General features: G+C 74.6%; 55 protein-coding genes and 2 tRNA genes (1 of these 57 cut by a window edge). 34 read left to right on the top strand and 23 right to left on the bottom strand.

All coding sequences use genetic code 11. The features are described from left to right. Positions 1-82: the 5' end (the start) of a M18 family aminopeptidase gene (locus ND486_RS06100; RefSeq protein ID WP_251783202.1), read on the bottom strand. It extends 1,175 nt beyond the left edge of the window; only the first 82 of its 1,257 coding nucleotides appear in the window; the start codon lies at positions 80-82; its stop codon lies beyond the left edge, outside the window. Between the two features lie 19 nt (positions 83-101). On the opposite strand from ND486_RS06100, the gene ND486_RS06095 reads away from it, so the two are divergent. Genes ND486_RS06095 through ND486_RS06080 form a run of 4 tightly spaced genes read left to right on the top strand, consistent with a single transcriptional unit; the run spans position 102 to position 4,705 of the window. Then, positions 102-1,604 (top strand): GMC family oxidoreductase, encoded by a 1,503-nt coding sequence (locus ND486_RS06095; RefSeq protein ID WP_251783201.1) that lies wholly within the window; start codon positions 102-104, stop codon positions 1,602-1,604. Continuing rightward, positions 1,597-2,076 carry an SRPBCC family protein gene (locus tag ND486_RS06090; protein ID WP_251783200.1) on the top strand — a complete coding sequence of 160 codons (480 nt, stop codon included), beginning with the start codon at positions 1,597-1,599 and terminating at the stop codon, positions 2,074-2,076. The genes ND486_RS06095 and ND486_RS06090 overlap by 8 nt, the downstream gene beginning before the upstream one ends. Then, positions 2,073-2,648: a GNAT family N-acetyltransferase gene (locus ND486_RS06085; RefSeq protein ID WP_251783199.1), complete on the top strand. Its 576-nt coding sequence runs from the start codon at positions 2,073-2,075 to the stop codon at positions 2,646-2,648. The genes ND486_RS06090 and ND486_RS06085 overlap by 4 nt, the downstream gene beginning before the upstream one ends. Before the next feature lie 26 nt (positions 2,649-2,674). After that, the gene (locus ND486_RS06080; protein ID WP_251783198.1) at positions 2,675-4,705 is read left to right on the top strand and encodes a M3 family metallopeptidase; all 2,031 of its coding nucleotides are present in this window, start codon (positions 2,675-2,677) and stop codon (positions 4,703-4,705) included. Between the two features lie 68 nt (positions 4,706-4,773). Here the strand turns inward: ND486_RS06080 and ND486_RS29590 are convergent, their stop codons facing one another. Then, the gene (locus ND486_RS29590) at positions 4,774-6,420 is read right to left on the bottom strand and encodes a glycoside hydrolase family 16 protein (RefSeq protein ID WP_251783197.1); all 1,647 of its coding nucleotides are present in this window, start codon (positions 6,418-6,420) and stop codon (positions 4,774-4,776) included. Positions 6,421-6,895: 475 nt separating this feature from the next. On the opposite strand from ND486_RS29590, the gene ND486_RS06070 reads away from it, so the two are divergent. After that, positions 6,896-7,570: a response regulator transcription factor gene (locus ND486_RS06070; RefSeq protein ID WP_218899298.1), complete on the top strand. Its 675-nt coding sequence runs from the start codon at positions 6,896-6,898 to the stop codon at positions 7,568-7,570. A gap of 9 nt (positions 7,571-7,579) precedes the next feature. On the opposite strand, the gene hisC is transcribed toward ND486_RS06070, so the two are convergent. Then, positions 7,580-8,632, bottom strand: a complete 1,053-nt coding sequence (hisC, locus tag ND486_RS06065; protein WP_251783196.1) for a histidinol-phosphate transaminase — start codon at positions 8,630-8,632, stop codon at positions 7,580-7,582. Positions 8,633-8,691: 59 nt separating this feature from the next. Between hisC and ND486_RS06060 the strand changes: the two genes are divergently transcribed. Beyond that, positions 8,692-9,393, top strand: a complete 702-nt coding sequence (locus ND486_RS06060) for a dienelactone hydrolase family protein (RefSeq protein WP_208818646.1) — start codon at positions 8,692-8,694, stop codon at positions 9,391-9,393. Here the strand turns inward: ND486_RS06060 and ND486_RS06055 are convergent. Continuing rightward, on the bottom strand, positions 9,365-9,982 hold the full coding sequence (locus ND486_RS06055) for a TetR/AcrR family transcriptional regulator (protein WP_208818645.1): 618 nt from the start codon (positions 9,980-9,982) through the stop codon (positions 9,365-9,367). The genes ND486_RS06060 and ND486_RS06055 overlap by 29 nt on opposite strands. Before the next feature lie 89 nt (positions 9,983-10,071). Here ND486_RS06055 and ND486_RS06050 point away from each other — a divergent pair, with 89 nt between their 5' ends. From ND486_RS06050 to ND486_RS06025, 6 genes are all read left to right on the top strand, one after another. Further along, entirely contained in the window at positions 10,072-11,118 is a 1,047-nt protein-coding gene (locus ND486_RS06050) for an aldo/keto reductase (RefSeq protein WP_251783195.1), read from the top strand. Between the two features lie 91 nt (positions 11,119-11,209). Beyond that, positions 11,210-13,216: an acetoacetate--CoA ligase gene (locus ND486_RS06045; RefSeq protein WP_251783194.1), complete on the top strand. Its 2,007-nt coding sequence runs from the start codon at positions 11,210-11,212 to the stop codon at positions 13,214-13,216. Between the two features lie 99 nt (positions 13,217-13,315). Further along, positions 13,316-13,405, top strand: a tRNA-Ser gene (locus tag ND486_RS06040). A gap of 69 nt (positions 13,406-13,474) precedes the next feature. Further along, a tRNA-Arg gene (locus ND486_RS06035) sits at positions 13,475-13,547 on the top strand. Between the two features lie 164 nt (positions 13,548-13,711). Beyond that, on the top strand, positions 13,712-14,092 hold the full coding sequence (locus ND486_RS06030) for a MerR family transcriptional regulator (RefSeq protein ID WP_251783193.1): 381 nt from the start codon (positions 13,712-13,714) through the stop codon (positions 14,090-14,092). Positions 14,093-14,167: 75 nt separating this feature from the next. Continuing rightward, positions 14,168-15,094 (top strand): zinc-binding dehydrogenase, encoded by a 927-nt coding sequence (locus ND486_RS06025; RefSeq protein ID WP_251783192.1) that lies wholly within the window; start codon positions 14,168-14,170, stop codon positions 15,092-15,094. Positions 15,095-15,170: 76 nt separating this feature from the next. On the opposite strand, the gene ND486_RS06020 is transcribed toward ND486_RS06025, so the two are convergent. Beyond that, positions 15,171-16,118 (bottom strand): alpha/beta fold hydrolase, encoded by a 948-nt coding sequence (locus ND486_RS06020; protein WP_251783191.1) that lies wholly within the window; start codon positions 16,116-16,118, stop codon positions 15,171-15,173. A 58-nt stretch (positions 16,119-16,176) separates the two neighbouring features. Here ND486_RS06020 and ND486_RS06015 point away from each other — a divergent pair, with 58 nt between their 5' ends. Beyond that, the gene (locus ND486_RS06015) at positions 16,177-16,632 is read left to right on the top strand and encodes a MerR family transcriptional regulator (RefSeq protein ID WP_308215813.1); all 456 of its coding nucleotides are present in this window, start codon (positions 16,177-16,179) and stop codon (positions 16,630-16,632) included. On the opposite strand, the gene ND486_RS06010 is transcribed toward ND486_RS06015, so the two are convergent. Beyond that, complete coding sequence (locus ND486_RS06010; RefSeq protein WP_208818640.1) at positions 16,619-16,795, bottom strand: CsbD family protein; 177 nt, start codon at positions 16,793-16,795, stop codon at positions 16,619-16,621. The genes ND486_RS06015 and ND486_RS06010 overlap by 14 nt on opposite strands. Before the next feature lie 144 nt (positions 16,796-16,939). On the opposite strand from ND486_RS06010, the gene ND486_RS06005 reads away from it, so the two are divergent. From ND486_RS06005 to ND486_RS05990, 4 genes are all read left to right on the top strand, one after another. After that, positions 16,940-17,800, top strand: a complete 861-nt coding sequence (locus tag ND486_RS06005; RefSeq protein ID WP_251783189.1) for an endonuclease/exonuclease/phosphatase family protein — start codon at positions 16,940-16,942, stop codon at positions 17,798-17,800. A 65-nt stretch (positions 17,801-17,865) separates the two neighbouring features. Next, complete coding sequence (locus ND486_RS06000) at positions 17,866-19,290, top strand: serine/threonine protein kinase (protein ID WP_251783188.1); 1,425 nt, start codon at positions 17,866-17,868, stop codon at positions 19,288-19,290. A gap of 186 nt (positions 19,291-19,476) precedes the next feature. Then, positions 19,477-20,550 (top strand): helix-turn-helix domain-containing protein, encoded by a 1,074-nt coding sequence (locus ND486_RS05995; RefSeq protein WP_251783187.1) that lies wholly within the window; start codon positions 19,477-19,479, stop codon positions 20,548-20,550. A gap of 41 nt (positions 20,551-20,591) precedes the next feature. Next, positions 20,592-21,851 (top strand): acyl-CoA dehydrogenase family protein, encoded by a 1,260-nt coding sequence (locus tag ND486_RS05990; protein ID WP_251783186.1) that lies wholly within the window; start codon positions 20,592-20,594, stop codon positions 21,849-21,851. Between the two features lie 48 nt (positions 21,852-21,899). Here ND486_RS05990 and ND486_RS05985 read toward each other — a convergent pair whose 3' ends face one another. Continuing rightward, positions 21,900-22,292, bottom strand: coding sequence for a tautomerase family protein (locus ND486_RS05985; RefSeq protein WP_251783185.1), 393 nt, complete (start codon positions 22,290-22,292; stop codon positions 21,900-21,902). A gap of 102 nt (positions 22,293-22,394) precedes the next feature. On the opposite strand from ND486_RS05985, the gene ND486_RS05980 reads away from it, so the two are divergent. Next, positions 22,395-22,841: a helix-turn-helix domain-containing protein gene (locus ND486_RS05980; protein WP_251783184.1), complete on the top strand. Its 447-nt coding sequence runs from the start codon at positions 22,395-22,397 to the stop codon at positions 22,839-22,841. Between the two features lie 31 nt (positions 22,842-22,872). On the opposite strand, the gene ND486_RS05975 is transcribed toward ND486_RS05980, so the two are convergent. Further along, on the bottom strand, positions 22,873-23,838 hold the full coding sequence (locus ND486_RS05975) for a sugar-binding transcriptional regulator (protein ID WP_251783183.1): 966 nt from the start codon (positions 23,836-23,838) through the stop codon (positions 22,873-22,875). Positions 23,839-23,940: 102 nt separating this feature from the next. Between ND486_RS05975 and ND486_RS05970 the strand changes: the two genes are divergently transcribed. Then, positions 23,941-24,312, top strand: coding sequence for a hypothetical protein (locus tag ND486_RS05970; RefSeq protein ID WP_251783182.1), 372 nt, complete (start codon positions 23,941-23,943; stop codon positions 24,310-24,312). On the opposite strand, the gene ND486_RS05965 is transcribed toward ND486_RS05970, so the two are convergent. From ND486_RS05965 to ND486_RS05940, 6 genes are all read right to left on the bottom strand, one after another. Then, positions 24,303-25,073, bottom strand: a complete 771-nt coding sequence (locus ND486_RS05965) for a carbon-nitrogen hydrolase family protein (RefSeq protein ID WP_251783181.1) — start codon at positions 25,071-25,073, stop codon at positions 24,303-24,305. The genes ND486_RS05970 and ND486_RS05965 overlap by 10 nt on opposite strands. After that, positions 25,073-26,734: an NAD(P)/FAD-dependent oxidoreductase gene (locus tag ND486_RS05960; RefSeq protein WP_251783180.1), complete on the bottom strand. Its 1,662-nt coding sequence runs from the start codon at positions 26,732-26,734 to the stop codon at positions 25,073-25,075. The genes ND486_RS05965 and ND486_RS05960 overlap by 1 nt, the downstream gene beginning before the upstream one ends. A gap of 70 nt (positions 26,735-26,804) precedes the next feature. Next, positions 26,805-27,644, bottom strand: a complete 840-nt coding sequence (locus ND486_RS05955) for an SDR family oxidoreductase (RefSeq protein WP_251783179.1) — start codon at positions 27,642-27,644, stop codon at positions 26,805-26,807. A gap of 78 nt (positions 27,645-27,722) precedes the next feature. Beyond that, complete coding sequence (locus ND486_RS05950) at positions 27,723-28,346, bottom strand: TetR/AcrR family transcriptional regulator (RefSeq protein WP_251783178.1); 624 nt, start codon at positions 28,344-28,346, stop codon at positions 27,723-27,725. Positions 28,347-28,978: 632 nt separating this feature from the next. Beyond that, positions 28,979-29,578 (bottom strand): rhodanese-like domain-containing protein, encoded by a 600-nt coding sequence (locus tag ND486_RS05945; protein WP_251783177.1) that lies wholly within the window; start codon positions 29,576-29,578, stop codon positions 28,979-28,981. A 30-nt stretch (positions 29,579-29,608) separates the two neighbouring features. After that, positions 29,609-29,875 carry a metal-sensitive transcriptional regulator gene (locus ND486_RS05940; RefSeq protein WP_251783176.1) on the bottom strand — a complete coding sequence of 89 codons (267 nt, stop codon included), beginning with the start codon at positions 29,873-29,875 and terminating at the stop codon, positions 29,609-29,611. A 121-nt stretch (positions 29,876-29,996) separates the two neighbouring features. Here ND486_RS05940 and ND486_RS05935 point away from each other — a divergent pair, with 121 nt between their 5' ends. Both ND486_RS05935 and ND486_RS05930 read left to right on the top strand, forming a co-directional pair. Then, complete coding sequence (locus ND486_RS05935) at positions 29,997-30,410, top strand: hypothetical protein (protein ID WP_251783175.1); 414 nt, start codon at positions 29,997-29,999, stop codon at positions 30,408-30,410. A gap of 146 nt (positions 30,411-30,556) precedes the next feature. Then, complete coding sequence (locus ND486_RS05930; RefSeq protein WP_251783174.1) at positions 30,557-31,705, top strand: cysteine--tRNA ligase; 1,149 nt, start codon at positions 30,557-30,559, stop codon at positions 31,703-31,705. Between the two features lie 6 nt (positions 31,706-31,711). Here ND486_RS05930 and ND486_RS05925 read toward each other — a convergent pair whose 3' ends face one another. Both ND486_RS05925 and ND486_RS05920 read right to left on the bottom strand, forming a co-directional pair. After that, on the bottom strand, positions 31,712-32,329 hold the full coding sequence (locus tag ND486_RS05925) for a class I SAM-dependent methyltransferase (RefSeq protein WP_251783173.1): 618 nt from the start codon (positions 32,327-32,329) through the stop codon (positions 31,712-31,714). A gap of 9 nt (positions 32,330-32,338) precedes the next feature. Continuing rightward, positions 32,339-33,709, bottom strand: coding sequence for an MBL fold metallo-hydrolase (locus tag ND486_RS05920; protein WP_251783172.1), 1,371 nt, complete (start codon positions 33,707-33,709; stop codon positions 32,339-32,341). A gap of 624 nt (positions 33,710-34,333) precedes the next feature. On the opposite strand from ND486_RS05920, the gene ND486_RS05915 reads away from it, so the two are divergent. The 4 genes from ND486_RS05915 (at position 34,334) to ND486_RS05900 (ending at position 36,717) form a co-directional block, all read left to right on the top strand. Further along, complete coding sequence (locus ND486_RS05915; RefSeq protein WP_251783171.1) at positions 34,334-34,555, top strand: hypothetical protein; 222 nt, start codon at positions 34,334-34,336, stop codon at positions 34,553-34,555. Between the two features lie 187 nt (positions 34,556-34,742). Continuing rightward, positions 34,743-35,552 carry a GntR family transcriptional regulator gene (locus ND486_RS05910; RefSeq protein ID WP_251783170.1) on the top strand — a complete coding sequence of 270 codons (810 nt, stop codon included), beginning with the start codon at positions 34,743-34,745 and terminating at the stop codon, positions 35,550-35,552. Continuing rightward, on the top strand, positions 35,549-35,890 hold the full coding sequence (locus tag ND486_RS05905) for a rhodanese-like domain-containing protein (protein WP_251783169.1): 342 nt from the start codon (positions 35,549-35,551) through the stop codon (positions 35,888-35,890). The genes ND486_RS05910 and ND486_RS05905 overlap by 4 nt, the downstream gene beginning before the upstream one ends. Then, entirely contained in the window at positions 35,887-36,717 is an 831-nt protein-coding gene (locus ND486_RS05900) for a sulfite exporter TauE/SafE family protein (protein WP_251783168.1), read from the top strand. Before ND486_RS05905 ends, ND486_RS05900 begins: the two co-directional genes overlap by 4 nt. A gap of 98 nt (positions 36,718-36,815) precedes the next feature. Here ND486_RS05900 and ND486_RS05895 read toward each other — a convergent pair whose 3' ends face one another. Beyond that, entirely contained in the window at positions 36,816-37,985 is a 1,170-nt protein-coding gene (locus ND486_RS05895; protein ID WP_251783167.1) for a TDT family transporter, read from the bottom strand. Positions 37,986-38,074: 89 nt separating this feature from the next. On the opposite strand from ND486_RS05895, the gene ND486_RS05890 reads away from it, so the two are divergent. From ND486_RS05890 to ND486_RS05880, 3 genes are all read left to right on the top strand, one after another. Next, entirely contained in the window at positions 38,075-38,947 is an 873-nt protein-coding gene (locus tag ND486_RS05890) for a LysR family transcriptional regulator (protein WP_251783166.1), read from the top strand. 85 nt (positions 38,948-39,032) lie between these two features. After that, the gene (locus ND486_RS05885; RefSeq protein WP_251783165.1) at positions 39,033-39,200 is read left to right on the top strand and encodes a hypothetical protein; all 168 of its coding nucleotides are present in this window, start codon (positions 39,033-39,035) and stop codon (positions 39,198-39,200) included. Between the two features lie 78 nt (positions 39,201-39,278). Beyond that, entirely contained in the window at positions 39,279-40,736 is a 1,458-nt protein-coding gene (locus ND486_RS05880) for a rhodanese-like domain-containing protein (protein ID WP_251783164.1), read from the top strand. A 43-nt stretch (positions 40,737-40,779) separates the two neighbouring features. Here the strand turns inward: ND486_RS05880 and ND486_RS05875 are convergent, their stop codons facing one another. From ND486_RS05875 to ND486_RS05855, 5 genes are all read right to left on the bottom strand, one after another. Further along, on the bottom strand, positions 40,780-41,181 hold the full coding sequence (locus ND486_RS05875) for a group 1 truncated hemoglobin (RefSeq protein WP_251783163.1): 402 nt from the start codon (positions 41,179-41,181) through the stop codon (positions 40,780-40,782). 93 nt (positions 41,182-41,274) lie between these two features. Then, entirely contained in the window at positions 41,275-45,741 is a 4,467-nt protein-coding gene (locus tag ND486_RS05870; RefSeq protein ID WP_251783162.1) for a Pls/PosA family non-ribosomal peptide synthetase, read from the bottom strand. A gap of 121 nt (positions 45,742-45,862) precedes the next feature. Continuing rightward, complete coding sequence (locus tag ND486_RS05865) at positions 45,863-46,579, bottom strand: hypothetical protein (RefSeq protein ID WP_251783161.1); 717 nt, start codon at positions 46,577-46,579, stop codon at positions 45,863-45,865. Continuing rightward, a complete protein-coding gene (locus ND486_RS05860) occupies positions 46,576-47,163 on the bottom strand; it encodes a hypothetical protein (protein ID WP_374231388.1) in 588 nt (195 codons plus the stop codon). Before ND486_RS05860 ends, ND486_RS05865 begins: the two co-directional genes overlap by 4 nt. Before the next feature lie 38 nt (positions 47,164-47,201). Further along, positions 47,202-47,612: an STAS domain-containing protein gene (locus ND486_RS05855; RefSeq protein ID WP_083658628.1), complete on the bottom strand. Its 411-nt coding sequence runs from the start codon at positions 47,610-47,612 to the stop codon at positions 47,202-47,204. Between the two features lie 225 nt (positions 47,613-47,837). Here ND486_RS05855 and ND486_RS05850 point away from each other — a divergent pair, with 225 nt between their 5' ends. The 4 genes from ND486_RS05850 to ND486_RS05835 are packed head-to-tail and all read left to right on the top strand — an operon-like array spanning position 47,838 to position 52,127. Continuing rightward, positions 47,838-49,082: an amidohydrolase family protein gene (locus ND486_RS05850; RefSeq protein WP_251783159.1), complete on the top strand. Its 1,245-nt coding sequence runs from the start codon at positions 47,838-47,840 to the stop codon at positions 49,080-49,082. A 47-nt stretch (positions 49,083-49,129) separates the two neighbouring features. Further along, entirely contained in the window at positions 49,130-50,077 is a 948-nt protein-coding gene (locus ND486_RS05845; RefSeq protein ID WP_251783158.1) for an NADP-dependent oxidoreductase, read from the top strand. Between the two features lie 54 nt (positions 50,078-50,131). Next, complete coding sequence (locus ND486_RS05840; protein WP_251783157.1) at positions 50,132-51,088, top strand: TIGR03557 family F420-dependent LLM class oxidoreductase; 957 nt, start codon at positions 50,132-50,134, stop codon at positions 51,086-51,088. Positions 51,089-51,146: 58 nt separating this feature from the next. Next, entirely contained in the window at positions 51,147-52,127 is a 981-nt protein-coding gene (locus ND486_RS05835) for a zinc-dependent alcohol dehydrogenase family protein (RefSeq protein WP_251783156.1), read from the top strand. Between the two features lie 9 nt (positions 52,128-52,136). On the opposite strand, the gene ND486_RS05830 is transcribed toward ND486_RS05835, so the two are convergent. Then, complete coding sequence (locus tag ND486_RS05830) at positions 52,137-53,549, bottom strand: APC family permease (RefSeq protein WP_062399439.1); 1,413 nt, start codon at positions 53,547-53,549, stop codon at positions 52,137-52,139. Between the two features lie 178 nt (positions 53,550-53,727). Here ND486_RS05830 and ND486_RS05825 point away from each other — a divergent pair, with 178 nt between their 5' ends. Both ND486_RS05825 and ND486_RS05820 read left to right on the top strand, forming a co-directional pair. Then, the gene (locus ND486_RS05825; protein WP_251783155.1) at positions 53,728-54,186 is read left to right on the top strand and encodes a DUF6220 domain-containing protein; all 459 of its coding nucleotides are present in this window, start codon (positions 53,728-53,730) and stop codon (positions 54,184-54,186) included. Between the two features lie 139 nt (positions 54,187-54,325). After that, positions 54,326-55,744, top strand: a complete 1,419-nt coding sequence (locus ND486_RS05820; RefSeq protein ID WP_251783154.1) for a multicopper oxidase family protein — start codon at positions 54,326-54,328, stop codon at positions 55,742-55,744. The last annotated feature ends 100 nt before the right edge of the window (positions 55,745-55,844 follow it).

The following is a 55,844-nucleotide window of genomic DNA, read 5'->3' as shown; positions in this document are numbered from 1 at the left end:
GGCGCACCGCCTCGGCCACCGCGTGGTACGGCGACGGGCTCGCGGTGAGGAACGAGGCGAGATCACGTGCAGCGTCGGTCACGTGGGGCATCCTGGCAGCAATGACCGACAGCTTCGACGTGGTGGTGGTGGGCGCGGGGTCCGCGGGGTGCACCCTCGCGGGCCGGCTGGCCGGGCGCGGTGTGCGCACGGCGCTGGTCGAGGCGGGCGCCGTCGTCGTCCCACCGGACTCGACGCCGATCGCCTCGCTCGCCGCGACCGCCCCCGGCCACGTCCTGAACTGGGCCTACCGGGCGACGCTGTGCCAGGGCCGGGAGTGCACCGTGCCGCGCGGACGCGTGCTGGGCGGCTCCGGCGCGATCAACGGCGGCTACTTCGTGCGCGCCGTCCCGGCGGACTTCGCGGACTGGGGCGTCCCGGGGTGGTCCTACGACGACGTCCTGCCGTACTACCGGCGGCTGGAGCGCGACCTCGACTTCTGCACCTCCGACCGGCACGGCGACGCCGGTCCGCTGCGCATCTCACGGCCCTCGGGCCGGCTGCGGGCCGCGACGACCGACCCGTTCCTGGCCGCCTGCCTTGCGCTCGGCCACCCCGAGGAGCCGGACAAGAACGCCGGTGGCCCACCCGGAGCGGGTCCGATCCCGACCAACGCCGTCGACGGGCGCCGGGTCAGCGCCGCCACCGCCTACCTGCCGCCGCCGTGGGGGAACGCGGAGTGGAAGGACGCGCTGACCGTGTTCGGGGGGACCCCGGTCGAGACCCTGGTGCTCGACGGCGACCGGGTCACCGGCGTGCGCGTCGGTGGTCGCACCCTGTACGCGGCCGAGACCGTCGTGACGGCGGGCGCGGTCGGCACCCCGGCGCTGCTGCAGCGCTCCGGGATCGGGCCGGAGGACACCCTGCGGGCCGCGGGCGTCGCGGTGGCGCACGAGCTGCCCGGGGTCGGGCGTGGCTGGTCGGACCACCCCGCGGTGTTCCTCCCGCTGCGCAGCGGGCTGCCGGACCCGCCCGCCGACGCCGTCGCCGCGCAGGCCGCGCTCAACCTCGACTCCGGGACCGACCCGGCCGGTGACCTGGAGATCCTGCTGTTCGCGCACCCGTTCGCACCCGGCGGTCCCGCGCATCTGATGTGCGCGGTGCAGCGCCCGGACAGCCTCGGGATGCTCGCCATCACCTCCCCGGACCACGACGACCCGCCCCGGCTGGACTTCCGCTACCTGCGCACCACCTCCGACCGGCACCGGATGCGGGCCGCGGTGCGGATCGCCGCGGAGATCCTGCGCGCCGCGGGCTGGGACCGCGCGGGCCCCGACGACGGTGGCCCCGCCGGCTGGGAGCTCGGCAACGACACCCGGCTCGACGGCTGGATCCGCGACCACCTGACGACCTCGGTGCACCTGTCGGGCAGCGCCGCGATGGGCTCCGGGCCGGACGCCGTCGTCGACGCCGGCCTGCGGGTGCACGGTCTGGCCGGGCTCCGGGTGGCGGACACCTCGGTCCTGCCCCGCGCGCCGCGGCGCGGACCGGCCGCGACCGCGATCATGATCGGGGAGCGCGCCGCCGACCTGGTGTGCGGCATCGAGGGGGAACACCGTGCATGACGAGGTCACCGTCCACATGGCGGCGCCGGCCGAGCGGATCTGGGAGCTGGTCTCCGACATCCGCAACACCGGCCGGTTCTCACCCGAGACCGTCGACGCGCAGTGGCTGGGCGGCGCGACCGGTCCGGCCGTCGGTGTCCGGTTCCGCGGCAAGGTCGTCCGCAACGGACGCGGCCCGACCTACTGGTCGGAGTGCGAGATCACCGCCTGCGAGCCGGGCCGCGAGTTCGGCTTCGTCGTGCTCCTGCCCGGCGGCCGGCGGATCAACCACTGGCACTACCGGTTCACCCCGGCCCCCGCGCCGGACGGCACCGCGGGCACCGACGTCACCGAGTCCTTCCGGCTGGAGCCCTCGGCCGCCACCCGGCTCTACTGGACGCTGCTGGGGTGGGCCCGCGGGCGCACCAATCGCGAGGGGATGCGAACGACCCTGGAACGCATCCGTGCGGTGGTGGAGGATCCCGCGGTGTGATCCGTCCCGCCCGCGTCGCCGACGTCCCCGCCCTGCGTGAGATCGAGCGCGCCGCGGGGGAGACGTTCCGGGAGATCGGGCTCGACGTCGTCGCCGACGAGGAGCCGCCACCGGCCGCGGTACTGGCCGCGTACGTGGTGGCGGGGCGGGCGTGGGTGGCCGAGAGGAGCGCAGGCGGAACGAGCATCGGTGCCGAGAGGAGCGCAGGCGGAGCGAGCATCGGTGCCGAGAGGAGCGCCGGCACCGGGCTCGTCGGGTACCTGATCGCCGACCTCGTCGACGGCTGTGCGCACGTCGAGCAGGTGTCGGTGCTGCCGTCGCAACGCGGACGGCGGATCGGGGAGGGCCTGGTCGAGCACCTCGCGGGCTGGGCCCGGGACCGCGGCCTGCCCGCGCTGACCCTCACCACCTACCGGGACGTGCCGTGGAACGGCCCGTACTGGGTGCGGCTCGGCTTCCGTGAGCTGATCGCGCCCGGCCCGGGGCTGCGCGCGATCCGGGAGCACGAGGCCGCGCGCGGTCTCGACGTGTGGCCGCGGCTCGCGATGCGCCGTGAACTGGCCGGTTCCTGACGGTCCCCGGCCGTAGGGTCGGGCCCATGAGCAACCCGTTCCTCGCCCCGAGCGCGCTGCCGTGGGGGCTGCCCGACACCTCCCGGATCACCGACGAGCACTACCTGCCCGCGTTCGAGGCCGGGACGGCCGAGCAGCGCGCCGAGGTGGCGGCGATCGTCGCGCGGGAGGGCGGGCCGACCTTCGACGACACCGTCGTCGCCCTGGAGCGCTCCGGTGCCACGCTGGACCGGGTGGCGCGGCTGTTCTACACGCGCGTCTCGGCGGACTCCTCACCCGCGGTGCGCGAGATCGAGGCGCAGGTCGCGCCGATGCTCGCCGCCCACGCCGACGCGATCGCGCTGGATCCGGGCCTGTTCGCCCGGATCGACGCGCTGCACGCCCGTCGCCACGACCTCGGTCTCGATGCCGAGTCGCTGCGGCTGCTCGAGCGCCACCACCGCGACATGGTGCGCGCCGGGGCCCGGCTCGGCCCCGAGGAGCAGGTCCGGCTGCGGGAGCTGAACGCCGAGCTGTCCGGGCTGACCACCCGGTTCGGTGCGGCGCTGCTGGCCGGGGCGAACGCCGCGGCCGTGCACGTCACCGACCGCGACCGGCTCGGTGGCCTGTCCGACGACGCGGTCGCCGCTGCCGCGACCGCCGCGGCCGAACGCGGTCACGACGACGGCTGGCTGATCACCCTGGTCCTGCCGACCGCGCAGCCCGCACTGGCGGTGCTCACCGACCGGTCGCTGCGCGAGGAGCTGTTCCGTGCGTCCACCGGGCGCGGTCAGGGCGGCGAGCACGACACCCGTGACACCGTCCTCGCGATCGTGCGGCTGCGCGCCGAGCGGGCCGCGCTGCTCGGGTACCCCGACCACGCGTCGTACGTGATCGACGACGCGACCGCGGGGACGGCGGAGGCCGCCGTCGCGATGCTGGAGTCGCTGGTCCCCGCCGCCGTCGCCAACGCCGACCGGGAGGCAGCGGAGCTGGCCGGCGGTGTCGAGGGCGACCTGGAGCCGTGGGACTGGGCGTTCGAGGCGGAGCGGATGCGCCGCGAGCGCTACGCCGTCGACGACGCCGCGCTGCGCCCGTACCTGGAGCTCGACCGGGTGATCACCGACGGCGTGTTCCGCGCCGCGTCCGGGCTGTACGGGATCACCTTCACCGAGCGCACCGACCTGCCCGCCTACCACCCGGACGTGCGCTGGTGGGAGGTCCGTGACAGCGACGGCGAGCCGCTCGGGCTGTTCGGCGCCGACCTGTGGGCGCGGCCGTCGAAGCGCGGCGGGGCATGGATGAACTCGCTGGTCGACCAGTCGTCGCTGCTGGGGACGCGGCCTGTCGTGCTGAACACGCTGAACCTGAACAAGCCCCCGGCCGGGGAGCCCGCGCTGCTCACCCTCGACGAGGTCCGCACCCTGTTCCACGAGTTCGGGCACGCCCTGCACGGGCTGTTCTCCGAGGTGGAATACCCGACGTTCGCCGGGACGTCGGTGCCGCGCGACTTCGTCGAGTTCCCCAGCCAGGTCAACGAGATGTGGCTGGAGGACCCGCAGGTCCTCACCTCGTTCGCCCGCCACCACGTGACCGGCGAGCCGCTGCCCGACGAGCTGCTGGCCGCGTCGCAGGCCGCCCGCGGGTACGGCGAGGGCTTCGCGACGACGGAGTACCTGGCCGCGTCGCTGCTGGACCAGGCGTGGCACCGGCTGTCCCCGGCCGAGGCCGCCGGGATCACCGACGTGCTCGCGTTCGAGCAGCAGGCGCTGGAGGCGGCCGGGGTCGCGCACCCGCTGGTCCCGCCGCGCTACCGCAGCACCTACTTCAACCACGTGTTCGGCGGCAGCGGGTACGCGGCGGCGTACTACTCCTACATCTGGGCCGAGGTGCTCGACGCCGACACCGTCGCCTGGTTCGGCGAGCACGGCGGCCTGCGCCGGGAGAACGGCGACCGGTTCCGCCGCGAGGTGCTGTCCCGCGGCGGCGCCGTCGACGCGATGGAGGCCTACCGCGCGTTCCGCGGCCGCGACCCGGAGATCGCGCCGCTGCTGGCGCGGCGCGGTCTGGCCGGCTGACCCGGCACACACGACCGCCCGCCGTCCGGTGGGGAGCGCCGGGCGGCGGGCGGTCGTGGTGCGGAGTGCTACTTGTACTGACGCATCCAGGCGACCCGCATCTCCGACGGCTCCGGCGAGCCGCCGTCGGGGAAGTAGTCGAGCTGGATCGTGGCGTGCATCGGACCCGGGGGGAACGTGCTCGGGTCCTCGGAGCGGAACCACTCGACGCCGTCGACGTAGCCGACGATCGCGTCCGGGGTCCACTCCACGGCGTAGTTGTGCCACTGGGTGATGTCGAGCTGCTTCTTGGCGTCCTTCTGCGAGTTCGAGCTGCCGTAGTGCAGGAAGAAGGACACGTCGTCGCTGGCGCTGGTGGTCTCGGCGAAGTCGATCTCGCCGCCCTCCGGCCAGGACACCTCGCTCGGCCACAGCAGCAGCACCGGGTGGTACTGCTTGTCGCCCTTGGGGAACTGGGCGCGCATCTCCCACTTGCCGTACTTCTGGGAGGTGCCCCAGGCCATGCCGCCGGTGTTGCCCTGCGAGTCGCCGCGGATGACGAGGTTGCCGTTCTCCACCGAGATCGCGTCGGAGGTGCGGCGGCCCTGGCCGTCGTGGCCCTCGCCGTTGTAGGGCGACCAGTTGCTGCCGAGGGTGTTGCCGAGGAACTCGTCGCCGCCGATGGCCTGCCAGCCCATCTTCAGCGCGGCCTGGATGCCGTCGCCGGCGACCTGGACGGCGCCACCGACCGGACCGGCGGCGGGGGCTCCGCCCGAGTTCCCGGAGCTCCCGGAACCACCGGAGTTCGCGGCGGCCCGTGCCCGCTCGGCAGCCTCGCGGCGGCGCTGTTCGGCGCGCCGCTCGGCGGCCTCCTGCGCGGCCAGGGCCTGGCCGATCTGGCCGGACGCGCCCTGCGCGGCATCGCCGAGTGCGGAGCCGCCCCCGTTGGCCAGCACCGGGCCGGCGGACAACGCGGTGTCCGACGCCGACCGGCGCGACGAGTCGTTCACCATCGCCGCGGACAGCGACGGGTCCTCGGTGCCGGGCTGCAGCAGCGTCAGCACCATCGTCGCGGCGAGCACCGCGGCGGCGCCGACGCCCAGCGGGGCGAACCGGCGGACACGGGAGCGGGCGGGTCGTGACCGGTCGATCGCGACGACCGAGCCCGTCCCCGACACCTCGGGTTCGTGCAGGCCGGCGATGGCCCCGCCGGTGACCTCGGTGCGCGGTGCGGGCACCTCGGCCTGCGGGGACGCGGGCTCCCCGGTCCCCGACGACCCGCCGAACAGCTCCACACCGGACAGCCCGGCCGCCGACGACGGCGCGGACCGCCGCGCGCGACGGCCCGGGGTCCGGGTGGTGGGCGCGGCGTGCGCGCCCGTCCCGGTCACCGCGGTGCCCCCGGCGACGGTCTCGTCCCCGGCGGCCGCGGTGTCCCCCGCGGCGGCGTGCGCCCCGGTGCCGGTGACGGCGCGGGAGCCGCTGCCGGTCGCGTGGCCGCCCGGCGCCCACGGGCCGGGGTCGGCCGTGTCGGCCCAGGTGATCCGCCCGGCGTCCGCCGTCGTGGCACCGGTGGGGGAGTCCGCCGTGACGGCGGCACCGGTGTCGTCGGGGTCGGCGTCGTCGTACCCGGCGTCGAGGACGCGGTGCCGCCCGGAGGCGCTCACCCGGTCCTCGAGCAGGGTGGCCGCGGGTACGGCGGATCGGGCCGTGTCGTCCGCCGGGGCGGAGGACACGGCATGCCTGCCCCGGGGAGACGGCACAGAGGGGGAGCTGTGCTCGGCGGCGAGTCGCGCGATCAGGTCGCGGGGGTCGACCTGATCAGCCGCAGCGGAACTCTTCCGTCGCATGAGGAGGGACTCTAGGTAGAGTGACCGAGTGTGAACACCCTCGCTGAGAAGGGTGGTTGCGTCTTCGCGCCGACAGGTCGACGGAGAGCGCCGAAGAGCAAGATCCCGCCATTTCGGCAGTAATGCTGGGCCGAACAGAGCAATGGGACTCTCAGGGTCACCCGTTCAGGCTAAGCGGTCACGGTACGTCGCACCGTTAGCCGATTGTGACGGGCTGCCGGTCGAGGAACAGTGACCGTGCCTCCCCGGTGCTCCCCGCACGACCTCACGAGCTCCCCGCTCCCCGACCTCCGCAGGATCTGTGAACGATCACGCTCCCCCCGTCTCGCCGTCCCTCCCGATCCCCGCGCCCCGTGCCGAGATGCGTGCGCTCAGCGTGCTGCTGGCCCTGCCGCCGTCGGCGGGCACCGCCTCGCTCGGCCGCGGGCTGCGCCAGGACCTCGCCGCCGAAGGCGTGGACCTCGTCGTCGTCGCCGACGGCATCGAGTTGCTGGACACCCTGCGCTCCCGCGGCGCCGACCTGCTCGTGCTCGACATGGAGCTGCCGGGCCCGGAGCCGTCGGTGCTGCTCGGAGCCGTGCAGTCCGAGTCCCCGCCGACCCCGGTGATCACCGTCGTGCCGCGCGAACGGCGGGCCGGGGTGATCGGCATGCTGCGCGGCGACCGCGACGACTTCCTGATCCGGCCGTTCGTCCCGGACGAGCTCGCGTCCCGGATCCGGCTCCGGCTGCGTGCCGCCGCGGGGCTGCCCGCGCCGACGGTGCTCGGGCACGGCGGCCTGTCCGTCGACGTCGACGCCGGCCAGGTGTTCGTCGACGGCCGCCGGGTCGCGCTGTCCCCGACCGAGTACGCGCTGCTGCTCGCGCTGGCCGAGCAGGCGGGCGAGCCGGTCGCGCTCGACGACCTGGGCCGCCGCGCCTGGACCGAACCGGTGTCGGCCAACCTGGTGCAGGTCTACGTGTCCTACCTGCGGCGCAAGATCGGTCCCGAGCGGATCAGGACCATTCGGGGGCTGGGCTACCAGCTGGACGGCTGAGCCGGGCTCTCAGGATCCGAAGGACGACGCGACGTCGAGCAGCAGGTCGTTCTCCTCCGGCGTGGACACGGTGACCCGCACCCCGTCGGTGGCGAACGGACGCACGATCACCTTCCGCTCGCCGCAGTGCGTCGCGAACGCCGTGGCCCGGTCCCCGAGCGGCAGCCACACGAAGTTCGCCTGGGTCTCCGGCACGGTGAACCCGGACCCGCGCAGCCCGGCGGCCACCCGGTCCCGCTCCGCGACGACGGCGGCGCAGTCGGCGAGGATCTCCTCCCGGTGCTCCAGCGCGGCGACGGCACCCGCCTGGGCGACCGAGCTGACCCCGAACGGCGGCGCCACCTTGCGCAGCGCGGTCGCGACCTCCTCGGAGGTCAGGGCGTAGCCGACCCGCAGTCCCGCCAGCCGGTAGGCCTTGGAGAAGGTGCGCAGCACGACCAGGTTCGGGTGGGCGTCGAGCAGCGGCCGGCCGCTGACGGCGTCGGGGTCGGTGACGTACTCGGCGTAGGCCTCGTCGAGCACCACCAGCACGTCCGACGGCACGGCGTCCAGGAAGCGGGCGAACTCGTCGCGGTGCACGGCCGGGCCGGTCGGGTTGTTCGGGCTGCACACGAACACCACCCGGGTCCGCTCGGTGACCGCGGCGGCCATCGCGACGAGGTCGTGCCGGAAGTCGGCGTCCAGCGGCACGGTGCGGATCTCCGCCCCGCCGATCCGGGTCACGATCGGGTACGCCTCGAACGAGCGCCAGGCGAACAGCACCTCGTCACCGGGGCCCAGGCAGCCGATCTGCACGAGCTGCTGGCACAGCGTCACCGACCCGCAGCCGACCGCGACCCGCTCGGGCTCCAGGGCGTACAGGTCCGCGATGCGTCCGGTCAGCTCGACGACGCCGAGGTCCGGATACCGGTTGCCACCTGCCGCGGCGCGGGCGATGGCCTCCAGCACCGCGGGAGCGGGCGGCGCGGCGACCTCGTTGCTCGCGAGCTTGATCGCCCCGGGGACGGTGCGACCCGGCACGTAGGCGGGCAGGGTGTCCAGATCGGGACGGATCAGCGTCATGACGGCAACGGTATCCGCCGGGGGTCGAACCCGGGCCCGTGCTCTGGTTGAGTGACGTCATGACGACGACCGCTGTCCGGACCGAGGGCGTGCCGCTGACCGACGGGGGCGAGCTGCGCCTGACCGTGGCCGAACCCGACGGTCCGGTCCGCGGCGGTGTCGTCGTCCTGCAGGAGGCCCGGGGGGTCACCGACTCCATCCGGCTGCTCGTCACCGGCCTCGCCGCGGACGGCTGGCTCGCCGTCGCCCCGCACCTCTACCGCGACGCCGGCGCGGGCGGCGACCTCGCCGACGGCTCCGAGGCCGCGGTCGCCGAGCACGTCGGCAGCCTCGAGCCGCGCCAGGTCATGGACGACTGCGACACCGCGTTCGGCTGGCTGGGCGACGTCGGCATCGAGGCCGACCGGATGGGCGTGCTCGGGTTCGACCTCGGGGGCACGGTGGCGCTGCACGTCGCGGCCAACCGCACCCTCGGCGCGGCGATCACGGTCGCGGGTGGCGGGATCGAGTCGTCCCCGTGGTCCAGCCTGCCCGCCCTGGTCGAGACCGCACCCGAGCTGACCTGCCCCTGGCTGGGCATCTACTCGGAGGCGTCCGACACCGACGCCGTCGCCCGCCTGCGCGACGCCGCGGCGTCCTCCGGGAAGGCGACCGACGTCGTGATCTACCCGAGCACCGGCTACCGCTTCGACGACGACCCGGACTCGGCCGCCGAGGCCTGGCAGCGGGTCCTCAACTGGTTCGACGCGCACCTGCGCTGACGAAGACCCCGGCGCGCGCGGCGGCCGCGGTCGCCGCGGCCGCACGGTGGGCGTCCGCGGTGTCCGGACGCGTCCCGCGTGTGAGGAGCTGGTGGTAGAGCGGGGCGGAGACCGCGCGGACGACGCCGGCCGGGTCGGTGCCCGCCGGTAGCTCGCCGCGGGCCACGGCGTCGGTGACGCACGGCTCCCAGACGGCGGTCCGGGCGTCGTAGAAGCCGCGCAGCGCGCGTGCGGTCCCGGCGTCGTCGACGGCGGCGCAGACCAGCGCGGTGAGCAGCGGCCCCTGTCGCGGGTCGGCCAGTGTGGATCGGACCAGCTCGGCGTTGGCGAGCAGGTCGCCGTCGAGCGAGCCGGTGTCGGCGCGCGGGGCGGAGGTCTCGATCATGTCGGTGACCAGGTCCTCCAGCACCGCGGGCACGCTGCCCCAGCGGCGGTAGACCGTCGTCTTGCCGACACCCGCCCGGCGCGCGAGTTCGGCGAGGTCCAGGCCCGGCAGCCCGAGCTCGATCAGGGCGTCGCCCGCGGCGGCCAGCACGGCGGACCGGACCCGCGCGGTCCGGCCGCCCGGCCTGCTCATCTCCGGTGCCACGGCGCCCACCCTAACCCGTGACGGAACCGGAGTCCCGTTTGGCGTGCTACGTTCTAACGGAACCACAGTTCCTTTAGAGGAGGATGGGCATGGAGTACCGACGGTTGGGTCGCAGCGGGTTGCAGGTCCCGGTCCTGAGCTTCGGCGCGGGCACGTTCGCCGGGCGCGGCGAGCTGTTCGGCGCGTGGGGGTCGGTCGACGTCGCCGGAGCGCGCCGGATGGTGGACCGGTGCCTCGACGCGGGGGTGACCCTGTTCGACACCGCCGACGTCTACTCCGACGGCGGGTCGGAGGAGGTCCTCGGAGCGGCGCTGCGGCAGCGCCGCGACGAGGTCCTGATCTCGACCAAGGCCGGCCTGCCGACCGGCCCCGGCCCGAACGACGCGGGCACCGGGCGCCTCCACCTGGTCCGCGCCGTCGAGGACGCCCTGCGCCGGCTCGGCACCGACCGGATCGACCTGTTCCAGCTGCACGCCTACGACGCGGGCACCCCGCCCGAGGAGGTGCTCGCGACGCTGGACGTGCTCGTCCGGTCGGGCAAGGTGCGCTACACCGGCGTCTCCAACCACCCCGGGCGACGGCTGGTGCGGACCCTGGACCTGGCCGACCGGCACGGGTGGCCGCGGCCCGTCGCGCACCAGGTGTACTACTCGCTGGTCGGCCGCGACTACGAGTGGGACCTCATGCCGCTGGGCCACGAGGAGGGCGTCGGCGCCCTGGTCTGGAGCCCGCTGGGCTGGGGACGGCTCACCGGCCGGGTCCGGCGGGGCGCCCCGCTGCCCGCGGGCAGCCGGCTGCACACCACCGCCGAGGCGGGCCCGCCCGTCCCCGACGACCTGCTGTTCGACGTCGTCGACGTGCTCGACGCGATCGCCGCCGAGACCGGCCGCACGGTGCCGCAGATCGCGCTGAACTGGCTCACGACCCGCCCGACCGTCAGCTCGGTCATCGTCGGCGCCCGCGACCTGGCGCAGCTGGAGGACAACCTCGGCGCGGTCGGCTGGCGCCTGGACGACGACCAGGTCGCCCGGCTGGACGCGGCCTCGCACCGTCCTGCGCCGTACCCCTACTTCCCGTACGAGCGGCAGGAGGCCTTCGCTCGGCTCGCGCCGCCGCTCGTCGGCGCCCCGGCCTGACCGCCCCCCTGTGACGGGCACCCTGTCTCGGCGGGCCGGAGTGGGGTCCGGCCACTGGTGCGCGGCCGGGGCCGTCGGGGATGCTCGGGGCATGCCGCCCGTGTCGTCGCCGCAGACCGTCACCGATCCGGACACCCCCGAGCTCCTGTGGAGCCCGGACCCGGACCGGGTGGCGGACACCGAGATCGTCCGGTTCGCGACCTGGGCGCGTGACGAGCGGGGCGCCCCGCTGTCCGACGTCACCGACTACGCGCAGCTGCACACCTGGTCGGTGACCGACCTGGAGGGCTTCTGGTCGGCCGTCGCCGAGTACTCCGGCGTGCTGTTCCACGACCGCCCCACGGCCACAGTCGGCTCCCGTGACATGCCCGGCGCGCAGTGGTTCCCGGGCGCGACCCTCAACTACGCCGAGCACGCCCTGACCCCCGGCCCGGGCCGCGCCGACGACGACATCGCCGTCGAGTTCGTCCGCGAGGACGGCCTGGAGCGCACCGTCACCCACGCCGAGCTGCGCGACCAGGTCGCCCGCGCCCGCGCCGGGCTCGTCCGGGCCGGCGTCGGACAGGGGGACCGGGTCGTCGCGCTCGCCCCGAACTCCGTCGAGACCCTGGTCGCGTTCCTGGCGGCGGCGAGCCTCGGCGCGATCTGGTCGTCCTGCTCGCCGGACTTCGGCGCCCGCGCCGTGCACGACCGCTTCGCCCAGATCGAGCCCGCCGTGCTCGTCGCCGTCGACGGGTACCGCTACAACGGCAAGGGCTTCGACATCCGCGACAAGGTCGCCGACCTGCAGCGACAGCTGCCGACGCTGCGTGCGACCGTCCTCGTGCCCTACCTCGACCCCGACGCGACCCTCGACGGCACGACGACCTGGGCCGGGTTCACCGCCGAGCCCGGCCCGCTGGAGTTCACGCCCGTCCCGTTCGACCACCCCCTGTGGGTGCTCTACTCCTCGGGCACCACCGGCCTGCCCAAGGGCATCGTGCACGGCCACGGCGGCATCGTCGTGGAGCACCTGAAGGCGATGCGTCTCCAGCACGGGCTCGGGCCGGGGGAGCGGTTCTTCTGGTTCACCACCACCGGCTGGATGATGTGGAACTTCCTGGTCGGCGGCCTGCTCGTGGGCGCGACCATCGTGATGTTCGACGGCAGCCCCGGCCACCCCGACCTCGGCGCGCTGTGGGCGCTCGCCGCGCGGCACCGGGTGTCGCTGTTCGGGGTCTCCGCGCCCTACGTGCAGTCCTGCATGAAGGCCGGCCTGCGCCCCGGCGACGACCACGACCTCTCCGCGATGCGCGCGCTCGGCTCCACCGGCGCGCCGCTGTCGGTCGACGGGTTCCGCTGGATCGGCGAGGCCGCCGGGTCGCACATCCAGATCTGCTCGGTCTCCGGCGGCACCGACGTCTGCGCGGCCTTCCTCACCAGCGCCCCCACGGTGCCGGTGTGGCTGGGTGAGCTGTCCTGCGCGGCGCTCGGCGCCGACGTCCGTTCCTGGGCCGAGGACGGCACCGACCTGCTCGACGACGTCGGCGAGCTGATCATCACCACGCCGACCCCGTCGATGCCGGTCATGTTCTGGAACGACCCGGACGGCACCCGCCTGCGCGAGTCCTACTACGAGGACTTCCCCGGCAACTGGCGGCACGGCGACTGGGTCCGCCGCACCCCGCGCGGCTCCTACGTCATCTACGGCCGCTCGGACTCCACGCTCAACCGTGGTGGGGTCCGGATGGGCACCGCCGACTTCTACGCCGTCGTCGAGAACGTCGACGGGGTCGCGGACTCCCTGGTGATCGACACGACCGCGCTCGGTGAGCGCGAGGAGGGGGCCCTGCTCTGCTTCCTCGTCCTCGACGAGGGTGTCGCGCTCGACGACGTCGAGCCGACCCTGCGCTCGCTGCTGCGCAAGGAGCTCTCGCCGCGGCACGTGCCGGACCGGTTCGTCGTCGTCGACGCGGTGCCGCGCACCCTGAACGGCAAGAAGTGCGAGGTGCCGGTGAAGAAGATCCTCTCCGGCACCGCACCGGAGAAGGCGGTGTCGGCCGGCGCCCTCCAGAATCCCGACGCGCTGACCCCGTTCGTGGCCCTCGCAGGGGCCTGACCTGCGCCGGATCGGGGTCCTCCGGCCAGGGGGACCCCGGTTCCGGACGGCCGGAACGCCCGTGTAGTGTTGCGCTCGCTGGTGGCCGTCAGGCACCGGGGAGGCTTCGCCTAGTCTGGTCTATGGCGCCGCACTGCTAATGCGGTTTGGGGTAACCCCCCATCCCGGGTTCAAATCCCGGAGCCTCCGCACCGGCACGGCGGTGGGTACACCGGTCGCCGGCCGACAACTGAAGATTGCTACGCTGGAGACAGCAACGCGCCCGTAGCTCAACGGATAGAGCATCTGACTACGGATCAGAAGGTTAGGGGTTCGAATCCCTTCGGGCGCACACATCGAGATCGGCCCTGACCAGCGGTGATGGTCAGGGCCGCTTCCTTTCCCGGCCCTGGGGTCGATCCGGGCCCGTGCGCCCTGCCCGCTCCGCCCCACGACCGGCCGGGCCTCGGCCATGATGGTGGCCGGGCCCCGTGGCCCGGGGAGGTCGACGAGCAGATGAAGATCGGCGAGCTGGCGGAACGCACCGGCGTCAGCGTCCGGATGCTGCGGTACTACGAGCAGCAGGGCCTTCTGACCTCCACCCGCAGTACCGGCGGTCAGCGCCTGTACTCCCTCCACGAGTCCGAGCGGGTCGAGCTGCTGCGCACGCTGTTCGCGGCGGGGCTGTCGAGCCGCACCATCGCGAGCCTGCTGCCGTGCGTGGACACGCCGGGTCCGCAGACCGCCGACGAGGCCTACGCGACGATGTGCCGTGAGCGGGACCGGCTCAGTGTCGCGATGGCGACGCTGGCGACCGCACGCGACGCCCTGGACGGCCTCATCGCCTGCAACTCCGAGCACCGGGCCGCCCTCGCGTCGCCACGACGCACCGCCTGAACGTCCACCCACCGCGGTGACCCGGGTCACGATCGCTGGCACCTGACACCGATGTCAGGTCCTAGCGTCGGGACCGTGATCAACGCATACGGGTACCGCACCTTCGGGGGGCCCGAGGTCCAGGAGTTCCTCGCCCGTCCCGCCCCCGTCCCGGCCGCCCACGAGGTCGCCGTCGCCGTCGGCGTCGCCGGGGTCAACCCCCTCGACCACGTGCTGCGCGCCGGACTCCTGCCCGCCCTGAACGGCGCTGTGCCGTTCCCGCAGGTCCTCGGCATGGAGGCGGCGGGCGTGGTCACCGCCGTCGGGTCCGGGGTCCGGGGGCTGGAGGTGGGCGACCGCGTGTTCGGGTTCGCGCTCACCGGGGCGGGGACCTACGCCCGCACGACCGTCCTCCTCGGATCCGCCACGGCCCGCACCCCCGACGGGCTGTCCGACCGGTGGGCGGCCACCATCCCCGTCGCGGGGACCACGGCACTCGACGTGATCGACCAGCTCGGCCTCCCGCCCGGCGCGCGTCTGCTCGTCAACGGGATCGGCGGCGGCGTCGGTATCGCCACCGCCCAGCTCGCCCGTGCCCGCGGACTCCGCGTCGTCGGCACCGCCGGTGGAGCCAAGCGGGCGACCGTCACCGCCACCGGCGCAGCCTTCGTCGACTACACCGGTCCGACGGCCGAGGCCGACCTGCGCGCGTTCGCGCCCGACGGATTCGACGGCATCGTCGACCTCGTCGGCGGGGCCTCGCTGCGCGCCGTGGCACCGCTGGCCGCCGCGGCGACGACGGTGGTCTCGGTCGGAGACCCCACGGTGGTCGAGATCGGAGGCGCCGTGGTCGAGCGGCACACCGACCGCCCCACCCTGGAGCGGGTGGCGGACCTGATGGTGCAGGGGGTCCTCGACCCGAACATCACCGCCGTCCACACCCTCGACGAGGCGGCGCAGGCTCTGGCGGGCGTGGAGAACGGCCACGCGACGGGCAAGACGGTCCTCGACCTGACCGGCTGAGCGCCGGCCTCCGGTGGGGAACGACCGGCATCGGGGATTCCGGACCTGCGCCACGCGCCGGCCACGGAGCGGCAGGTCAGGGGTGCGATCCCCCTCGGGCGCACACGTCGATCGCCGTCGCGTCCGCCGAGGTCGCTCCCGGCCGGCGGACCCGCCCGGCGCGGGGCCGGTCCGCGGCGCCGGTCAGCCAGGCCCGCAGCGCCGCGGCCACGGCGACGGGGTTCTCGTAGGGCGTCAGGTGCCCCACGTCGTCGAGCACGACGACATCGGGGTCGCCGGGAAGCCTGGACCGGAGTTCGTAGGCCTGGCCCAGGGGGATCCAGGGGTCGGCGCGGCCCCAGCCGATGCGTGTCGGGCAGCGCGTGGCGCCCAGCCTCTCCGCCACCGCGCGGGTGTCGGCGGAGCTCAGTGCGGCGATCTGGAGGTAGAAGGCGGCCTGCCCGCCGGGAGCCGTCCACGGGGACACGAGTGCGTCGACGTCCCGGTCCGGCAGCTCCCGCGAGAGCGCGCCGGTGATGTACCCCGTCACCAGTGCGGCGTGCAGGTCCGGGGGGAGCCGGGCGAACACGTCGGTGTTCCCGGCGACCAGCCGGAAGAAGGGCGAACCCCACGGGTCGAGCGTGACGACGTCCCAGAGGAACAGGTCGGCGTAGTCCGCCCCGTGCAGCAGGTGCGCTCCCAGCGCGACCGCGCCGCCGATGTCGTGTGCGACCACGTGCGGATGGTGGAGACCCCAGGTACGGAGGAGGGAGGCCAGTCGCGCCATCTGCGAGCGGAGGTCCGTCGCGACCGCCGGACCCTTCTCCGAGTCCCCGTAGCCCGGCATGTCCCAGAGGAACACGCGATGGTCGCGGCCCAGCTCCCGGGCGACGCGGCCCCAGACCTGCGAGGACCACGGCGTGCCGTGGCACAGGACGACGTCTCCCCGGACCGGCCCCGCGGGCTCCACGACCCGGGTGGCGACGCAGGTCCCGCCGACGTCGACCGGGATCGGGTCGGGCAGCAGCGGCTCGTGTGTCAGCATGGGGCGACGCTAGAACTTCAGGTCGACCTGAGGTCAACGCCGGGAAGGACGTGGGACGGTGAGGATCGGCGAGGCCGCCCGGCGGGTCGGCGTCGATCCGCACGTCCTGCGGCACTGGAACGACGAGGGGGTCGTCGTTCCCGATCGCGCCGCGTCGGGTCATCGCGAGTACACCGACGAGCATGTCCGTCGCCTCCGCGTGGTGCAGGCGTGCCGGGGTGTCGGGATGAGCCTTGCGGAGATCCGGCTCGTGCTCCACCGTGGCGACGCGGAACGCGCCCGGGTCATCGAGGAGAGGCTGCGCCGTATCCGGGAGCAGCGCGCCCGGCTGGCGGAGGCGGAGATATTCCTCGGGCACGTCGTCGACTGCACGCACGACCTGCTCACCCGGTGCGAGGACTGCTCGGCATACGCCGCGACGATCCCGGAGCCGGTCGACGGGCCCGGACCGGATACACCTCGGCCCCGGCCGGGGTGGCCGGGGCCGGGCAGGAGCGCGGTCAGTCCTTCGTGAAGGCGTCCTTGACCTTCTCGCCGGCCTGCTTGAGGTTGCCCTTGGCCTGGTCGCCCTTGCCCTCGGCCTCGAGCTTCTCGTCGTCGGTCGCCTTGCCGACGGTCTCCTTGGCCTTGCCCGTGAGCTCCTCGGTCTTGTTCGCGACCTTGTCGTCCGCTGCCATGGGTGTCTCCTCGGCTCGTTGGTCACCGCTGTCCTGCGCCACCGCGGGGGTGTCGCGCACGGCGTGGGTCCGGGTACCACGCCGCGGGCGCGGGAAACGGCGGGTCCGTATGCGGTTCGTCCGGTTCAGGCGGATCATGCAGGAGTGCCCGGTCGCCGTTCCCCCGCCGCGTGGTCCCGTCGCCTGCGGATGACGGGCGTCGCCGGTGCGCTCCCGCTCCTGGTCGCCTGCGCGCCCGGGGCCGCGGCTCCCGCGTCGCCCGGCCCGCCGGACACCCCGGAGTTGACGGTCGTCCAGATGAACCTGTGCGACAGCGGGATCGCGGGTTGCTACACCGGGCGAGCCGTCGAGGCCGCGGCCGATCTCGTGCGGACCGAGGTGCCGGACGCGGTCACCCTCAACGAGGTGTGCCGCGCGGGCGTCGAGCGGATCGAGCGGGCGCTCGCCGGGGCCGCGCCGGGGTCGTCGACGTCCTCGGCGTTCCAGCCTGCCCGCGAGCGCGACACCGGCGCGCCGTACCGCTGCGCGAACGGTGACGAGTACGGCATCGGCGTGGTCTCGCGTGCCCCGTCGAGCGTCGCGAGCGCCGGGATCCACCCGGCGCAGGACCCGCGTGACCCCGAGGAGCGTGCCTGGCTCTGCCTGGACACGACGACCGCGGGTGGCCCGCTCGGGGTCTGCACCTCGCACCTGGCTTACACCGACCGCGCCGTCACCCGTGCCCAGTGCGGGTACCTGTTCGACACCGTCGTCGCGGGCCTGCGGTCCCGCGCTCACGCCGGACCGGTCGTCGTGGGGGCCGACCTCAACCTGGGGGCGGCCGAGGACCCCGACCTGCGGTCCTGTCTGCCCCCGGGGTCGGCACCGGCCGCCGACGACGGGGTCCAGCACGTCGTCGTCATCCCCGCGGCGGCCGCGGCACGGACCCGGGTGATCGACCTGGGCGGCACCACCGACCATCCGGCGCTGCTGGTCACGGTGCGCCCCGAGGCCGGATCTGCGTAGCGCTGCGGATCGACGGGGCCCCGCCGGCCGGTAGAACGGTCACACGACGCGGGAGGGGTGGGGTCATGGACGAGGACCTGGCCGTCGGTGCGGTGCTGGGCGACTTCGAGATCCGGGGACGGCTCGGGGCCGGGGGGATGGGGGTCGTGCTGCGGGCCCACGACCGTCGACACGGCGGCGAGGTCGCGCTGAAGGTGCTGCCCGCCCGTCTCGCCGGGGACCCGGTCGTCGTGGAGCGGTTCCGGCGGGAGGCCCGCGCGGCGTTCGAGCTGCGCGACCCACACGTCGTGCCGGTCCACGGGTTCGGTGAGGTCGACGGCCGGCTCTACCTCTCGATGCGCCTGGTCGACGGCGAGGACCTGGCCCGTGTCCTCGCCCGGCGCGCACCGCTGGAGCCCCGCCGGGCCGCCCGGATCGTCCGCCAGGCCGCGCACGCCCTCGACGCCGCGCACGCCGCGGGCCTGGTGCACCGGGACGTCAAACCGGCGAACCTGCTCGTCGTCGAGGACCGGGACGACTTCACCGCACTCACCGACTTCGGCATCGCCCGCGCGGTCGGCCCGAACCCGGACACCGCGCTCACCGAGACCGGCGCCACCGTCGGCACGCTCGCCTACCTCGCCCCGGAGCGGCTCGCGGGCCGCACGCCGGTCGACGGGCGTGCCGACGTCTACTCCCTGACCTGCGTGCTCGTCGAGATGCTGACCGGGCGCACGCCGTTCCCGGAGGCGGACCCGGCCGCCGTGCTCACCGCGCACCTGATGGCCCCGCCGCCCCGGGTGACCGGGCGCCGGCCCGGCCTCGCCCCCGGCTGGGACGACGTCGTCGCCCGCGGGATGGCGAAGGACCCCGCCGACCGGTTCCCGACCGCCGGTGCACTCGCGGCCGCGGTCGACGCCCTCGCCGGGGACCGTCCCGTGCCGGACCCGACCCTCCGGGCGACCGCCCCCGTCCTCCCCGGGACCGATGTCGCGCCCCGTGGCGGCGGGCGGCGGTTGCCGGTCCTGGTCGGCGCCTGCCTTGCGGGGGCGGTGGTCGCGCTCGGCGCGACCTGGGCGCTGCTGACCGTTCCGTCCGGCGCGCCGCCCGCCGGGCAGGGTGCGACGGCGACGACCGGACCGGTGCAGCCCGCCGAGGCCACGACCACCCTGCCCGCCGCCGACCTGGGCCTCGGCCGTCCGCTCGCACCGGTGTCCTGCGCGGCGCCGGCGGACCTGGTCGTCGTCGGCGCGGCCGTCGACCCCGCGCGCTACCGCGAGGACGTGTCCGAGCACCTGCGCGCCCACCCCGGCGCGAACTACCTGCTCGCCGACGGCAGCTGCGTCCCCTTCCGGTCCCGGACCGACGCGGGCAACCCGATCTACGTCTCCTACCTGGGACCGTTCGCCGACCGAGGCGACGCCTGCGCGGCGCTGGCCCGGGCCGGCGGCGACGCCTACCTGCGCCCGGTCACCGGCCCGGTCGGATCGGCGGGTCCGCGGCCCTGCTGACCCGCGTGCCGGGTCGTGACCCGGAGTTCACCGGCGGAAACACCGATGTGCCCCGGAGCGGTCATGCTTCGCGCTCACCCCGCGCACCCCCGACGGGACCTGGGTTCCGAGGTCCCTGCGGGATAGTGTCCTGGCTCACGGCGCCGACGCCGGCGGAGCCGATGCGAGCTGTCGAGGAGGCCCCGAGTGCGCTACTGGACCACTGAGGACCGCCCGGCCGGTGAGCAGTTCAGCTACTGGCGCGAGGTGATCTGCGAGGCGTTCACCCCGCTCGCCGCGGAGCTGCCCGGCGCGCGGCGGACCGGCCGGGCCCACGCGCGCGAGATCCGCAGCTGGGTGCGCTCCAGCAGGCTCACCGCCACCAACTGCGCCGAGGTGTCGTCGGCGACGCAGCTCATCACCCACGGCGCGGCCGAGGTGCGGCGCACCGTCACCGACCACGTGTTCGTGAACCTGCAGATCAGCGGCCACTGCGTGGGGACCCAGGCCGGGCGCCGCTGCGTCGTCGGACCGGGCGGCTTCGCGTTGTTCGACACCACCCGCGAGTACGCGCTGGACTTCGTCGCCGACGACCGGAGCGAGGAGTGGCGCTGCGTCTCGTTCCGGGTGCCGCGCGCCCGGCTGCTGCCGCTGGTGGCCGACCTCGACGGCGCCACCGCGACGACCCACGACGGCGCCGCGCCCGGCATGGCCCGCATCGTCGCCTCCACCATGCTGTCCACCTGGAACGGCCTCGACGCGCTCGACCCGGCCGGCGCGGACGCCGCCGACACCGCCTTCACCACGCTGCTCGCCGCCGCGGCCGGCGGCACCGACGAGCTGCGCGACACCGGGCGCGCGGAGCTCGACGCGGGCCTGCGGGCCGCGGTCAACCGCTACCTGGCGGCCCACCTGCGGACCGGGGACACCTCGGCCGGCGCGGTCGCGGCCCGCTTCGGCATCTCCGTCCGCAAGCTGCACCAGCTCTACGAGGGCACCGACCGCAGCTTCTCCCGCACCGTCATGGCGCTCCGCCTCGACGGGTGCACCCGCGAGCTCACCGGTCCGGCGCGGACCGGCACCCTCACCGAGCTCGCCGCCCGCTGGGGCTTCGCGGACCTGTCCCACCTCAACCGGGTCTTCCGCGCCCACCACGGCTGCCTGCCGTCGGAGTACGGCGACCGCGGCCCGGACGGACCGTGCACGCCGGTACCGGCCGCCGTGCACACCGGTTCGATCCCGGGACGGGGTGCGACGGCGACCATCGCGTCGCGTCCCTGACCCCACGGTCCGGTCGGGGCCCGACCGGAAGGTATCCGACGATGACACTGGACTTCTCCCTCGACGCCGAGCAGCTGGCCCTGCGCGAGCAGGCCCGGCAGTTCGCCGACACCGTCCTGACCGGCGTCGAGGCGGCGATCGCACCGCACCCGCAGCCCGCCGAGCGGTTCTACGCCATCCAGCCGTTCTACCGGCAGATGGCCGAGGCCGGGTTCGTGAAGGCCCTCATCCCGGCCGAGTACGGCGGCGGGAGGTTCACCTCGCTGCAGTTCGTGCTCGCCGTCGAGGAGATCGCCCGGGTCGACGTCAACGTCGCCTCCGCGATCCTCGGCACCGGCCTGGGGCTCTACCCGATCGTCCACTTCGGCACCGAGGAGCAGAAGCAGCGGTGGCTGCCGGCGTTCTGCGGTTCGGAGCCGAAGCTCGCCGCGATCGCCTATACCGAGGTCACCGGCGGCGCCAACTACGACTCGCCCGACCCGAAGGTCGGCATCCAGACCTTCGCCCGGATCGAGGGCGACGAGATCGTCCTCAACGGGGCCAAGCACTACACCACCAACGGCTCCGGCTGGGACGGCGGGGGCGCCGACCTCATCTCGGTCGTCTGCCGTACCGACCCGGCGCTGCCGCCGCAGGAGTCGCTCGCGATCGTCGTCGTCGAGCGGGGCACGCCCGGGGTGGAGATCACCGGCATGCTCGACACCATCGGCCACCGTGCCACGAACTCCCCGCGCGTCGAGTTCCACGACGTCCGCGTGCCGATCGCCAACATGATCGGCGGGCCGGGTGACGGCATGGAGATCGTGAAGAGCGCCTTCACCTGGACCTGCGCTCCGATCGGCGCGGCCTGCGTCGGGCGGATGCGGGCGGCCTTCGACTACGCCTACGAGTTCGCCCGGACCGACAACCGGTCGGGCCCGCACCCGGTCATCGAGTACCAGAACGCCGGTTACATGCTCGCCGACATCAAGATCCGCATCGAGGCGACCCGGTATCTGGCCTGGAAGGCGGCCGACCACTTCGACCGGACCGGCGGCAAGGACCGCGAGCTCGCGAACATCACGAAGATCTACGCCTCGGAGCGGTCGGTCGACGTCGTCTACGACGCGATGCGCCTGGTCGGGGTGGACGCCTACACGACCGAGACGCCGATCGCGGGGATCATGCAGGACGTCCTCTGCTTCCCCGTCTACGACGGCGGCAACATGGGCGTCCGGCGACGGCACCTGCACGAGATGCTGATGGAGCCGAGCTACGACCCGCTCGCCTCGGCCGAGAACCGGCTCGCCACCGGGACCTGACCGCCCCGGGCCGGCCCCCGTGCCGAGGGGGCCGGCCCGCTCCCGGGCTCAGGCGTGCGCGGCGACCGGGTCGTCGGCGGCCTCGGGCAGGATCTCGCCGTCCTCCAGCACGTTGGCGCCCGGCACCTCGTGCAGGAAGATCGCCACGTCGGACTTCGCGTCCCCGGTGACCGCGCACCACGCGTCGGCGATCCCGTGCAGCAGCCGGGCCCGGACCTCGGGGGAGCGGCCCTCGCGGATCAGCCCGACCATCCGCGGGCCCTCCACCGGCTCCCCGGCCACGAAGACGCTGCCCGGCGGGACCTCGGTGAAGGTGCAGTGCACGTAGCGGGCGGGGGCACCGGTGACCTCGCCGTGGACCCTCGTCACCGCCGCGGCGACCTCGGCGCGGCGGGCCAGCGTCGCGTTCCCGGTGGGCACGGTGAAGCGGTAGTAGGGCATCGTCGACCTCCGTGGTGGGACTCGAATCGAGTTCGACGGTAACGGGGCACCTGTGGCCCTGCAAGCTCGTAGGACTCGAAACGTGTCCTAGTATCGGGCGCCGTGAAGCACGACGAGCTCGGTGCCGCGTACTGCTCGGTGGCCCGCACCTGGGCGGTCCTCGGCGAGCGGTGGACGATGATGATCCTGCGCGAGTGCTTCCGCGGCCGGCGCCGCTACGACCACTTCCGCGACAAGCTCGGTCTCGGCAGCAACGTCCTCAACGACCGGCTACGCGTGCTGGTGGAGGAGGGCGTGCTCGACCGCGTGCCCTACCAGGAGCGCCCGGTCCGGCACGAGTACCGGCTCACGCCCAAGGGCGCCGACCTCTACCCGGTGCTGGTGGCGCTGATGAACTGGGGCGACCGGTACGCCGTCGACGTCCCGCCGGTCCGGCTGGTGCACCGCGGCTGCGGCCACCCCGCCGAGCCCCGGCTCACCTGCGCGCACTGCGCCGAGCCGGTGGCGTGGCGGGACATGACCGCCGAGGTCGAGCCCGACGCCTGGTGAACACCACGGGGCCGTGGCCGGGGCCGGTACCTCAGGCGGGGCCCGGCGGGTGCCGCCCATCGCCCGGGGCGAGCAGGGCGTCGGCCGTCGCCGCGTCGCAGACCAGGGTGTGGACCAGGCCCGAGCGCAGCACGGCGCGGGTGGCGTCGGCCCGCTCCGGGTCCCTGACCAGGGCGATCACGTCGCCCGCGGCGCGCAGGTCCGCCTCCCCGGCCGCGACGAGCTGGTGCGCCGGTCCGCTGTCGAGGACCCTGCCGGCGCGGTCGACCAATAGCCCGACGACCTCGCCGACCGCGCCGCCCGCGGCCAGCCGTCGTCGTTCGGGGGCGGTCAGCACGTCGTGCACGGTGGAGTGCCCGGCCCGCCACGCCCCGATCCCGACGACGGCGGTGTCCAGTGCGGCGCAGCGGGCCAGCGCGTCGGCGACGCCCGGCTGGGCCCGCACCGCGCGGGCGGTGTCGGCGTCGGGCAGCAGCAGGGGCGCGTAGACCGGGTAGGCGTCGCCGCCGCACAGCGCGGCGGCCCGGAACACCGCGGTGGCCGAGCCGTCGCGCCGCCACGGCAGCGAGTAGGCGCCGCACAGCTGCACGACCGTGCAGCGCGCGAGCCGGGGGAGGAGCCCGACGACGTCGTTGACCGTCCGGGACCAGGCCAGGCCCAGGACGTCGCCGGTGCCGACGGTCTCGGCGAGCAGCGCGGCGGCGAGCGCGGGCACCCCGCCGTCGTCCCGGGCGACCAGGGCGCGGCGCAGCCCGTGGGCGGCGCGGACGGCGGACGAGCGCCGCGCGTCGACGTCCGCGCCCGGGTCGATGTCGACCCGGACCAGTCCCCGCTCGCGGGCCGCGTCCAGCAGCCGGGCCACCTGGAACCGGCTGAGCCCCAGTTCGGTGCCGACCGCGATCCGGGACCGCCCGTGCAGCAGTACCTGCTCGGCCACCTCGGCCGCGAGCACCCGGCGGGCCGGGCCCCAGGCGGGTGCGTCGTCGTCACCGCTCATCTGAGCACCGTAGCCTGCGCATCGGCCGGTGATGTTGACCTTCCGTGCCCGCGGCCGTGTACTCGACGGTGTTGGGACCGCTCAGATGAGTGGAGGCAGGCCATGACCGCGACGATCGGCACGACCCCGGCAGCCGCGCACCATCCGGCGCCGGAACCGGCCCCGGTGGCGCGCCAGCTGCTCGTCGGCCGCGACGACGGCTACGGCGACCTCGCCCTGGAACGGTTCGCGCTCGCCCCCGGTGCCGGGGTGTGGCACGCCCCGGCCGCGCCGTGCGACCGGCTGCTCGTCGTCCTCGCCGGCCGGGCCCGGGTGGGCGTCGAGGCCGGCGGGCCGTCGGTGGAGCTCGCCGCGGACGAGGTCGTGCACGTGGCGGGCGGGCACGCCCACCGGGTCGAGGTGCTCGCCCCCGGGCCCGGCGGGTGCCTGGAGTGGATCCTGCTGGCGGGCCCCCGGCCGGACCCTCAGCCGTAGAGGTCGGGACGGCGGTCGGCCAGGTAGGGGTTCGCCCGCCGCGACACCGCCAGCGCGGACCGGTCGAGCTCGGCCACCAGCAGCTCCGGGTCGCGGCCCGCCCGCGCCACGGCGCCGTCCGGCCCGGCGACGCAGGACAGCCCGCCGTAGGTCAGCGACCCCTCGGTGCCGCACCAGTTGGCGTAGGCCACGTACACCTGGTTCTCCCACGCCCTGGCCGGGACGAGCACCCGGGGCACGTGGTCGTAGGGGAGCATGTTCGCGGTCGGGACCAGCACCGCGTCGGCGCCGGCCAGCGCCAGCGCGCGGACGGTCTCGGGGAACTCGACGTCGTAGCAGACCAGCAGGCCCAGGCCCCAGCCGTTCCAGGTCACGACGGCGGGCGGGGTGTCCGAGGCGGTGAAGCAGGCCCGGTCGAGCGCGCCGAACAGGTGCGTCTTGCGGTACCCGGCGAGCCGGGTCCCGTCCGGCCCGACCAGTGCGACGGCGTTGGCGACCCGTCCGCCGTGGCGCTCCGGGTAGCCGTAGAGCACCGCCGTCCCCGACGTCCTGGCGATCGCGGCGACGGCGTCCGCCGACGGCCCGTCGGCCGGCTCGGCGAGCGCGGCGACCGCATCGGCGCCGATGTCGTAGCCGGTCAGGAACATCTCCGGGGTGACGAGCAGGTCCGCGTCCGCGGCGGCGCACGCCTCGGCGAGCCGGGCGAGGTTCCCGGCCACGTCGTGCGGCCGGGAGACGGTCTGCAGCAGCGCGACGCGCATCAGTCCGGCAGCGCGGGCGGCGCGAGCTCGGCGAACCGGTCCCCGGGACCGGGGTTGTCCGGCGGGGTGGACCCGCCCAGGTGCGCGACGATCCCCCAGACCGCGTTCAGCGCGGTCTGCACCGCGCCCTCCGCCCAGGCCGGGGTCCACGACACGTCGTCGCCCGCCATGAAGATCCCGCGTTCGGCGGCGGGCAGGTCGTCCTGCACGAAGTGGCAGTACATCCGCCGGTTGTAGCGGTAGTGCCCGGGCAGGGCGCCCTTGAACGCACCGAGGCTGTGCGGGTCGGACTCCCAGGTCACGGTGATCGGGTCGCCGATGACGTGCGCCCCGACGTCGACGGTCGGGTAGATCTTGCGCAGCGCGCCCAGCGCCAGCTCGACCCGCTTCTCGACCGGGTACGGCAGCATCTTCAGCGAGTCGCTCATCCACGAGTACGACAGGCAGATCACCCCGGGCCGGTCCGGCCCGTTGTCGAACAGGTACGTGCTGCGGGTGAGCCGGTCGGTCAGCGTCGTGGACATGACCTCGCGCCCGGTCGCCGGGTCGACGTCGCGCCAGAACGGCCGGTCCACCATCACGAACGTCTTGGTCGACTGCATGTAGCGGGTGCGGTCCAGGGCCATCCACACCTCCTGGCCGAACAGCGACTCGTCGGTGTCGATCTGGGTGGACAGCAGCCAGCTCTGGCAGGTGGTGAGCACCGCGGACACGTCGCGGGTGCCGCCGTAGACGTCGGTGACACGGATCGTGTCCGCGTCGAGGCGGTGCAGCCGCGCGACACCCGGCCGGGTCCCGCCCCCGTGCAGCGACGACAGGCTGGTCCCGGCGGGCCAGTGCACCAGGTCGTCGGGGGTGCGCGTCCACAGCCCCTGCGGCACCTGCTCCACCCCGCCGACGACGAGCAGCTGGTCGTCGTCGCAGCCGGTCAGCACCACCCGCAGGATCTCCAGCATCGAGTTCGGGAAGTCCGAGTCCCAGCCGCCGGTCCCGAAGCCGACCTGCCCGAACGCCTCGCGGTGGGCGAAGGACAGGTCGGAGAACGCCTTCGAGGTGGACACGAAGTCGTAGAAGGTGCGGTCGTCCCAGACCTCGACGAGCTCCGCCCACAGCGCCCGGATGCGCCCGACGTCGCGCTCACGGATCGCCTGCTGCAGGTCGGTGAAGCCCGCGCCCTCCTCCAGCGCGCTCGCCCAGGCGTCGGCGACCTCGGTGAAGAACGGGGGCAGGTCGGCCAGGGTCCGGCCGTAGTACGTCCGCCCGTGCAGGTCGATCACCGTGCTGCCGGCCGCCTCCGTCAGCGGGTTCGGGAACGGCACGGTGGGCAGCCCGAGCAGGTCGACGTAGTGGTGGAACGCCGTCGAGGAGCGGGGGAAGCGCATCCCGCCCAGCTCGGCGACGATCCCGTCGGCACCCTCGAAGGGCTGCGAGCGCAGCCGTCCGCCCAGGTGGGAGGACTCGTACACGACCGGCCGCAGCCCGATGCGCATCAGCTCGTAGGCGGCGACGAGCCCGGCGATCCCGGCCCCGACGACCACGACCTCGGTCCCCAGCCGGTCCGGTGGGACCCGGCCGAGCCCGGCCGGGTGGGTCAGCCAGTCGTCGTAGGGGAAGGGGAAGTCCGGGCCGAACGCGGTGACGGGTGGCTGCTCGGGGCTCATGGGTGGGCTCCTCGGGTCGTGTGCCGGGGATCACCCGGCCCCGCGACCCTATCGAGGACTCCGCCCCGGATCAGCCCTTTCCGCGCCGCGAGCGCACGACGCCGGTGACGATCCGCTGGTAGGTGGTCGGCAGCAGCCGCACCATCGAGTCGATGGCCCACGCGTCCGGTCCGATGAGGACACGACGCTGGTTGCGCCGCACGCCGTCCAGGATGGTCTTCGCGGCCCGGTCCGGGGTGGTGGTGAGCATCCGCTCGAACTCGGCGGTGGCGTCGGCGGCCGGGCGGCCGGTGGCGGCGGCGACGCTGTCGTCGACCCGGGCGGCCTTCGCGATGTTGGTGCGGATCCCGCCGGGGTGCACGCAGGTCGCGGACACCGGGGACCCGGTGAGCTCGAGGTCCTGGCGCAGCGACTCGGTGAACCCGCGGACCGCGTACTTGCTCGCGTTGTAGCCGCTCATCAGGGGCTGCGCGGCGACGCCGAAGATGCTCGACAGGTTGACCACGTGGCCGGCGCCTGCGGTCTCCATGTGCGGCAGGAACGCCTTGGTCCCGTGGACCACGCCCCAGAAGTTGATGTCCATGATCCAGCGGTAGTCCTCCAGGGACAGCGCCCCGGTGGTGCCCGACAGCGCGACGCCGGCGTTGTTGATGATCATGTGGACGGCGCCGTGGTCGGCGACGACGGCGTCGGCCCAGCCGTAGACGGCCTTCTCGTCGGCGACGTCGAGCTCGGCGGTGGTGACCCGTACCTGCGGCCCGGCGAGCGCGGCGGTCTCGGCGAGGCCCACGGCGTCCCGGTCGGCCAGGGCGAGGTGGCAGCCGTCGCCCGCGAGGCGCAGGGCCAGCGCGCGCCCGATGCCGGATCCGGCTCCGGTGATCGCGGCGGTACGACCGGTGAAGGACTTCATCGTCGGCTCCTCACGAGCGGGTGTGGTGGGCGACCCTAATCTGATGACGCGTGATTCCACATGGCGGGGTGACCGGCGTCATCCCAGGCCGGTGCCGCCCACGAGGAAGAGGGCGAGCGCGTCCGAGACCCGGTCGCGGGGCGGGTCGAACCCGCTCACCGTCCAGGTCATGACGACGTGGCTGATCCCGCCGATGACGGCGTCGGCGCGCAGCCGGGTGGCGGTGGCGTCGGCGGGGGAGGGGGCGGCGTGGTCCGCGGTGAGCGCCAGGAGCAGCCGTCCGAAGCCGGACATGGTCTCCAGCGAGGTCCGCTCGACCTCGGGGCTCACGCCGAGCACCTCGAACCAGACCACCCGGGCTAGCCGCGGGTCGTCCTCCACCACGCCCAGGAACGCGTCGAGACCGGCCCGGGCCAGCGTGAGCGGGTCGGTGCCGGGCGCCGCGGCCAGTGCGGGGGGCACCGCGTCCCGGAGGCGGGCGGTGCACTCGGCGTAGACGGCGAGCAGCAGCGCCTCGGTGCCGTCGAAGCACTCGTAGAAGTACCGGTCGGCGACGCGTGCCTCCCGGCAGATCCGGCGCACGGTGGCCGCCCGGTAGCCGTCGGTCCCGAGCACCTGCAGTCCCGCGTCGAGCAGCCGGCGGCGACGGTCCTCGGCGCGGTCCGACGCGGACGCGCCCGCGTAGGTGCGGCCGGTGCTCATCCCGCCATTCCAGCACGGGCGGATCGCACCCCCGGGCTTCCCCGGTACGGCGCCACGTCTGTTCCGACCGGGTGAACCTGCTGTGTTCGACCGGCCGTGCGCGCGACGCTCCGACAAACAGTCCGCGTGCTCTGTCTCCCGGGCTCGCCGTGACCCCCGGCGCGGCGCTGCACGGTCGTGGAGTGCGCCTAGCCGTTCGCGAACAGCTCATCGAGGGCGGCGGCGAGGATGATCACCCGACTGCTGGCTCGGCGTTCGCCCTGCGTGCGACGGGGCCGGTGCGGACGCGGTCCGTCCGCACGGGGCCGGTGCGGACGCGGTCCGTCCGCGGGGGAGACCATGCGGGGCAGGGTAGCCCCCGCCGATGTCTGTACACGCTGCTCCACCCGACCCTGGGGTTCGTCACCCGAGGGGGCGTCGATGATCGACGACGTACTGGTCCCGGGGTCGCTGCCGGTGGCCTCCGCGGCCGAGCAGGCGGCGTTCGCGCGGCGGGCCCGGCGGTAGGGGCTCGGCGAGGCGTGGCTGCTCATGGGGGTGCCGTGGGTGATGCCGGACATGCTGTCGCCGTCCTCGGCTCGGGCATGTCGGCGAACCCGGCGATCTGATCCGTCCCGGCCGTCCGGGACGGATCAGCGGACGGGGCCGGGCTCCCGGCGCCGGACCTGCTCGACGACGGCCTCGGCCGCGGGCTCGGTGACGTCGCGGTTGAACGGCAGCCGCGCCAGCGCCGACCCCATCGCGCAGGTGTTGCTGAGCGCGGAGAAGGTGAGTCCGGCGCCGATGCCGCCCGCGAGCAGCCGCAGCTTCGGAGTGACGAGACGGCCGCCGAGGACACCGGTCAGCACGAGAGACCCGGCGACGAGCCGGACCTGGCGCTCCAGGGCCCACGCGGTGCGGCCGCGCACGACCTCGTGGCCTGCGGCGACCCAGGCAGCCACCCCGCCGTCGAGCACGTGGGCGCGGTCCAGCCCGGCGGCGACCAGGTGCCTGCGGCCCTGCTCGGCCCGCATGCCGGACTGGCAGACGAGCACCAGCGGCGACGACGGGTCGTCGAGGTGGCGGGCGAGCTCGGCCGTGTGTTCGGCGAGGGTGTTCAACGGGACGTGGAAAGAGCCACGGATGTGCTGCGCCTCGAACTCGGCGGCGCTGCGCACGTCGATGACCAGCGGCTCGGACCACTCGCGCAGGGCTGCGGGGGTCACGGTGCGGGTGGTGGGCTGTGCGGTCACGGAAACCCTTTCGGAGGAGTGGGACGGAACTCAGGCGAGAGAGAGGAACAGCTTCTCGAGCTGGGCCACGTCGACCTCGCGTTCGCCGTCGGCGTTCTCGGTCATGCAGTGCCGCAGACCCGTCGAGATGATTTTGAATCCGGCGCGGTCGAGCGCCTTCGAGGCGGCGGCGAGCTGGGTGATGACGTCGCGGCACTCCCTGCCGTCCTCGATCATGCGGATGATCCCGGCGATCTGGCCCTCGACCCGGCGCAGCCGGGTCACGACGTCGCTCAGCTCCGTGGGTCGGACCTGCACGGTGTCCCCCCTTCCTCGATGACACGTCCAGTATACCCCCCGGGGTACTCCCGCTACCACATGGCGGGACGCCGGTAACGCATCCCGGGGGCCGCTTCGATCTGCAGAGCAAGGTCGGAACGTGAGGGGGCGCATGGACGGGAACGGGCCGTACGAGCGGTACTACGCGGAGCGCGCGGCGTCAGGTCAGCGCACAGTGCTGTGGCCGTGGGTGCTGCTCGCACTCGTCGTGCCGCTGCTGCTGGTCCGGTCGTTCGTGGTGACCGACGAGCCCGCCGAGGCGACGGCGACCCGCCAGGTCGCACCGCCGCCCGCGCGTGAGGCGGAGCAGGGCGTGCACCGGGCCGGCGTCGACGTCGAGCCCGGCACCTGGACCACGGACGGTCCGGGGCCCGGCGCCGAGTGCGGCTACACGCGGACCACGGCCGACGGCGTCGAGGTCGCCAGCGCCCGGCTGCACGGCGCGGCCGCCGCACGGTTTCTGGAGGGGGAGTCGGTCGTCCTCACCGGGGGCTGCACCTGGACCGCCCGCTGACGGAGTCGGCCCGGCACGTCGACGGACCGGTCCCGGCCGGCGGCGTCACGCTCGTGGACACGCCGACCATGGTGTCCCACATGTACGGACCTCAGGTGGTGCGGAGGGCTTCCCCGGGCGTCGGGTGACCGGTGAGGATGGCCGACATGGATCAGCTGGATTCGGACGGCACGGCCGGGGGCGACGAGGGCGGAGGGTCCGCGTTCGTGCTGGCGGGGACGCCGCTGCCGCTGTCGGCGCCGGCGCGGGTGTACGTCTGCGGGATCACCCCCTACGACGTCACCCATCTGGGGCACGCCGCGACGTTCGTCTGGGCCGATGTGCTGGCCCGGGTCGTGCGGTCGACCGGCACACCGACCCGGGTGACCCGCAACGTGACCGACGTCGACGACGTCCTCACCCGTACCGCGGCCGAGCGCCGTGTCGACTACGACGAGTTCGGTCTGCGCCAGGAGTTCTGGTTCGACCGCACCATGACCGACCTGCAGGTGGCCCCGCCCGACCACGCCCCGCACGCGCGCCACTACGTGAAGCACGTGATCGCGCTGGCCGCGGCGCTGCTGGCGACCGGCACCGCCTACCAGCGCGACGGCGCGGTGTACTTCCGCGGCGCCGGCGTCCCGGGGGCGGCGGGCCTGGACCGTGACACCGCGCTGGCCCTGTCCGCCGAGTACGGCGACGACCCCGGTGACCCGCACCGGGACGACCCGTTCGACGTGCCGCTGTGGAAGCCCGCCGCCGGCGACCACCCGGCGTGGCCGAGCCCCTGGGGGCCGGGACGCCCGGGCTGGCACGCCGAGTGCGCCGCGATGGCCCTGGCGACCCTCGGCGGTGTCGTCGACGTGCTCGCGGGCGGCGCCGACCTGGCGTTCCCGCACCACGCGTACCAGTCGGCGATGGCCGCGGCCGCGACCGGCGCGGGCCTGTTCGCCCGGCGCGGGTTCCGGGCCGGGATCGTGTCCGTCGACGGCGCCAAGATGGCCAAGTCCACCGGCAACCTCGTGCTGGTGCAGGACCTGCTCGCCGGCACCCCGGGGGCCGCGGTGCGCCTGTTCCTGCTGGACCGGCCGTGGGCGCAGCCGTGGGAGTACCGGTCCGAGGACCTCGCGCTCGCGACCGGGCGGCTGGAGGAGCTCTACGTCGCGGCCGGGCGCAAGCCCGGCTCGGCCGCCGCGGTGGACGCGGTGCGCGACGCGCTGCTCGACGACCTCGACGTCCCCCGCGCGGTGGCGACGGCGCTGGAGTCGGGCGGTGAGGCGGCGCGCACGGTCATCCGGACGCTCGCCCTGCAGTGACCCCGGTCAGCGGGTCGCGGTCAGCGCCACCATCGCGCCGATCGGTCCCCACGAGGGCGCTGCTGGGAACCGCTCGACGGTGCCGGGCACGAACCCGGCGGCGGTGACCGCTGCCTCGGTGTCGCGGTCGAGCCGGCAGCCCGCCGCGATCCGCTCCCACAGCGGGGCCAGCCGCCGTCGCCAGGTCGCGGGCCGGCCGTGCCCGACGACGTGCTCGATCGCGACCAGCCGCCCGCCCGGGCGCAGCACCCGGTGTGCCTCGGCCAGCGCCCGCGCCGGGTCCGGGACGGTGCAGAGCACGAGGGTGAAGACGACCGCGTCGACCGAGCCGTCGGCGGCGGGCAGCGCGTCGGCGCCCGCCCCGCTCACGGTCAGCGGGACGGTGCAGGCCGCGGCGCGGTCGTCGAGCCTGCGGCGCATGGCCGGGTCCGGTTCGAGGGCGATCACCTCGTCGGCGGCGCGGTAGTACGGCAGGTTGGCACCGGTGCCCGCGCCGACGTCGAGGACGCGGCCGGTCAGGTCGCCGACCAGCGCCGCCCGGCGCGGGCCGAGGACCCGGCGCTCGACGGGGTCGAGGACGCGGTCGTACAGCGCGGCGAAGATGCGGTGCTCACCGGTGGACACGGCGGCACGCTACCCGGCGACGACCGGCAGGCCCGCCGCCGCGGCGTTGCCGAACACGTCGTCGATCGCCACGACCTCGATCCCGCGGGCGTCGAGCAGTCCGGCCACGACGGCGGCGCGGTAGCCCCCGGCGCAGTGCACCCAGACCGGTCCGGCCGGGACCTCGTCGAGCCGGTCCAGGACCTCGTGGACCGGGATCCCGACCGAGCCGCGCACCCACCCGCCGGCCCGCTCGGGGTTCCGGCGGACGTCGAGGACCGACGGGTGCGCGCCACGGTCGTACTCGGCGGCGAGATCGGCGAACGTGGCCTGGCGGAAGCTGTGCAGCGGCGCGTCGCCGGCCCACTCCTCGGGCTTGCCGGTCGCTGCCGCGGCCGGCCGGTCGATCCCGATCCGGACGAGCTCGCGCTGCGCCTCGGCGACGTCCGCCGCGGTCTCCCCGAGCAGTGTCACCGGTGTCCCCCACGGCATGAGCCAGCCGAGATAGGTCACGAACTGGCCGCCGAGCCCGATGTTGACCGTCCCGGCGACGTGCCCGGCCGCGAACGCGGTCCCGGTACGCAGGTCGACGACCCACTCGCCCGCGTCGATGCGCCGCCGCAGCTCGGCCGGGTCGGCCTCGGCCGGAGCGGACAGGTCGATCTCGTCCGGCCCGGCGGCGTTGGCGGGTCCCATGTGCGCGTAGTACGCGGGGAACGCGTCGAGCCCGGCCAGCAGCTCGCGGACCCACTCGTCCTGCTCACGGGTCAGCGCGGGGTTGGCCGCCTTCTCCGCCCCGATGGTGCTCGCGGTGCCGGTGGCCTGGGTGGCGGAGCAGAAGCTGCCGAAGCCGTGGGTCGGGAAGATCTCGGTGGCGTCGGGCAGCTCCGCGGCGAGCCGCCGGGCGGAGCGCCACTGGGCGTGGGCGAGCGTGTCGGTGTGGTCGGGTCCCAGCAGGTCGGGACGGCCGGTGGAGCCGTACAGGAGTGATCCGCCGGTGAAGACGACCGCCGGCTCGGCGCCGGGCACGGAGCCGTCGGAGACGGCGAACGACAGGTGGGTGTGGGTGTGTCCCGGGGTGTGCAGGACCCGGACGTGCATCGTGCCGACCTCGACGACCTGACCGTCGCGGACGCCGACGCGTTCGAAGGAGACCGGGTCGTCGGCGTTGAGCAGGTACTGCGCGCCGGTCGCGCGGGCCAGCCGGAAGCCGCCGGTGACGTAGTCGTTGTGGATGTGGGACTCGAACACGTGGGTGATCCGGACGCCCGCCTCGTCGGCGGCGGCGCGGACCCGGTCGTGGTCGCGCTGGGGATCGACGACGAGGCCGACCTGGCCGTCGTGCGCCAGGTAGCTGCGGTCGCCCAGGCCGGGCGTCTCGACGGTCAGAACGGTGATCATGTCCGGTCCTCTCGGCAGTGACCTCGGGGGTACTGACATCAACTCGACGAAATGATCGTACATTCCATCGAGGTCGTGCCTCGGGTCACGAATCGGCGATCCCGCCGGCGGACGATGGGCCGAATTCGGACCATCGAGCCGGAGATGACCGGCCGACTGCCTATATGTACGTACATTTAATGAGGCGACGAACATGCCGGAGCGTCGGATCTTCATCGTGGGCGGCGGCAACGCGGGTGCCGGCGTCGCGGCCCGGTTGCGCCGGGCGTCGAGCAACCACGAGTACCAGCTCGTGCCTGCGCACCGGCCTCGACGGGGTCCGCTCCTGCGATGCCCTGCTGGGGGGTCAACAGTGGGCAAATAGCCGTACATTTGTCGCGACTTCCGTCGAGGGTCGGCGGGTCGCATGCGACCGGCCCGGCTGTTGCGCGGCGGGGGGTCGCGTGGTGTCGTGGTCCTCGTGTGTCCCGCAGCTCCGTCGGTCGATCGCGGCTTCGTCGTGTGCCTGATCGCCACCGACCAGCTGTCGGTCGACGACCGTCACTGTCGCCCGGGAGTCCGAGCGGCCCGGTAGTGCCGGGGCCGCTCCCGTCCGTCCCGACCCATCGGATCCCCGGAGCGACCGTGCGCACGTCCGTCCGTCCCCACCTGTCCGACTCCCCGGCCGCCGCCCCCGTCGCGGAGCAGGCTGCCGCCCGCCCGGCCGCGGCGGACGCGCCCCCGCCCGCGGACACCCCGGGCGACGGCGGCACCGGCGGCCGTCCGGGGGGTGGTGCCCGATCCGGCCTGCTCGGCCGGGTGGCCGTGGCCGTGCGGGCCGCGCACCGGTCCGGCGTGCCGTTCTGACGTTCCTCCGGGCCGGTGCTCCGGCTCGGACGCGGACCCGCCCCGGCTGCGACCCGTCCCCGCCCGTCTCCCGTCCGGGCCGGTGACCGCTCGGCGCCCGCCGGTGGGTCGGACCATGGCTCCGGCGTGGTCTGTGGCACTCCGCGGGGACTTGCCCTCTGACGCGAAATGACCGTACATTCAAGGGGTGTCCGACACCGAGACCGATGCCCCCGGCCCCGCCGTGATCCGGCGCGAGCCCGGCCGTCTGCTCTGGGAACAGCTGCTCGACGACCTGCGGCGCCGCCTCGACCTCGACGCGTTCACCGACGGGTTCCCCGGCGAGCTGGCCCTCGTGGAGGAGTACGGCGTCAGCCGGCACACCGTCCGGCAGGCGGTCAAGGTACTGCGTGACGAGGGCCGTGTCGTCGGGACGCGAGGACGCCCGTCGCGCCAGGCCGAACCGGTCGAGATCGCCCAGCGGCTCGGTGCGCTCTACAGCCTCAATGCGTCGGTGCGCGCGATGGGCCTGGAGCAGCAGAGCGTGGTGCGGGCGCTGGACACCCGCGCCGACGGCGTCGTCGCGGCCCGGCTCGGGCTGGAGGAGTCCACACCGCTGGTCCACCTGGAACGCCTGCGGTTCGCCGGTGGCGACCCGCTCGCCCTGGACCGGGTGTGGCTCCCGCACGACCTCGCCGCCCCGCTGCTGAAAGCCGACTTCACCACCGGTGCGCTCTACGAGCGCTATGCCGAGCTCTGCGGGGTCGTCCTCACCGGCGGCGAGGAGACCATCCAACCCATCCTGCCCACCCCTGCCGAGCGCCGGCTGCTGGGCGGGAGCCCGTCCACCGCCGCGTTCTCGATCCGGCGCCTCGGCTGCGCCAAGGGACGCCCGGTGGAGTGGCGCCAGACCCTCGTCCGCGGCGACCGCTTCGTCCTGCGCGCGGACTTCTCCGCCAAGGACGGCTACCAGCTCGACCTGCTCGGCTCCCCCGACCGGAAGGACCCACGGCGATGACCACTCCCGACCAGATCCCGCAGACCGACCCGGTGGACGCCCGGGAGCTCGCCGCCGGCGGGGCCCTGCTGCTCGACGTCCGCGAGCCCGCCGAGTGGAGCGCCGGGCACATCGAGGGCGCGGTGCACACCCCGCTCGGGGAGCTGGACCCGATGACGTTCGACCAGGACCGGATGGTCGTGGCCGTGTGCCGTTCCGGGAACCGGTCCGGCCGGGCCGCGGCGGTGCTGGCCGACGCCGGGATCGACGTCCGGAACATGGCCGGTGGCATGAAGGCCTGGTCCGAGGCAGGCCTCCCGTTCGTCGACGACGACGGCGAACCCGGGACCGTCGCATGACCGGCGTCCTGGCCGGAGCTCTGGGTCTGGTGGTCGGACTCGTCATCGGGACCCTCGGTGGGGGCGGTGGCGTGCTCTCCGTGCCCGCGCTGGTCTACGCGCTCGGTCAGGACGCCCGCACGGCGACCACCGGCAGCATCGTCATCGTCGGCATCATCTCCGCCGCCGGCGTCCTGGCCCGGCTGCGCGGTCGTACCATCGACTGGCGGACCGGTGTCGGGTTCGGAATCGTCGGCGTGCCCACGGCCTGGGCCGGGTCGCTGGTCAACCGCGACGTGCCCCAGCCGGTGCTGCTGCTGTCCTTCGCCGCCCTCACCCTCCTGATCGCCGTGCTGATGCTGGTCAGGGGGTCGTCGTCGGGGCCCCCCGACGACGGGTCCGGGGTTCCCGCGGCCGGCGGGGGGGCGTCCGGCGCGACCGCCGTCCTCGAGGCTCCGACCCGGCGCCGGGCGACCGTCCGCCGGGTCGTGAAGATCGCCGGGGCCGGCTCGGTCGTCGGGTTCCTGACCGGGTTCCTCGGGGTCGGCGGCGGGTTCCTCGTCGTCCCGGCCCTGACCGTGCTCATGGGCCTGCCGATGTCCGCGGCGATCGGCACCTCGCTGCTGGTGCTGACCTTCAACTCGATCAGCTCGATGGGCGCCCGGATCGGGCACCTCGACCTGGACTGGGCGCTCATCGGGCCGTTCGCCGCCGTCGCGGTGCTCGGCGCACTCGGCGGCAAGCTCGTCGCCGACCGGATGTCCGGTGCGGCGCTGAACCGGGCGTTCGCCGGGCTGCTCGTCGCCGTCGGGCTTTTCGTCGGGGTGCAGAGCCTGCTCGCCCTCTGACCGCCCCTCCGGGTGCTCCCAGGGGAACCCTCGTTGCCATAGAAGCCCCGAGGGTTCCCCTGGGAGCCGCCGGGGCGGGCGGCGGGAGGGGGCGGTGGTCAGGGTGCGGGAGTGAGCAGGTTCCCGCGGACCAGTGCGCCGTGCGCCGTCCGGGCCGCGACGACCGCCCACGCCATGACGAGCAGCCCGTAGAGCGCCACCGCCACGACAACCAGGGCTGGGGTCCCGAGGCGGGCCGCGAGCAGGTTCGTCCCGGTCACGCAGGTGCCGAGCGGGAAGGTGAAGCTCCACCAGGTCAGCGCGAACGGCAGCCCGCGCCGCGCCGTCCGGACGGTCACCGCGGCCGCCAGCGCCATCCACAGCATCGCGAACCCCCAGGCCGGCACGCCGTAGAGCACGGCGAACACGGCGGTGCCGCTCGCGAACGGCTCCGGCAGCGTGCCCGGCGCGACATTCGCCAGCAGGCCCGCCGCGGTGACCGACTGACCGAGCGGGCCGAGGACGATCCACAGGGTGGGGACGGTCGCGGCCGGACCGGTCCCGTGCACGACCAGCCGGTTCCAGATCTGCGGGAGCAGCGCGAGCGTCGCGAACAGACTCATCCCGAACAGGGCGTAGCAGGCGAGCAGCAGCGTCGTCCGGCCCGGCCCCGGGGCGAGGTGGGCGACGAGCAGGGCGCCGTCGGCCGCCGACACCATCGGCGGCACGACCGGCATCAGCCAGCCGCCGAACGCGGCGTCCGGGCCGATCTCGTGGCGGGTGATCATCAGGTAGGGCACGCCGACGGCGGTGGCCAGGCCGAACGCGGTGCCGGCCAGCCACAGCGTCCAGCTCGTGGCGAGTGCGGCCGTGGCACCGAGGACCGGGATCCCGAACTGGACGGCACCGGCACCGACGGTCATCAGGGCCATCGCGACGGCGCCGTAGAACTGCACGGCGACCGGATCGGCCGCGTGCCCACGGGCCCGGGCGGGGAAGCGCAGGCGGTGCGCCGCCGTCGCCACGACCAGCACGACGAGCAGCACAGAGGCCAGTCCCCACACCGCGGTGCCCCAGGCGGTCAGGACCGGCGAACGCAGCGGCAGCGTGGCGACCGCGCCGCCGACGATCCCGGTGCCCATCACCGATGCGAACCAGTTGGGCCCCAGCGACGAGACGGCATCGCCGGGGCGGTCGAGGTCGCGCAGCAGCCCGATCCGGGCGAGCGCGTGCGGCCGCCGGGGCAGGTCCCCGACCTCGGCTGCGGGGCGGTCCAGGTGGGTGGTCATGGTCTCCACGGTGCGCGCGGCAGGCGCCGGACGGTACCCGTCGCCGGGTTGCGGAGTCATAAGCTGTGGTTGTGGCTCTGTCTCCGCGTGTGGCTGACCTCGTGCCCTACGACCTGCTGGTCTCCGTCGCGACCCTGGGGAGCATGGGCAGGGCTGCCGTGGCGCACGGCGTCTCCCAGGCCGCGGTCAGCGCCCGGATCAGGAGCCTGGAGTCCGCGCTCGGGCTGACCCTGCTGGAGCGCTCCCCGCGGGGCACCCGGCTCACCCCGGACGGCGCGCTGGTGGTGGAGCGGGCCCGGGCCGCGCTCGACGCCGCGCACGCTCTCGACGAGGGGGTCGCCGCGCTGCGGACGGACCGCGCGGCCCGGCTGCGGGTGGCGGCCAGCGTGACGGTCGCCGAGTACCTCCTGCCACGCTGGCTGGTCGCGCTGCGGGCGGAGCTGCCCGGTACCGCCGTCACCCTGACCTCGCACAACACGTCCGAGGTGGTCGACGACGTCCGCTCCGGGGACGCCGACCTCGGCTTCGTCGAGGGGCCCGAGCTGCCCGCCGACCTCGACGGCCAGGTCGTCGCGCGGGACCGGCTGGTGCTCGTCGTCGCCCCGGACCACCCGTGGGCGGGGCGCCGGGCGGTGGACGCGTCCCGGCTGGGGTCGACCCCGCTGGTGGCCCGGGAACCGGGGTCGGGCACCCGCGACTTCCTGGAGCGCGCGCTGGGTGCCCTGGCCCCGCCGGTGCTGGAGCTGGGATCGACGACGGCGATCAAGAACGCCGTCGCCGGCGGGGCGGGTCCCGCGGTGATCAGCGGCCTCGCCGTCGCGGCCGAGGTCGCGACGGGGACGCTGCGGACGGTGCCGGTGCGCGGGGCGGACCTGCAGCGGCGGCTGCGGGCGGCCTGGCGCCGTGGCCGGGCACCGTCGGGCCCGGCGCTGGTGCTGGTGCGGATCGCGTCACGACGCTGACCCCCGGACATGCGCAACGACGTATACTCGACGATACCCCCGGGGGTATCCAGCCGACCGGGACCGATGCGAGGAGACGATCGCGATGTGTCGACGCGCCACCTGCCGCAACTGCGGCAAGGTCACCTGGCAGGGCTGTGGGCAGCACGTGGACCAGGTCATGGCCGGTGTGCGGCCGGCCGAGCGCTGCCGCTGCACGCCGGCCGAGCGCTCCGGCGGCGGACTGTTCGCGAGGTTGTTCGGCCGGTCCTGAGCGGGACCTCCGGCCCTGGGCGGCCAGATACCCCTGGGGGTATCCATGGAGCATCCGGACCACGATCGGAGACGCGCCATGATCCTCACGCAGTACTACCTGGAATGCCTGTCCCAGGCCTCCTACCTCGTCGGCGACGAGACGACCGGACGTGCCGTCGTCGTGGACCCCCGCCGCGACGTCGGGGAGTACCTCGCCGACGCCGCCGCGCACGGCCTGACGATCGTCGGGGTGATCGACACCCACTTCCACGCCGACTTCCTGGCGGGCCACCTGGAGCTCGCCGAGCGGACCGGGGCGTGGATCGGGTTCGGCGACGAGGCACGCCCGGAGTTCCCCGCCCGCCTCCTCGCCGACGGCGAGCGGATCGAGCTCGGCGACGTCGTGCTCGAGGTGCTGGCGACACCGGGCCACACACCCGAGTCGATCAGCGTCCTGGTGTGGGAGCACGCCGGGGACGCGGTCCCCCACTCCGTCCTCACCGGAGACACCCTGTTCGTCGGCGACGTCGGCCGGCCGGACCTGCTGGCCTCGATCGGCGTGACCGCCGACGAGCTCGGCCGGCGGCTGCACGCCTCGGTGGCCCGCCTCATGGAGCTGCCCGACGCGGTGCGGGTGCTGCCCGGCCACGGCGCGGGGTCGGCCTGCGGGAAGAACCTGTCCACCGAGCGTGCGTCGACCATCGGCGACCAGCGGCGCGACAACCCCGCCTGCCGGCCGACCGACGTCGAGGACTTCCTCGCGATGGTCACCACCGGTCAGCCGGCCGCGCCCGGCTACTTCGTCCACGACGCGATCGCCAACCGTCGCGGGCACGGGCTGTTCGACCCGGCGCGGCCCGCGCGCCCGCTCGCCGTCGCCGAGGTCGACGACCTGGCCGGCCGGGGCGCGGTCCTGCTCGACGCCCGCGACGCGGACGCCTTCGCCGCCGGGCACCTCCCGGGCTCCCTGTCGGTGCCGCTCGACGGCCGTTTCGCCGAGACCGCGGGCACCGTGGTCGACCCGGACCGCGACATCGTGGTGGTCGCTCCGCAGGACCGCGAGGAGGAGGTGGTGACCCGTCTGGCCCGGATCGGGGCCGACCGGGTCCTCGGTTACCTGCGCGGCCCGGACGCCGTGCTCGCGGAGCCGGGGCGTACGCAGCGCTCGGAGCGGGTCGACGCGGCCGCGCTGGCGGAGATGCTCGCGGGACCCGACCGACCGGAGGTGCTCGACGTGCGCAACCGCGGTGAGCTCGCGGCGGGGGCGGTGCCGGGGGCGCGCCGGATCCCGCTCGCCGAGCTGCCCCGCCGGCTCGACGAGGTCGCCCGGGACCGGACGGTCGTCGTGCACTGCGCGGGCGGCTACCGCTCGGGTGTGGCGGCCTCGCTGCTGCGCCGTGCCGGGTTCGCCGACGTCCGTGACCTCGCCGGCGGGTACGCCGCGTGGGCGGCCCTGCCGGAGGAGCGGCGTCGTCGCGCCGACGTCGCCGCGCACCTGCACCACGAGCTGGCGGTGGCCGCGGACTGGCACCCGGACCTGCCCGCCCGACGCTGAGCGGATCCCGCCGGCGCCCGTCGACGCCGGCGGGACGGGCGCGTCAGGCCGCCTTGGGCCGCTGCTCCACGACCTCGGACCGGTAGCTCTCGATGATCTCCATGAACTCGGTGTGCTCCGGCGTGGGCACCCCGCAGAAGTTCAGCGTCGAGGAGATCTCCAGCGCGACCGCGTCGAACTGCTCGTCGGTGATCTTCAGCGTCTCGTGCGCGGTGACCATGTCCATGCCCGGGTAGCACTGCGGACCGCCCGCGGCCTGCACCGACCACGCCGTGACCAGGAACTTGTAGCCGGGGGCGTTGGACGGGTCGCCGTGGTGGGCGTGCACCCCCTCGTTCGCGTTGACCGAGGCGTTCGCGAAGAGCCGGTCGACGAGGATGTCGACCGCCCCGGCGATCGCGTAGATGCCGCCGAGGCGGTCGTACAGGGACTGCTGTTCGGGCATGACGACGCTCCCACTCCGTTGTCGGGACCCGATCACAATCCCGTGCGGTGCGGGTGTCGTCAATAGTGCACAACCGGTTTCCCGGCCGTACGGTCAGTCGTCGACCGCGTGCTGCCCGTGTCCCGGGCCGTAGCCGGTCAGCGACGGGACCTGGACCCGCAGCCCGGACGGCAGGTGCCGGGCCAAGTCGTCACGGGCGTCCGCACCCAGGCTGCGGGCCAGGGTGTCGAGCACCGCGACCGAGGCGTTGGTGGCCCAGGCGACATCGTGCAGCTCCAGGTACTGCTGCACCCGCGACAGGAACACCTCCTCGGTGAACGGCTGGGCCGGCACGGGCACGACCGGGACCGCGGGCTCCGCAGGCGCGCGGTGGTCCGGCACCGGGGCGTCGTCCGCCTCCGGCTCGGCCGGGTTCCCGCCCCAGCGCTCACCCGGGGCCACCTGCTCGCCCTTCATCAGGAACGAGTCGGCGGCCAGCGTCGCGCCGTCGCCGATGTCGGTGGAGTAGTGCACGAACGCCCGCACGCCGACGGTCACGCCGTCGCCGACCCGGATCCGGCCGGACTCGAAGCGGCCGTCCTCCAGCGAGTGGCACTGCAGGACCGACCCGGAGTTGAGCACGACGTCGTCGCCGAGGGAGACCAGGCTCTTCTCCGGCAGGGCGGCGCCGTCGTCGAAGACGCGCCTCCCGGCGCGCAGACCGGCCAGGCGGTTGCGCCACACGAGCAGCGGGGTCCCGGCCAGCACCGGCCGGACGTAGAGCTTCCAGAGCCGTTCGTGGAACCAGAAGTAGCGGTCGTAGATGGACGCGGTGCGCGGCTGCAGGCCGCGGAAGCCGAGCGTCGCGCGCTCCAGCAGCGCCGACCACACCATGAGCAGCAGCGGGCCGAGGAACACGGCCGGGCCGAGGGCCCACAGGCCCCACGCCGGCCAGAGCGCCACCGAGATCCCGAGCGGGACCAGCGCGACCGCGACGCCGAGGGCCCGCAGCAGCACCGTGACGACGAGGGTGGAGGCGTTGTAGCGGTTCTTGGAGCGCAGCCGGCGGGCCAGCTCCTCGTCGGTGGCCGGGTGGTTCGGGTGCGGCCCCGCGCCGGTGCGCGGGATCTCCATCGGCGGCGAGCCGAGCAGGCCCACCCCGGTCCGCACCGGCCCGTCCACCGGGACCATGACCTTGGTCGCGAGCAGCACGTCGTCGCCGATCCGGGCGTCCGGCGGCAGGTGCACGTCGTTGCCGACGAAGTTGTCCCGGCCCAGCCGCACCGGGCGGATCCGGAACGAGTCGTGCGACAGCTCGGTGTTCATCATCCGCAGTCCGTCGGACACCATCGTCCCGGTGCCGACGCGGGCGTGCCGCGGCGACTCCTGGCGGAGCTGGGTGCCGAAGTTCGACCCCGTCTGGCGCAGGTCGTCGAGGTCGTAGCCCAGGCCCTTCAGGTAGCCGGTGATGAACGAGCTGTCGCCGAGCAGCAGCACCAGGAACCGTGCGTTCGACACCCCGGTCACGATCTGCTGCGCGACGTGGCGCACGCCGTAGAGCGGGAAGGTGCGGTCGACCGGCACGAACAGCGCGGCCAGCCGCGGCAGCGTCAGCACGGCGAGCACGCCCACCAGCAGGGCGGCCACGACCAGCGCCACCACCGCGATCGCGCCGACCAGGAAGAACCACCAGTGCGCGCCCATGTCGGCACCGGTCAGGCCGATCAGACCGGCCACCTGCGGGGCGAAGCGGGCGAACAGACCGACGAGCAGCGCGAACACCGCCGTCGCGACGGCCCAGGACAGCCCGGCGAACACCGCCGAGTAGACGACCCGGCGCAGCCGCCCCGCGCCGACGGCGTCGGGCCCGCGGTAGTCCGAGCCGGACGGACCGGCGGGCGAACCGTGCCAGACCTGGCCGGCCGGGACGGTGACGCCGGAGCGCAGCGCCGAGGCGTGGCCCAGCTGCGACCCGTCCTGCATCCAGGTCCGGATGTCGAGCACGGCGGCCTCGCCGACCACGCAGTCGTCGCCGACGCCGACCGGGCCGAACTCCAGCGCACCGGGCACGGCCCGGTAGCCCTGCAGCGACGCCTCCGGGTGCACGATCGTGCGGGCGCCGACCCGGACGAGGTCGGTGGCGACCGGGACGGCCCCGAACAGGGCGCTGCCGCGCCCGATCCGCGCGCCGAGCAGCCGCAGCCAGCCGGTGTACAGCGGGGTGCCGACGGCCAGCGCCATCGGGTTGGTCCGGATCAGCGTGGAGACGACCCAGAACCGCAGGTGGGCGGCGCCCCACAGGGGCACGGTCCGTTCGCGGAAGCGGCCGACGAGCGTCCACTTCGCGAGCACCGGCAGCAGCACGACGGCGACGAGCACCCCCGCGGTCCACAGCGCGGCCCGGCCGGTGAGCGACACCGCGTCGGGCGCGGTGGAGATCCAGCGGTAGCCGAGGACCAGCACCGCGGCGGCGGCGAACCCGGAGGCGAGCAGGAACAGCAGCTGCGCGACCCCGGTCAGCGCATGCGCCACCGGGCGGGCGCGCACCGGCTCGACCGGCTCCGCGGCCACGGCCGGCACGACGTCGCCGAGCGCGGCGGCGAGCCGGCGCACGGTGGGGTGGCGGTAGATGTCGCGTGCGGACACCGACGGCAGGTCGTCGCGACGGCGCACGGCGGCGGCGAACCCGGCCAGCAGCAGCGAGGTGGCGCCGAGCTCGTCGAAGAGGTCGGCCTCGACCGAGATCTCGGCGGGCTCGACCCGCAGCGCGGTGGCGAGCTCGGCGACGAGGCCGCGCTCGACGTCGGTCGCCGGGCCCACGACCGGGCCGGTCGCGGCCACGCGGCTGCCGGTCGGCGCGGGCAGGTTCCTGCGGTCCGCCTTGTCGCTGGTCGTCATCGGGATGAGCTCGAGGTGCTCGAGGTAGGCGGGCACCATGTAGGACGGCAGCCGGTCCTGCAGGCGGGCCCGCAGGTCGGTCGGCGGTTCCGCGCCGCGGACCAGGCTGTAGTAGCCGACGAGCTCCGTCGTTCCGGGTGTCGGCTCGAACGTGTCCACCACGGCCATCGCGACGGCGGGGTGGTCCTGCAGCACGGCCTCGATCTCGGAGAGCTCGATGCGGTAGCCGCGGACCTTGACCTGCAGGTCGATGCGGCCCCGGTACTCGATCTCGCCGTCGGCGTTGATCCGCGTGAGGTCACCGGTGCGGTAGATGAGCCCGGACGGGTTGTTCGGCAGGTCGACCGGGGCCGGGACGAACACCTCGGCGGTCTTCTCGTCGCGGTTGAGGTAGCCGTCGGCCAGCCCCACCCCGGCGACGGCCAGCTCCCCGGTCTCGCCGAACGGCAGCACCCGGGTCGGGTCGGTGGTGTCCAGGACGAGGGCGGCGTAGGTCGGCAGCGGCCGCCCGATCGTCACCGGGCGGTCCGGGTGGACCTGCGCCATCGTCGCGGTGACGGTGGCCTCGGTGGGGCCGTAGACGTTGAGGAAGCGGCGCTGCGGGGTCCACCAGCGACGGATGAGGTCCTGCGGGCAGGCCTCGCCGGACACGAGCAGGAAGCGGAGGTCGTCGAGGTCCGCCTCGACGGTGGCGAGCAGCGTCGGCACCACGCACATCGCGGTGACGCGGCGCTCGACCAGGAAGTCGTGCAGGTCCTCGCCGACCAGCGACACCCCGGCCGGCTTGGGGACGAGGGTGGCGCCGGTCAGGAACGAGGTCCAGATCTCCTCGACGGAGAAGTCGAAGGCCAGGGTCAGGCCCTGGTACATGCGGTCGTCGGCGCGGACGCCGTACTCGTCGGCGGCGACCCGCACGAAGTTGCAGATCGCCGGGTGCCCGATCACGACGCCCTTGGGTCGGCCGGTGGAGCCGGAGGTGTAGATCAGGTAGGCGGGGTGCTCGCGGCCCGGTGTGCGACGGCTGTCCGGTCCGAGCCGCTCGTCGGAACAGGCGGCGATGTCGGCGGCCGCCGCACCGGTGACCGAGAGGATCTCGACGTCGCCCCGCACGGGGTCGCCGACCTTCGCCAGCGCGCTGTCGGTGACCAGCAGCAGACCGGCCGCGGAGTCGGAGAGGATGAACGCCACGCGGTCCGCGGGGAAGCCCGCGTCCATCGGGACGAAGGTGGCCCCGGTCTTGAGCACCGCGAGCATGGCGGTGTAGCTCTCCACCGGGTCGTCGAGCAGCAGCCCGACGACGTCGCCGGGCCCGGTGCCGCGCCCGCGCAGGTGCCGGGCGAGACGGTTGGTGCGGCCGTCGAGCTCGCGGTAGGTCAGCGTGGCGTCGCCGGTGTCGACGGCGACGGCGTCCGGGTGGTGGTCGACGGCCTCCTCGAACACCTCGGCGAGCTGCTCGCCGGGCCGGGCCCGGGAGGCCTCCAGGGTCGCCCCGGGGACCAGCACGCGGTCGTCGAGCGGCACGGCGCCGCGGCGGGGGCGGGGGCTCGGCACCGGACGGCGGGTCGGCGAGGGGCGGTACGGCAGGTCCCGGCGGATCACCTGGGGCTGTCCCGGCTGCGTGGCGCGGTCGTCGCCGCCGTCGACCCCACCGGTGAGGGCCGACCGGTTGGACACGTCGGACATGACTCCGGCCTACCCCTTCCCGAGGGGACGAAAAGTGCAGGTCGGGCGTGGCGATCATCACTCGCAAACCAGTGAACCCCGGTGGGGTGGAGTGCGTAGCCAGACGAGGGGTCCGCCGTCGTCAGGGCGGCGACGACGACCCGTGGACCGTCCGGAACAGCGTGTCGACGAGATCGATCCCGAGGTCGTGATGATGGTCCGCCGGGAGATCGACACCGTGGTCGTGGAACCACGAGGGCGGGGCCTCCGGGTGCGGGCCGACGACACCGACCGCCCCGTCACCGCACCGGGTGACGCAGGCGGCCACCGTGCCGTCGGCGTATGTGGCGAGGATCTCGGTCTCGGCGAGCGCCCGGCGCGTCGGCCGGATCACGCCCCCGTCCTGGAAGTACATCCGCCGTTCGGCTCCGCGCCACCGGACCGTGACCAGTGCCGGGTCCGGGGTGGACGGATCGGCCCCCGGACGGGACCAGTACTCGTCGACGGCGAGGCCGACGAGGTTGAGGAAGCCGCGCTCCACCAGGAACGCGCCCATGCAGACGCCCAGGTAGCACCCGCCCCCGTGGACGAACCGGCGGATCACGCCCTTGTCCGCGCGCAGCCGCCGGAACGCGGCCTCGTCGTCGCCGGAGGCACCGGGGTGGGCGAACAGCACCGTGTCCGGGTCGGACAGTGCCTCTCGCAGCGGACGGTCGCCCGCCGGGCCCGCGGTCCGGACGTCGAACCCGTGCCCGCTGCGGCGCAGCAGGTCGGCGACGGCCTCGGTGTCGTCGGTGTGGTCGCCGGCCGACGGCCGGGTCCAGGCGTCGGCGAGCACGACGGCGACCGGCCGGCTCATCCGGAGCGCTCCGGTACGGCCGGGGCGTCCACCAGGTGCGCGAGCAGGTCCCGGACGCCGCCGGGCACGGCCACCTCCACCGGCCGCCACGACGACGGCACCCGCCCCACCGGCAGGAAGGTGTCCGGCCCGCGCCGCCCCTGCGCGAACAGCGCGGCGCCGGAGTTGATCCGGGTCACGAGCACCCGGTCGCCGTGCGCGGCCAGCAGCGACGCGGTGTCGACGGTGAGGACGACGTGCTCGGTGTCGGCGTAGCGGGGCAGCGCGTGCAGCCGGCGCAGGCGGGCGGGGTCCGCCCACAGGAACGCGCAGCCGTTGATCCGGCGCAGGTAGTCGGCCACACCGAACCCGGACGCCGGGTCGAGCATCCGTCCCAGGGTTGCCGGGTTGAGCGGACGCTGGTCACGCAGCCAGGCGGTGCCGTGCTCGGGATGGTGCAGCCGCACCGCCCGCGGGCGACGGGTGGTCAGCAGCCGTTCCCGCTCGTCGCCGGTCACCCCGAACAGGTCGAGCAGACCCGCGACCGGCAGCAGCCCGTGTGCGGCGATCCCGGGCCACGACGCGGCGGGCGTGGTGTGGAACAGGCGCGGCGCGCGCCGGACGAGATCGTCGGGGTGCAGGCTCAGGCCCCCAGGGCCGTGTCGAGATCCGGGTACCAGGTGATGACCTGGTCCAGCCCGGTCATCCGCACCGGCCGGATCACCGCACGGTTGCCCGGGCCGGTGACCCCGTCGAGACGGACCCCGGCCTCACCGGCCGCCCGGGAGGACCGGACCACCGCGGTCAGGCCGTGCGACCCGAGGAACCCGACGCCGGACAGGTCCAGCAGGGCCCGTGCCGGTCGCGTCTGGTGGAGCATCTCCGACATCCGGGCCCGGATCGCCTCGGCCTCGGCGAGGTCGACGTCACCGATCACCTCGAGGACGGTCACACCGGGCGCCGGGGTGTGCTCGCGCAGGCTCACCCGGGAGTGCGGCTCCGGCCAGCTGCCCGTGTGGCCGAGCCGCCGGCGACCGGGCTCGGCCGACGTCACGACGGCCACCCGGCTTCGGGCACGCCTCGCCCGCGACCCCGCCCGCCGGATGGTGCGGGGCCGGATGTCCGGGGACGTACGGCCGAGTTTCCGATGGGTTCACCGTACCGGGCCCCGGGCCGTTGTCCACCGGTCGACCTGCGGGATCCTGCCCGGGGAGAGAGTCTTCACCGGGTGACCACCTCCACATCACCGCGACCCCCGGACCCGGCCGACGACGGAGCCGTGACCGTCGTGCGGCGCGCCCGCGTCCCCGGCCACGACGGCGCCGTCGACATCGTGATGTCCGGTGGCAGGATCCGGTCGGTGGGTGTCCCGGCGCCCGCCGGGACACCCGGTACCGACGCGGGGGACCGGCTGGTCGTCGGCGGCCTCGTCGACGCGCACCTGCACCTGGACAAGGCGCTCACCGCGGACCGCTGCTCGTGGTCCGGCGGCACCGTCGACGACGCGATGGCCGAGACCGCGGCGATGAAGGCGGACTTCACCGTCGACGACGTCGCCGCCCGCGCCGGGGCCGTCCTGGCGTCCTGCGTCGCGCACGGCACCACCCGGGTGCGGACCCACGTCGAGCTCGACCCGACCGTCGGGCGCCGCGGGCTGGAGGGTGTGCTGGCGGCCGCGGCGGACTGGGCCTGGGCCGTCGACGTCGAGGTCTGCGTCTTCGCCCAGGACGGCCTGACCGGCTCGCCGGAGACGGCCCGGCTGCTCGACGAGGCGCTCGGCGGGGCCCGGGCGGCGGGCCGGCGCGCGGTCGTGGGCGGCGCCCCCTACGCCGACGACGACCCCGCGGGCCAGCTGGACCGCGTGTTCGGGCTGGCGGCGGACCACGACGCCGACGTCGACCTGCACCTGGACCTGTTCGACGGCACCGCCGAGGGCGCGCTGATCGGCACGTTGTGCGACCTGACCGAACGGGCGGGCCTCGGCGGCCGGGTCACCGCGGGCCACGGCACGGCGTGGTCGTTCCTGGAGCCGGAGCGGCGCGCCGCGGTGCTGGACCGGTGCGCCGGGACCGGGGTCGGCGTGGTCGCCCTGCCGTCGACGGACCTGTTCCTCACCGGCCGGGAGACCGGCGCCGGGGCGCCGCGCGGGGTCGTCGTGCTGGACCGGCTCGTCGAGCGCGACGCCCCGGCGGCGGTGGCCACGAACAACGTCCGCAACGCCTTCACCCCCTACGGCGACGGCTCCCTGGTCCGGATGGCGAACCTCTACGCCAACCTGACCCACCAGGCGTCGCCGGAGCAGCTGGCGGCCTGCCTGGACCTGGTCGGCCCGCGCGCCGCCCGGGTGCTCGGCACCCCGGCCGCCGCCACCGGGGTCGTCGCGGGGGCCCCGGCCGACCTGGTCTGCCTCGACGCGCCCGACCCGGGCACGGCGGTCGCGGCCGTCGCACCGGTCCGCTGGGTGCTGAAGGGCGGTCGCCGGACCGTCACCGGCGCGGCCGTGGAGCTGCACCCACCGGTGTGACCCGGCTCATCGGTGCAGGCCGTCGCGCGGCGGGAACGCTGCCCGACATGAGCACACGTGAGGGCAGGGCCGTGCGGTACGACCGCTACGGCGGCGTCGACGAGCTGTACGTGGCCGGTGTCGGGTTCGACGACCCCGGTCCGGGCCGTGTCCTGGTCGAGGTGCACGCGGCCGGGATCAACCCGGGCGAGACCGCGCTGCGCGAAGGCGTGTTCGCCGGGTCCTGGCCCAGCACGTTCCCCAGCGGGCAGGGCAGCGACTGGGCCGGGGTCGTCGCGGCGGTCGGGGAGGGCGTCACCGACGTCGAGCCCGGCGACGACGTCTTCGGCTGGACCGACGACCGCGCCTCCCAGGCCACCCACGTCGACGTGCCCGCCGAGCAGGTCCTGCGCCGCCCGGCCGGTCTCGACGTCGTGACGGCCGGGGTGCTCTACATCGCCGGGACGGCCGCGGCCGCGTCGGTCGCGTCGGTGGACCCGCAGCCGGGGGAGACGGTCGTCGTCCCCGGTGCCGCGGGCGGGGTGGGGCAGATCGCGGTGCAGCTGCTGACGCTGCGCGACGTGGAGGTCGTCGGGATCGCCTCCGAGCGCAACCACGACCGGCTGCGCGAGCTGGCCGTGACCCCGGTCGCCTACGGGTCCTCGCCCGAGGAGACGCTGGCGAACCTGCGCGCCGCGACGCCGGACCGGGTGCACGCCGTGGTCGACCTCGTCGGTGGCGGCTACGTGGCGCTCGCCCGCGAGCTCGGTGTCCCCCCGGAGCGGATCAACACGATCATCGACTTCGAGGGCGCGCAGGCCCACGGCGCCGCCACCCGGGGCACCGCCGACTCCGCGGGCCGCGACGACCTCGCCGCGCTCGGCGCGCTCGTCGCCGACGGGGCCCTGCAGGTCCCGATCGCGGCCGGGTACCCGCTCGACGGGGTCCGCGAGGCCTACACCGAGCTGGAGAAGCGGCACACCGCGGGGAAGATCGTCCTGCTGCCGCAGGAGTGATCCGACGCCTGCCGGGAACCCCGCCGGGGCACCCCCGAGGAGAGGACACCCGTCGTGCAGATCGGCTTCAAGCTCTTCGCCGAGGCCCACACGCCGCAGGAGATGGTCCGCCAGGCCGTCCGGGCGGAGGAGGCCGGTTTCGACTTCGTCGAGATCTCCGACCACTACCACCCGTGGCTGGAGAGCCACGGACACTCCGGGTTCGCCTGGTCGATCCTCGCCGCGATCGCGATGCGGACCGAGCGGATCGGCCTGGCCACCGGGGTGACCTGCCCGACGATCCGCTACCACCCGGCGATCATCGCCCAGGCCGCGGCGACGACCGCACTGCTGTCCGACGGCCGGTTCACCCTCGGCGTCGGCTCCGGCGAGCAGCTGTCCGAGCACGTCACCGGGCACCCGTGGCCGGTCGTCGGGGTGCGGCACGCCATGCTCCGCGAGGCACTCGAGATCATCCGTCTGCTGTGGAGCGGCGGCTACCGCACCTACCGCGGCACCCACCTGTCCGTCGAGGACGCGCGGGTGTTCGATCTGCCGGAGACGCTGCCGGACATCGTCGTCGCCGCGGGTGGGCCGAAGGCGGCCCGGATCGCCGGTGAGCTGGGCGACGGTCTGTTCGCCACCGAGCCCCGCACCGACCTGATCGACGTCTACACCGCGGCCGGCGGCACCGGCTCCCGCTGGGCCGAGGTCCCGCTGGCCTACGCCAACACCGTCGACGCCGCGCTGGAGTCCGCGCACCGGCTGTTCCGGTTCGGCCCGACCGGCTGGAAGATCCAGGCCGAGCTGCCGAACGTGCGCAACTTCGAGGCTGCGACGGCCTTCGTCCGCAGGGAGGACATGGCCGACGCGTTCGGGGCGGGCCCGGACGTCGAGACCCACGTCGCGACGGCGAAGGGCTTCGCCGACGCGGGTTACGACCGGCTCGCGCTGATCAGCGCCGGACCGGACGTCGAGGAGTTCTTCGCCTTCTACGAGGGTGAGCTCGCGGGCCGGCTCCGCGCGCTCTGAGCGATCCCGGCCGGTCGGACGGGGTGCGCGGACCGGCCCGACCGGCAGGGTGGAGGGCATGAACAGGGTCGTTCGTTTCACCGAGCTCGGCGGGCCCGAGGTGCTCACGGTCGTCGAGGAGCCCGTGCCGCAGCCGGGGCCGGGGGAGGCCGTCGTCGCCGTCGAGGCGATCGGGCTGAACCGGGCCGAGTCGATGTTCCGGCGCGGTGAGTACATCGAGCCGACCCGGCTCCCGGCCGGTCTGGGCTACGAGGCCGCGGGCACCGTCGCCGCCGTCGGCGCGGGCGTGGACCGCTGGTCGGCGGGGGACCCGGTGAGCATCGTCCCGGCGTTCTCCATGAACGACCACACCGTCTACGGCGACCACGCCCTCGTCCCGGCCCGTGCCCTGGTCCCGCGGCCGGTGGACGCGGTGACCGGGGCCGCGACCTGGATGCCGTTCCTCGTCGCCTACGCCGGGCTGCTCGAACCGCGCGTCCTGCAGCCGGGCGACCACGTGCTGGTGACGGCGGCGTCGTCGAGCGTGGGGCTGGCGGCGATCGCGACCGCGAACCGGATCGGCGCCGTCCCGATCGCCACCAGCCGCAGCCGCGCCAAGGCGCAGGCGCTGCTCGACGCCGGCGCCGCACACGTCGTCGCCACCGGGGAGGAGGACCTCGTCGCGCGCTGCCGGGAGATCACCGGCGGGCGGGGCCTGGACGTCGTGTTCGACGCCGTCGCCGGACCCGCCGTCGAGACGATGGCCGACGCGGTCCGCCCGGACGGCACGATCGTCATCCACGGCAGGCTCTCCGGTGAACCGACGATCTTCCCGACGGCGACGCTGCCCGATCTCGTCGTCCGCTCGTTCACGCTGTTCGCGATGACCCGCGACGCCGAACGCCTGCGCCGGGCGGCCGCGTTCGTCGCCGCGGGGATGCGCGGTGGGGACTTCACCCCGCAGGTGGACCGGGTGTTCGACGGCCTCGACCAGGTCGTCGCCGCGCACGAGCACCTGGAGTCCAACGCCCAGGTCGGGAAGATCGTCCTCCGGCCGTGATCGGACCGCTCAGCCGTCCAGCTTCGACGGGTCCAGGGCCGCCTTCTTCACCCCGAGCCTGCGGTTGAGCAGCAGGGTGATCGCGTAGAGCACCAGGCCGAGCAGGAGCAGCAGCCCGGCCAGCTCGTACTGGATCGTGTCGCGCCCGGAGAACGGCAGGACCAGGTACAGGCTCGCGACGGCGCCGACGACCGGCAGCCCGGGCGGCGCACGGAAGTGGTCCTCGGCGATCCGGTCGCGGCGCAGCACCAGCACCGCGATGTTGACGACGGTGAAGACCGCGAGCAGCAGCAGCGACGTGGTGCCGCCGAGCGCGGAGACGACGTCGGAGTCCGAGTCCAGCGACACGTAGCTGATCAGCGCGAACGAGATCAGCGTGGTGAAGATGATCGACACCCACGGCGTGCGGCGGAACGGGTGCACCCGGGCCAGCGGCTTGGGCAGCACGGCCTGGTTGGCCATCCCGTAGAGCAGCCGCGAGGCCATCAACATGTTGATCAGCGCCGAGTTGGCGACGGCGAACATCGAGATGAACGGCAGGACCAGGTCGGCCGGGATGCCGGGCGCCCCGGCGCGGACGACCTCGACCAGCGGCGTCTCGCTCGCCGCCAGCGGGCCGACCGGGACCAGCGCCACCGCGCAGATGGCGACGAGCACGTAGATGACCCCGGTGATGGTCAGCCCGGTGATCATGATCTTGGGGAAGATCCGGCGCGGCTCGTGGCACTCCTCGGCCATGTTCACCGAGTCCTCGAAGCCGACCATCGCGAAGAACGCCAGCGAGGTCGCCGAGGTGACCGCCAGGAACACCCCCTTGTCCTCGGGGGTGTCGAAGGCGACGACGCGCGACCAGTCGGCGTCGCCGCCCGCGATGGCGTAGATCCCGATCAGGATCACCAGCAGCAGCCCGGACAGCTCGACCAGGGTGAGGACCACGTTGAGCTTCACGCTCTCGCCGACGCCGCGGAAGTTCACCAGCGCGACCAGCAGCATGAAGCCGAGCGCGATCAGGACGATCCCGCCGTTGCCCAGGTCCAGCCCGAAGCCCTCGTTCAGGTTCGCCGCGAACGCCCGCGACGCCGTCGACGCCGAGGTGATCCCCGAGCTCATCACCACGAAGGTGACCATGAACGTCAGGAAGTGGATGCCGAACGCCTTGTGCGTGTAGAGCGCCGCGCCCGCCGCCTGCGGGTACTTGGTGACGAGCTCCAGGTAGGAGAACGCGGTGATCATGGCGATGGCGAAGGCGACCAGGAACGGCACCCACGCCGCCCCGCCGACCTCCTCGGCGACCTGGCCGACCAGGGCGTAGATGCCCGTGCCCAGGATGTCGCCGATGATGAACAGCAGCAGGAGCTTGGGCCCCATGACCCGCTTCAGCGCCGGCCCGTCCTCCGCCGTCGACGTCGTGGCGTCCGCCATCGTGGTGCGCTCCCCTCCGCGGCGGCCCGTGCCGCCCGCGACCGGCTCAGCCTGGTGGGGGGTTCGTGCCGTGTCGAGTCGAAAGGGTGGAGTGTTTCATCTGGATTGAGCATGTGTGACCCCGCTCACGTGACGTTCACTGTCCGGCGTCCGCTCGTCGCAGGAGCCGGAGGTCGCCGTGCGTACCGCCTACCGAGTGATCGCCCATCTCGTCGCGCTGGAGGTCCTGATCCAGGCCGCCGCGATCGCCTACGCCGTGTTCGGCCTCGGCACCTGGATCGAGGGCGGAGGGGTCCTCGACAAGGCCGGGATGGAGAGCGAGACGACCGACTTCACCGGGGTCGGCGGGTTCGCGCTGCACGGCATCAACGGGCAGATCGTCGTGCCGGTGCTGGCGCTGGCGCTGCTGGTCGTCGCGTTCTTCGCCCGCGTCCCGGGCGGGGTGCGGTGGGCGGGGATCGTCGTCGGGCTGGTCGCGCTGCAGGTCCTGCTCGGCATCCTCGGGCACTCGGTGACCGGGCTCGGGGCGCTGCACGGGCTCTGCGCGCTCGCGCTGTTCGCCTGCGCCGTGGTCGCGGGGCAGCGGGCCGGCTCGCGGTCCGGTGCCGCCGCGACGGCCGGCGAGCGGGTCGCCTGAGCCCGGGAGCGCCGCCATCGCCGCCGACCCCGTCCCCACGGCACGGCCGGAGCCCGGCGGGCCGCCCGGTCCCCCCGGGGAACCGCCGGACGGTCCGCCCGCTGCGCCGCGGCCCGGGCGCCGCCGGGTGGCCGTGGCGGTGCTGGCGACGTTCGCCCTACTGGCCCCGGTCGGATGGCTGTGGTGGGGGAGCCTGCTGCCGACCCCGTACGCGGTGACCGACATGGGCTACGTCGACACCGGCGGCGCCCCGGTCCCGGAGACGCACGACCACCACGGGGTGGGCGTCGACACCCTGCGCGAGACCTCGGCGGCCGCCCCCGCCGTGTCGCTGACGCTCACCGCTCGCAGGCAGGCGATCCCGCTGCCCTCGGGCCGCACCCTCGACGGCTACACCCTCAACGGGACGTCGCCCGGCCCGCTGATCCGGATCCGGCAGGGCGACGTGCTGCAGGTGCGGCTGGTCAACGCCGACGTGCCGGACGGCATCACGCTGCACTGGCACGGCGTCGACGTCCCGAACGGCGACGACGGCACCGCCGGTGTCACCCAGGACGCCGTCGGGCCGGGTGGGGAGTTCGTCTACCGCTTCGTCGCCCGCGACGCGGGGACCTACTGGTACCACTCGCACCAGGTCGCGAACACCCAGGTGCAGCGCGGCCTGTACGGGGTGCTGGTCGTCGAGCCGCGCGCCGGCCCCACTGGGCCGGACGTGGTCGCCGCCGCCCACGTCCACGAGGGCGCACGCCTGCTCGACGGCCGCCGCGCCGTGCTGCCCGTCCCCGCCGCGCCCGGCACCCGGATCCGGGTCCGGATGGTCAACACCGACAACGGCCCGACCTCGGCGTGGGTGACCGGGGCGCCGTACCGCCTCGTGGCGATCGACGGGACCGAGGTGCACGACCCGCCCCCGGTGACGGGGGAGTCGGTGCTGCTCACCGCGGGCGGCCGGCTGGACCTGGAGGTGACCGTCCCACCCGGCGGGGCCCGGGTGGAGATCGGCGGCAACGCCGCGGTCGTCCTCGGCGACGGCCCCGGCCCGGCGGCGGCACCACGGCCGGACCGCGTGCTGGACCCGCTGGGCTACGGCACGCCCGCGCCGCTCGGGTTCGACCCGGCCGCCGCGGACCGACGCTTCGACTACGACATCGGCCGTCGCCCCGGCTTCGTCGACGGCGTGCCCGGTCTGTGGTGGACGGTCGACGGGCACATGTGGCCGGACGTGCCGATGTTCATGGTCGCCCGCGGCGACGTGGTGCGGATGCGGATCGCCAACGGCAGCGGCGAGGTGCACCCCATGCACCTGCACGGGCACCACGCCGTCGTGCTGTCCCGCAACGGGGTGCCCGCGACGGGCAGCCCCTGGTGGATCGACTCGCTCGACGTCGCCGACGGCGACAGCTACGAGATCGCCTTCGTCGCCGACAACCCCGGGGTGTGGATGGACCACTGCCACAACCTGACGCACCCGTCGGAGGGCCTGATGGCGCACCTCATGTACGAGGGGGTGACCACGCCGTACCGGGTCGGCGGGCCGTCGGGCAACGACCCGGAGTGAGCAGGCTCAGCCGCGGTGCCGGGGCCGGCGCGGGGTGTCCGGGTAGGGCTCGGGGAAGCCGTCGTCGACCGGGCCGGGCTGCGGCGGCTGCGACGCGTGC

The organism is Pseudonocardia sp. DR1-2, from assembly GCF_023717215.1.
GTDB classification, from domain to species: Bacteria; Actinomycetota; Actinomycetes; order Mycobacteriales; family Pseudonocardiaceae; genus Pseudonocardia; species Pseudonocardia alni.
This window is presented reverse-complemented; position numbering and strand designations above follow the sequence as displayed.

Coding starts and splice junctions, on each gene's coding strand:
- ND486_RS06095 (WP_251783201.1), top strand. CDS start 102: ATGACCGACAGCTTCGACGTGGTGGTGGTGGGCGCGGGGTCCGCGGGG.
- ND486_RS06080 (WP_251783198.1), top strand. CDS start 2,675: ATGAGCAACCCGTTCCTCGCCCCGAGCGCGCTGCCGTGGGGGCTGCCC.
- ND486_RS06070 (WP_218899298.1), top strand. CDS start 6,896: ATGCGTGCGCTCAGCGTGCTGCTGGCCCTGCCGCCGTCGGCGGGCACC.
- hisC (WP_251783196.1), bottom strand. CDS start 8,632: ATGACGCTGATCCGTCCCGATCTGGACACCCTGCCCGCCTACGTGCCG.
- ND486_RS06060 (WP_208818646.1), top strand. CDS start 8,692: ATGACGACGACCGCTGTCCGGACCGAGGGCGTGCCGCTGACCGACGGG.
- ND486_RS06050 (WP_251783195.1), top strand. CDS start 10,072: ATGGAGTACCGACGGTTGGGTCGCAGCGGGTTGCAGGTCCCGGTCCTG.
- ND486_RS06045 (WP_251783194.1), top strand. CDS start 11,210: ATGCCGCCCGTGTCGTCGCCGCAGACCGTCACCGATCCGGACACCCCC.
- ND486_RS06030 (WP_251783193.1), top strand. CDS start 13,712: ATGAAGATCGGCGAGCTGGCGGAACGCACCGGCGTCAGCGTCCGGATG.
- ND486_RS06020 (WP_251783191.1), bottom strand. CDS start 16,118: ATGCTGACACACGAGCCGCTGCTGCCCGACCCGATCCCGGTCGACGTC.
- ND486_RS06010 (WP_208818640.1), bottom strand. CDS start 16,795: ATGGCAGCGGACGACAAGGTCGCGAACAAGACCGAGGAGCTCACGGGC.
- ND486_RS06000 (WP_251783188.1), top strand. CDS start 17,866: ATGGACGAGGACCTGGCCGTCGGTGCGGTGCTGGGCGACTTCGAGATC.
- ND486_RS05990 (WP_251783186.1), top strand. CDS start 20,592: ATGACACTGGACTTCTCCCTCGACGCCGAGCAGCTGGCCCTGCGCGAG.
- ND486_RS05985 (WP_251783185.1), bottom strand. CDS start 22,292: ATGCCCTACTACCGCTTCACCGTGCCCACCGGGAACGCGACGCTGGCC.
- ND486_RS05975 (WP_251783183.1), bottom strand. CDS start 23,838: ATGAGCGGTGACGACGACGCACCCGCCTGGGGCCCGGCCCGCCGGGTG.
- ND486_RS05970 (WP_251783182.1), top strand. CDS start 23,941: ATGACCGCGACGATCGGCACGACCCCGGCAGCCGCGCACCATCCGGCG.
- ND486_RS05965 (WP_251783181.1), bottom strand. CDS start 25,073: ATGCGCGTCGCGCTGCTGCAGACCGTCTCCCGGCCGCACGACGTGGCC.
- ND486_RS05960 (WP_251783180.1), bottom strand. CDS start 26,734: ATGAGCCCCGAGCAGCCACCCGTCACCGCGTTCGGCCCGGACTTCCCC.
- ND486_RS05955 (WP_251783179.1), bottom strand. CDS start 27,644: ATGAAGTCCTTCACCGGTCGTACCGCCGCGATCACCGGAGCCGGATCC.
- ND486_RS05950 (WP_251783178.1), bottom strand. CDS start 28,346: ATGAGCACCGGCCGCACCTACGCGGGCGCGTCCGCGTCGGACCGCGCC.
- ND486_RS05930 (WP_251783174.1), top strand. CDS start 30,557: ATGGATCAGCTGGATTCGGACGGCACGGCCGGGGGCGACGAGGGCGGA.
- ND486_RS05920 (WP_251783172.1), bottom strand. CDS start 33,709: ATGATCACCGTTCTGACCGTCGAGACGCCCGGCCTGGGCGACCGCAGC.
- ND486_RS05905 (WP_251783169.1), top strand. CDS start 35,549: ATGACCACTCCCGACCAGATCCCGCAGACCGACCCGGTGGACGCCCGG.
- ND486_RS05900 (WP_251783168.1), top strand. CDS start 35,887: ATGACCGGCGTCCTGGCCGGAGCTCTGGGTCTGGTGGTCGGACTCGTC.
- ND486_RS05895 (WP_251783167.1), bottom strand. CDS start 37,985: ATGACCACCCACCTGGACCGCCCCGCAGCCGAGGTCGGGGACCTGCCC.
- ND486_RS05885 (WP_251783165.1), top strand. CDS start 39,033: ATGTGTCGACGCGCCACCTGCCGCAACTGCGGCAAGGTCACCTGGCAG.
- ND486_RS05880 (WP_251783164.1), top strand. CDS start 39,279: ATGATCCTCACGCAGTACTACCTGGAATGCCTGTCCCAGGCCTCCTAC.
- ND486_RS05875 (WP_251783163.1), bottom strand. CDS start 41,181: ATGCCCGAACAGCAGTCCCTGTACGACCGCCTCGGCGGCATCTACGCG.
- ND486_RS05870 (WP_251783162.1), bottom strand. CDS start 45,741: ATGTCCGACGTGTCCAACCGGTCGGCCCTCACCGGTGGGGTCGACGGC.
- ND486_RS05865 (WP_251783161.1), bottom strand. CDS start 46,579: ATGAGCCGGCCGGTCGCCGTCGTGCTCGCCGACGCCTGGACCCGGCCG.
- ND486_RS05845 (WP_251783158.1), top strand. CDS start 49,130: ATGAGCACACGTGAGGGCAGGGCCGTGCGGTACGACCGCTACGGCGGC.
- ND486_RS05835 (WP_251783156.1), top strand. CDS start 51,147: ATGAACAGGGTCGTTCGTTTCACCGAGCTCGGCGGGCCCGAGGTGCTC.
- ND486_RS05830 (WP_062399439.1), bottom strand. CDS start 53,549: ATGGCGGACGCCACGACGTCGACGGCGGAGGACGGGCCGGCGCTGAAG.